The organism is Stenotrophomonas sp. TWI377, from assembly GCF_039674525.1.
Taxonomy (GTDB): domain Bacteria; phylum Pseudomonadota; class Gammaproteobacteria; order Xanthomonadales; family Xanthomonadaceae; genus Stenotrophomonas.
The window spans coordinates 1-54,905 of record NZ_JBDJNT010000003.1 but is presented as its reverse complement, the minus strand read 5'-3'; the positions used below and the strand labels follow the sequence as shown (position 1 = coordinate 54,905).

The 54,905-nt window shown below is 68.1% G+C and carries 52 protein-coding genes, 1 pseudogene and 1 riboswitch; of the genes and pseudogenes, 25 read left to right on the top strand and 28 right to left on the bottom strand.

Annotated features, from left to right (window positions below; genetic code table 11):
• Positions 1-67 precede the first annotated feature (67 nt).
• The gene (gene ahcY, locus ABE546_RS04880; RefSeq protein ID WP_313210192.1) at positions 68-1,513 is read right to left on the bottom strand and encodes an adenosylhomocysteinase; all 1,446 of its coding nucleotides are present in this window, start codon (positions 1,511-1,513) and stop codon (positions 68-70) included.
• A 35-nt stretch (positions 1,514-1,548) separates the two neighbouring features.
• A riboswitch (S-adenosyl-L-homocysteine riboswitch) is annotated at positions 1,549-1,638 on the bottom strand.
• A 126-nt stretch (positions 1,639-1,764) separates the two neighbouring features.
• Here ahcY and ABE546_RS04875 point away from each other — a divergent pair.
• Positions 1,765-4,299 (top strand): prolyl oligopeptidase family serine peptidase, encoded by a 2,535-nt coding sequence (locus ABE546_RS04875; protein ID WP_346462841.1) that lies wholly within the window; start codon positions 1,765-1,767, stop codon positions 4,297-4,299.
• Positions 4,300-4,535: 236 nt separating this feature from the next.
• The gene (gene ppc / locus ABE546_RS04870) at positions 4,536-7,247 is read left to right on the top strand and encodes a phosphoenolpyruvate carboxylase (RefSeq protein ID WP_346462840.1); all 2,712 of its coding nucleotides are present in this window, start codon (positions 4,536-4,538) and stop codon (positions 7,245-7,247) included.
• 111 nt (positions 7,248-7,358) lie between these two features.
• On the opposite strand, the gene ABE546_RS04865 is transcribed toward ppc, so the two are convergent.
• Complete coding sequence (locus tag ABE546_RS04865) at positions 7,359-7,877, bottom strand: acyl-CoA thioesterase (protein ID WP_070471768.1); 519 nt, start codon at positions 7,875-7,877, stop codon at positions 7,359-7,361.
• A gap of 213 nt (positions 7,878-8,090) precedes the next feature.
• On the bottom strand, positions 8,091-9,302 hold the full coding sequence (gene metK, locus ABE546_RS04860) for a methionine adenosyltransferase (RefSeq protein ID WP_313210185.1): 1,212 nt from the start codon (positions 9,300-9,302) through the stop codon (positions 8,091-8,093).
• 327 nt (positions 9,303-9,629) lie between these two features.
• Between metK and ABE546_RS04855 the strand changes: the two genes are divergently transcribed.
• From ABE546_RS04855 to ABE546_RS04845, 3 genes are read left to right on the top strand one after another with little or no spacing between them, the layout of a single operon-like run.
• Entirely contained in the window at positions 9,630-10,472 is an 843-nt protein-coding gene (locus tag ABE546_RS04855) for a UDP-2,3-diacylglucosamine diphosphatase (protein ID WP_313210183.1), read from the top strand.
• 48 nt (positions 10,473-10,520) lie between these two features.
• Positions 10,521-11,597 carry a metal-dependent hydrolase gene (locus tag ABE546_RS04850; RefSeq protein ID WP_346462839.1) on the top strand — a complete coding sequence of 359 codons (1,077 nt, stop codon included), beginning with the start codon at positions 10,521-10,523 and terminating at the stop codon, positions 11,595-11,597.
• A complete protein-coding gene (locus ABE546_RS04845) occupies positions 11,594-12,034 on the top strand; it encodes a hypothetical protein (protein ID WP_313210179.1) in 441 nt (146 codons plus the stop codon). Before ABE546_RS04850 ends, ABE546_RS04845 begins: the two co-directional genes overlap by 4 nt.
• A gap of 13 nt (positions 12,035-12,047) precedes the next feature.
• Here ABE546_RS04845 and ABE546_RS04840 read toward each other — a convergent pair whose 3' ends face one another.
• From ABE546_RS04840 to ABE546_RS04815, 6 genes are all read right to left on the bottom strand, one after another.
• Entirely contained in the window at positions 12,048-12,875 is an 828-nt protein-coding gene (locus ABE546_RS04840) for a methyltransferase domain-containing protein (protein WP_070471740.1), read from the bottom strand.
• Positions 12,876-12,884: 9 nt separating this feature from the next.
• Positions 12,885-13,877, bottom strand: coding sequence for a tRNA dihydrouridine synthase DusB (dusB, locus tag ABE546_RS04835; RefSeq protein WP_313210176.1), 993 nt, complete (start codon positions 13,875-13,877; stop codon positions 12,885-12,887).
• Positions 13,878-14,081: 204 nt separating this feature from the next.
• The gene (locus ABE546_RS04830; protein WP_346462838.1) at positions 14,082-14,828 is read right to left on the bottom strand and encodes a SagB/ThcOx family dehydrogenase; all 747 of its coding nucleotides are present in this window, start codon (positions 14,826-14,828) and stop codon (positions 14,082-14,084) included.
• Between the two features lie 14 nt (positions 14,829-14,842).
• Positions 14,843-16,177: a YcaO-like family protein gene (locus tag ABE546_RS04825; protein WP_346462837.1), complete on the bottom strand. Its 1,335-nt coding sequence runs from the start codon at positions 16,175-16,177 to the stop codon at positions 14,843-14,845.
• Positions 16,174-16,752 (bottom strand): hypothetical protein, encoded by a 579-nt coding sequence (locus tag ABE546_RS04820; RefSeq protein WP_346462836.1) that lies wholly within the window; start codon positions 16,750-16,752, stop codon positions 16,174-16,176. Before ABE546_RS04820 ends, ABE546_RS04825 begins: the two co-directional genes overlap by 4 nt.
• A 51-nt stretch (positions 16,753-16,803) precedes the next feature.
• Complete coding sequence (locus ABE546_RS04815) at positions 16,804-17,661, bottom strand: hypothetical protein (protein WP_313210168.1); 858 nt, start codon at positions 17,659-17,661, stop codon at positions 16,804-16,806.
• A 76-nt stretch (positions 17,662-17,737) separates the two neighbouring features.
• Between ABE546_RS04815 and ABE546_RS04810 the strand changes: the two genes are divergently transcribed.
• Entirely contained in the window at positions 17,738-18,379 is a 642-nt protein-coding gene (locus ABE546_RS04810; RefSeq protein WP_346462835.1) for a hypothetical protein, read from the top strand.
• 95 nt (positions 18,380-18,474) lie between these two features.
• Here the strand turns inward: ABE546_RS04810 and ABE546_RS04805 are convergent, their stop codons facing one another.
• A complete protein-coding gene (locus tag ABE546_RS04805) occupies positions 18,475-19,440 on the bottom strand; it encodes a ribokinase (protein WP_313210164.1) in 966 nt (321 codons plus the stop codon).
• Positions 19,441-19,466: 26 nt separating this feature from the next.
• The gene (locus ABE546_RS04800) at positions 19,467-20,765 is read right to left on the bottom strand and encodes a nucleoside transporter C-terminal domain-containing protein (protein ID WP_121042760.1); all 1,299 of its coding nucleotides are present in this window, start codon (positions 20,763-20,765) and stop codon (positions 19,467-19,469) included.
• Between the two features lie 252 nt (positions 20,766-21,017).
• Here ABE546_RS04800 and ABE546_RS04795 point away from each other — a divergent pair, with 252 nt between their 5' ends.
• The 4 genes from ABE546_RS04795 (at position 21,018) to ABE546_RS04780 (ending at position 24,138) form a co-directional block, all read left to right on the top strand.
• Entirely contained in the window at positions 21,018-21,986 is a 969-nt protein-coding gene (locus ABE546_RS04795) for an aldo/keto reductase (RefSeq protein ID WP_346462834.1), read from the top strand.
• 313 nt (positions 21,987-22,299) lie between these two features.
• Positions 22,300-22,497 (top strand): hemin uptake protein HemP, encoded by a 198-nt coding sequence (locus ABE546_RS04790; protein ID WP_019182448.1) that lies wholly within the window; start codon positions 22,300-22,302, stop codon positions 22,495-22,497.
• Positions 22,498-22,606: 109 nt separating this feature from the next.
• On the top strand, positions 22,607-23,197 hold the full coding sequence (locus ABE546_RS04785) for a Hemin transport protein (protein WP_346462833.1): 591 nt from the start codon (positions 22,607-22,609) through the stop codon (positions 23,195-23,197).
• Positions 23,197-24,138, top strand: coding sequence for a DUF6607 family protein (locus ABE546_RS04780; protein ID WP_346462832.1), 942 nt, complete (start codon positions 23,197-23,199; stop codon positions 24,136-24,138). Before ABE546_RS04785 ends, ABE546_RS04780 begins: the two co-directional genes overlap by 1 nt.
• Before the next feature lie 295 nt (positions 24,139-24,433).
• On the opposite strand, the gene ABE546_RS04775 is transcribed toward ABE546_RS04780, so the two are convergent.
• The gene (locus ABE546_RS04775; RefSeq protein WP_346462831.1) at positions 24,434-26,920 is read right to left on the bottom strand and encodes an FtsX-like permease family protein; all 2,487 of its coding nucleotides are present in this window, start codon (positions 26,918-26,920) and stop codon (positions 24,434-24,436) included.
• The gene (locus tag ABE546_RS04770) at positions 26,917-27,519 is read right to left on the bottom strand and encodes an ATP-binding cassette domain-containing protein (RefSeq protein ID WP_313210153.1); all 603 of its coding nucleotides are present in this window, start codon (positions 27,517-27,519) and stop codon (positions 26,917-26,919) included. The genes ABE546_RS04775 and ABE546_RS04770 overlap by 4 nt, the downstream gene beginning before the upstream one ends.
• A 120-nt stretch (positions 27,520-27,639) precedes the next feature.
• On the opposite strand from ABE546_RS04770, the gene ABE546_RS04765 reads away from it, so the two are divergent.
• The 3 genes from ABE546_RS04765 to ABE546_RS04755 all read left to right on the top strand — a co-directional run bounded on the left by ABE546_RS04765 (position 27,640) and on the right by ABE546_RS04755 (position 30,521).
• Positions 27,640-28,290, top strand: coding sequence for an arylesterase (locus ABE546_RS04765; protein WP_313210151.1), 651 nt, complete (start codon positions 27,640-27,642; stop codon positions 28,288-28,290).
• Between the two features lie 77 nt (positions 28,291-28,367).
• Positions 28,368-29,081, top strand: a complete 714-nt coding sequence (locus ABE546_RS04760) for a response regulator transcription factor (RefSeq protein WP_019182442.1) — start codon at positions 28,368-28,370, stop codon at positions 29,079-29,081.
• 168 nt (positions 29,082-29,249) lie between these two features.
• Entirely contained in the window at positions 29,250-30,521 is a 1,272-nt protein-coding gene (locus ABE546_RS04755; protein WP_313210148.1) for a HAMP domain-containing sensor histidine kinase, read from the top strand.
• 31 nt (positions 30,522-30,552) lie between these two features.
• On the opposite strand, the gene ABE546_RS04750 is transcribed toward ABE546_RS04755, so the two are convergent.
• Positions 30,553-31,260, bottom strand: a complete 708-nt coding sequence (locus ABE546_RS04750) for an SGNH/GDSL hydrolase family protein (RefSeq protein WP_313210146.1) — start codon at positions 31,258-31,260, stop codon at positions 30,553-30,555.
• Between the two features lie 234 nt (positions 31,261-31,494).
• On the opposite strand from ABE546_RS04750, the gene ABE546_RS04745 reads away from it, so the two are divergent.
• The 8 genes from ABE546_RS04745 (at position 31,495) to ABE546_RS04710 (ending at position 37,130) form a co-directional block, all read left to right on the top strand.
• On the top strand, positions 31,495-31,875 hold the full coding sequence (locus tag ABE546_RS04745; protein WP_070471748.1) for a diacylglycerol kinase: 381 nt from the start codon (positions 31,495-31,497) through the stop codon (positions 31,873-31,875).
• 54 nt (positions 31,876-31,929) lie between these two features.
• Positions 31,930-32,679, top strand: coding sequence for a TerC family protein (locus tag ABE546_RS04740; RefSeq protein WP_088433998.1), 750 nt, complete (start codon positions 31,930-31,932; stop codon positions 32,677-32,679).
• A gap of 141 nt (positions 32,680-32,820) precedes the next feature.
• Positions 32,821-33,471 carry a LemA family protein gene (locus ABE546_RS04735; protein WP_313210142.1) on the top strand — a complete coding sequence of 217 codons (651 nt, stop codon included), beginning with the start codon at positions 32,821-32,823 and terminating at the stop codon, positions 33,469-33,471.
• Between the two features lie 4 nt (positions 33,472-33,475).
• On the top strand, positions 33,476-34,372 hold the full coding sequence (locus ABE546_RS04730; protein ID WP_346462830.1) for a TPM domain-containing protein: 897 nt from the start codon (positions 33,476-33,478) through the stop codon (positions 34,370-34,372).
• Complete coding sequence (locus ABE546_RS04725) at positions 34,372-34,860, top strand: TPM domain-containing protein (RefSeq protein WP_346462829.1); 489 nt, start codon at positions 34,372-34,374, stop codon at positions 34,858-34,860. The genes ABE546_RS04730 and ABE546_RS04725 overlap by 1 nt, the downstream gene beginning before the upstream one ends.
• A gap of 85 nt (positions 34,861-34,945) precedes the next feature.
• Positions 34,946-35,836, top strand: a complete 891-nt coding sequence (gene lgt / locus ABE546_RS04720; protein ID WP_313210136.1) for a prolipoprotein diacylglyceryl transferase — start codon at positions 34,946-34,948, stop codon at positions 35,834-35,836.
• Complete coding sequence (locus tag ABE546_RS04715) at positions 35,833-36,627, top strand: thymidylate synthase (protein WP_313219958.1); 795 nt, start codon at positions 35,833-35,835, stop codon at positions 36,625-36,627. The genes lgt and ABE546_RS04715 overlap by 4 nt, the downstream gene beginning before the upstream one ends.
• A gap of 11 nt (positions 36,628-36,638) precedes the next feature.
• Complete coding sequence (locus tag ABE546_RS04710) at positions 36,639-37,130, top strand: dihydrofolate reductase (protein WP_346462828.1); 492 nt, start codon at positions 36,639-36,641, stop codon at positions 37,128-37,130.
• 43 nt (positions 37,131-37,173) lie between these two features.
• Here ABE546_RS04710 and ABE546_RS04705 read toward each other — a convergent pair whose 3' ends face one another.
• The 9 genes from ABE546_RS04705 to ABE546_RS04665 form a co-directional block, all read right to left on the bottom strand.
• A complete protein-coding gene (locus ABE546_RS04705; RefSeq protein ID WP_346462827.1) occupies positions 37,174-38,220 on the bottom strand; it encodes a symmetrical bis(5'-nucleosyl)-tetraphosphatase in 1,047 nt (348 codons plus the stop codon).
• 13 nt (positions 38,221-38,233) lie between these two features.
• Positions 38,234-38,617, bottom strand: coding sequence for a Co2+/Mg2+ efflux protein ApaG (gene apaG, locus ABE546_RS04700; RefSeq protein WP_121042792.1), 384 nt, complete (start codon positions 38,615-38,617; stop codon positions 38,234-38,236).
• Positions 38,618-38,739: 122 nt separating this feature from the next.
• Positions 38,740-39,570 carry a 16S rRNA (adenine(1518)-N(6)/adenine(1519)-N(6))-dimethyltransferase RsmA gene (gene rsmA, locus ABE546_RS04695; RefSeq protein ID WP_346462826.1) on the bottom strand — a complete coding sequence of 277 codons (831 nt, stop codon included), beginning with the start codon at positions 39,568-39,570 and terminating at the stop codon, positions 38,740-38,742.
• A complete protein-coding gene (gene pdxA, locus ABE546_RS04690; RefSeq protein ID WP_313210122.1) occupies positions 39,567-40,547 on the bottom strand; it encodes a 4-hydroxythreonine-4-phosphate dehydrogenase PdxA in 981 nt (326 codons plus the stop codon). The genes rsmA and pdxA overlap by 4 nt, the downstream gene beginning before the upstream one ends.
• A gap of 3 nt (positions 40,548-40,550) precedes the next feature.
• A complete protein-coding gene (locus tag ABE546_RS04685) occupies positions 40,551-41,897 on the bottom strand; it encodes a peptidylprolyl isomerase (protein ID WP_313210120.1) in 1,347 nt (448 codons plus the stop codon).
• Positions 41,894-44,347: an LPS-assembly protein LptD gene (lptD, locus tag ABE546_RS04680; RefSeq protein WP_346462825.1), complete on the bottom strand. Its 2,454-nt coding sequence runs from the start codon at positions 44,345-44,347 to the stop codon at positions 41,894-41,896. The genes ABE546_RS04685 and lptD overlap by 4 nt, the downstream gene beginning before the upstream one ends.
• Positions 44,348-44,463: 116 nt before the next feature.
• Positions 44,464-45,375, bottom strand: coding sequence for a histone deacetylase family protein (locus ABE546_RS04675; RefSeq protein WP_346462824.1), 912 nt, complete (start codon positions 45,373-45,375; stop codon positions 44,464-44,466).
• Between the two features lie 35 nt (positions 45,376-45,410).
• Positions 45,411-45,965: a cob(I)yrinic acid a,c-diamide adenosyltransferase gene (locus tag ABE546_RS04670; protein ID WP_313210114.1), complete on the bottom strand. Its 555-nt coding sequence runs from the start codon at positions 45,963-45,965 to the stop codon at positions 45,411-45,413.
• Between the two features lie 18 nt (positions 45,966-45,983).
• Complete coding sequence (locus tag ABE546_RS04665; protein ID WP_313210112.1) at positions 45,984-46,568, bottom strand: hypothetical protein; 585 nt, start codon at positions 46,566-46,568, stop codon at positions 45,984-45,986.
• Between the two features lie 94 nt (positions 46,569-46,662).
• Here ABE546_RS04665 and ubiH point away from each other — a divergent pair, with 94 nt between their 5' ends.
• The gene (ubiH, locus tag ABE546_RS04660) at positions 46,663-47,868 is read left to right on the top strand and encodes a 2-octaprenyl-6-methoxyphenyl hydroxylase (protein WP_346462823.1); all 1,206 of its coding nucleotides are present in this window, start codon (positions 46,663-46,665) and stop codon (positions 47,866-47,868) included.
• Positions 47,865-49,040, top strand: a complete 1,176-nt coding sequence (locus ABE546_RS04655; protein ID WP_313210108.1) for a UbiH/UbiF family hydroxylase — start codon at positions 47,865-47,867, stop codon at positions 49,038-49,040. The genes ubiH and ABE546_RS04655 overlap by 4 nt, the downstream gene beginning before the upstream one ends.
• Before the next feature lie 9 nt (positions 49,041-49,049).
• Here ABE546_RS04655 and ABE546_RS04650 read toward each other — a convergent pair whose 3' ends face one another.
• The 4 genes from ABE546_RS04650 to ABE546_RS04635 form a co-directional block, all read right to left on the bottom strand.
• Positions 49,050-49,454, bottom strand: a complete 405-nt coding sequence (locus ABE546_RS04650; RefSeq protein ID WP_313219951.1) for an EF-hand domain-containing protein — start codon at positions 49,452-49,454, stop codon at positions 49,050-49,052.
• 112 nt (positions 49,455-49,566) lie between these two features.
• Entirely contained in the window at positions 49,567-50,613 is a 1,047-nt protein-coding gene (gene rlmM, locus ABE546_RS04645) for a 23S rRNA (cytidine(2498)-2'-O)-methyltransferase RlmM (protein ID WP_313210104.1), read from the bottom strand.
• Positions 50,614-50,637: 24 nt separating this feature from the next.
• Positions 50,638-51,198, bottom strand: coding sequence for a nucleoside deaminase (locus ABE546_RS04640; RefSeq protein WP_346462822.1), 561 nt, complete (start codon positions 51,196-51,198; stop codon positions 50,638-50,640).
• 202 nt (positions 51,199-51,400) lie between these two features.
• Positions 51,401-53,149, bottom strand: coding sequence for a glutamine--tRNA ligase/YqeY domain fusion protein (locus ABE546_RS04635; RefSeq protein ID WP_346462821.1), 1,749 nt, complete (start codon positions 53,147-53,149; stop codon positions 51,401-51,403).
• A 442-nt stretch (positions 53,150-53,591) separates the two neighbouring features.
• Between ABE546_RS04635 and ABE546_RS04630 the strand changes: the two genes are divergently transcribed.
• A complete protein-coding gene (locus ABE546_RS04630) occupies positions 53,592-53,858 on the top strand; it encodes a DUF2007 domain-containing protein (protein ID WP_102789560.1) in 267 nt (88 codons plus the stop codon).
• A gap of 30 nt (positions 53,859-53,888) precedes the next feature.
• Entirely contained in the window at positions 53,889-54,542 is a 654-nt protein-coding gene (msrA, locus tag ABE546_RS04625) for a peptide-methionine (S)-S-oxide reductase MsrA (RefSeq protein WP_346462913.1), read from the top strand.
• 218 nt (positions 54,543-54,760) lie between these two features.
• Here msrA and ABE546_RS04620 read toward each other — a convergent pair.
• A pseudogene (locus ABE546_RS04620) lies at positions 54,761-54,905 on the bottom strand (transaldolase); the annotation flags it as partial.

Genomic DNA, 54,905 nt, shown 5'->3' with positions numbered 1-54,905 from the left:
GCGATCCAACGAAAACGGGCGCCTTTCGGCGCCCGTCTGTTTCAACGCAGCTGGACCGGCACGCCGATCAGTAGCGGTAATGCTCCGGCTTGAACGGACCTTCCACCGGCACGCCGATGTAATCGGCCTGTTCCTGGCTCAGGGTGGTCAGCTTCACGCCGATCTTTTCAAGATGCAGGCGCGCCACTTCTTCGTCCAGCTTCTTCGGCAGCAGGTATACCTTCTTCTCGTAGCTGTCCTTGTTCGCCCACAGGTCGATCTGCGCGAGCGTCTGGTTGGCGAACGAGTTGGACATCACGAAGCTCGGGTGGCCGGTCGCGCAGCCCAGGTTGACCAGACGGCCATCGGCCAGCAGGAAGATCGCATTGCCGTTGTCGAAGATGTACTTGTCGACCTGCGGCTTGATGTTGATCTTCTGCACGCCGGCCAGCGCGTTCAGCGCATCGACCTGGATCTCGTTGTCGAAGTGGCCGATGTTGCAGACGATGGCCTGGTCCTTCATCGCGCTCAGGTGCTCGATGCGGATGATGTCCTTGTTGCCGGTGGTGGTGACGTAGATGTCGCCACGGCCCAGGGTGGATTCGAGGGTGTTGACCTCGAAGCCTTCCATCGCGGCCTGCAGGGCGCAGATCGGATCGATCTCGGTGACCACGACGCGTGCGCCGTAGGCACGCAGCGACGCGGCGCAGCCCTTGCCCACGTCACCGTAGCCGCAGACCACGGCAACCTTGCCGGCCAGCATCACGTCCATCGCGCGCTTGAGGCCATCGGCCAGCGACTCGCGGCAGCCGTACAGGTTGTCGAACTTGCTCTTGGTGACCGAGTCGTTGACGTTGATCGCCGGGATCAGCAGGGTGCCGGCCTGGGCCAGCTGGTACAGGCGGTGCACGCCGGTGGTGGTCTCTTCGGAGACACCCTTCCAGTCCTTGACCACGCGGGCCCAGTAACCCGGGCGCTCCTTGGCGACGCGCTTGAGCAGGTTCTTGATGACCTGCTCTTCGTGCGAGGCGGCCTTCTCGTTGACCCAGTCGCTGCCGTTTTCGAGCTCATAGCCCTTGTGGATCAGCAGGGTCACGTCACCGCCATCGTCCACCACCAGCTCCGGGCCGGTCAGGGTGCCGTCGGGCAGGGTGAAGGTCAGTGCGTCCAGGGTGCAGTCCCAGTATTCCTCCAGCGACTCGCCCTTCCAGGCGAACACCGGGGTGCCCGACTTGGCAATCGCCGCCGCCGCGTGGTCCTGGGTCGAGAAGATGTTGCACGAGGCCCAGCGCACGTCCGCGCCGATGTCCTTCAGGGTCTCGATCAGCACCGCGGTCTGGATGGTCATGTGCAGCGAGCCGGTCACGCGCACGCCCTTCAGCGGCAGGGTGGCGGCGTGCTTGCGACGGATCGACATCAGGCCCGGCATTTCATGCTCGGCGATGTCCAGCTCCTTGCGGCCCCAATCGGCCAGGGAGATATCGGCAATCTTGTAATCGCCTTCGGTGGAGAAGGTCTTGGCAACAGCGTTCATTCAAAGCTCCGGTGTAATGACGAGTCGATACTCGTGTTCGCCGGGCGCCGTTGGAACCAATCCTGGCCACCGAGCCTGGCCGCCCCCGGAGAAGGTCCGGAACGGTCGCAGCGCCCCTCGGTGGAGGGTCACCCATTATATCGCGGCCGGTTGCATTGGCATGAATCGGTCCCTGCCCCCAACCATCGGCAGGGGGGCGATCGGCGCGCGGCTGTTAAGGTCGGGGGTTCGTATCAGCACAGGCACACACCATGACACGCACCCCCGGTCGACGCGCTCCACAGTGGCGCCATACCTTGATCCTCGGACTGGCCCTGCTGGCGGTGCCGCCGTTGGCGCTGGCCGCCGCCCCGGCCGCGAAGACCACTGCGCCGACCGCAGCCGCCGCCAAGGGCGATCAGGGCGGCTACCAGCTACCGTCGCCGGCCCTGCAGGCCGTGGTCGATGCGCCGCGTGCCCCGACCCTGAGCCTGTCCCCGCGCCGTGACCTGGCCGCGCTGCTGCAGACACCGCCGCTGCCGTCGATCAACGACGTGGCCCAGCCCGAACTGAAGCTGGCCGGCCTGCGCATCAACCCGGCCACGCATTCGGCCAGCCGCTTCAGCTTCGCCGACAAGCTGTGGCTGATGAGCGTCGCCGATGGCAAGGAGCGCCAGATCAGCGGGTTGCCGCAGCCGTTGTCGATCGCCACCTTTGCCTGGTCGCCGGACCAGAAGTACATCGCCTTCAACCAGGTGCACGCGGCCACCCGCACCAATGAACTGTGGATCGTCGATGTCGAGGCCGGTTCGGCGCGCCGCCTGGTCGGTGATCTGAACACGGTGATGGGCGATGGCTACAGCTGGCAGCCCGACAGCCGCGGCCTGCTGGTGATGCAGCAGCTCAAGGGCCAGGGTGCGGCACCGGCCACCGGCGGCATCCCGACCGGCCCGGCGATCCAGCAGACCGAGGCCGACGCCGGTGTGCGCACGATCCGTACCTACCAGGACATGCTCAAGAACGAGGCCGATGCCCGCCTCTTCGACTACTACGCCAGCGCGCAGCCGGCCAAGGTCGCGCTCAACGGCGTGACCACGCCGCTGTCCACCGGTGGGGTGTACTGGGATGTCACCCTCTCCCCGGATGGCCGTTACCTGCTGAGCGAGCGGGTGGTGCGTCCGTATTCCTATCTGGTGCCGGCCAGCGCGTTCGCGCGTCGCATCGAAGTGCTGTCCGCCGTGGACGGCAAGCTCGAACACACCGTCGCCGACCTGCCGTTGAAGGAAGGCCTGCCGACCGGCAACGATGCGGTGGCCACCGGCGTGCGCCGGATCGACTGGCGCGCCGATGCACCGGCGACCCTGGTCTGGGCCGAAGCGCAGGACGGCGGCGACCCGAACCGCGAGGCCAAGGTGCGCGATGCGGTGCTGATGCAGGCCGCCCCCTTCGATAAGCCGCCGGTGACGCTGGCGCAGCTGGGCAGCCGTTATGCGGGTATCCAGTGGGGCCGTGGCGATCTGGCGCTGCTCAACGAATCGTGGTGGAAGAACCGCGAGGTCAAGCAGTGGCGGATCGCGCCGGACCAGCCGGAGAAGGCGGCGGAACTGCTGTCGGCGCGTTCCTCCCAGGACCGCTACAACGACCCGGGCCGCCCGGGCCTGGTGCGCGACGTCAACGGTCGCTCGCGCCTGCAGGTCAGCGCCGATGGCCGCAGCATCTTCCTGTACGGGCTGGGCGCCTCGCCGGAAGGCGACCGTCCGTTCGTGGATCGCCTTGATCTGGACAGCAAGCAGACCACCCGCCTGTTCCACTCGCAGGCGCCGTCCTACGCCGCGCCGGTGGCGCTGCTTGACCAGGAAGGCACCTCGCTGCTGCTGACCCGTGAATCACCCGACGAGCCGGCCAACTTCTACGTGCAGTCGCTGGCCGATGCCACCGCCGCACCGAAGGCGTTGACCCACTTCCAGCACCCGCTGCCGCAGCTGCGTGGGGTGAGCAAGGAGCAGATCCGCTACAAGCGCAACGATGGCGTCGACCTGACCGCCACGCTGATGCTGCCGCCGGGCTACAACGCGAAGAAGGACGGTCCGTTGCCGCTGCTGATGTGGGCCTATCCGGGCGAGTTCAAGACGGCCGAGGCCGCCAGCCAGGTCACCGATTCCCCGTACCGCTTCAACGCGATCAGCTACTGGGGCCCGCAGGCGTTCCTGGCCAAGGGCTACGCGGTGCTGGTCAGCCCCTCGATGCCGATCATCGGCGAGGGCGACAAGGAGCCGAATGACACCTACCTGCCGCAGCTGATCGCCAATGCCGAGGCGGCCGTGAATGAAGTGGTGCGGCGTGGCGTGACCGACCGTGAGCACATCGCGATCGGTGGCCACTCCTACGGTGCGTTCATGACCGCCAACCTGCTCGCGCATACCCGCCTGTTCAAGGCCGGCATCGCGCGCAGCGGCGCGTACAACCGCACGCTGACCCCGTTCGGCTTCCAGGCCGAAGAGCGCAACTACTGGCAGGCGCAGGAGGTCTACCAGAAGATGTCGCCGTTCAACTATGCCGACAAGATCAAGGACCCGATCCTCTTCATCCACGGCGTGGACGACAACAACTCCGGCACGTTCCCGATCCAGAGCGAGCGCATGTTCGCCGCGGTGAAGGGGCTGGGCGGTACCTCGCGCCTGGTGATGCTGCCCAACGAATCGCATGCTTACCGCGCGCGCGAATCGATCATGACCATGCTGGCCGAAAGCGAGCGGTGGCTGGAGCAGACCGTAGGCGAGGGCAAGCCGGTCAAGAAGAAGCGCTGAAACACCGGCAGGTACCGGCCGCTGGCCGGTACCTAGCGATGAAGGTGACCGGTAGTGCCGGCCGCTGGCCGGCTCCTCGGAATGCACGCGACCGGCGATGCACTGGCACCTGTCCGATACGCATGGAGCCGGCCAGCGGCCGGCACTACCAGATGTAACTATTTGCGCGACGCAGCAACGACGCGATTGTGGGTTAGGCTTGAGCGGATTCCGTTCCCGAGGCCAGTGCGTCGCAGATGAACGAGTACCGTAGCAGCATCGTTTTTGCCACTCCCGATATTCCCCTGCGTGACGATGTACGCCGACTCGGCGCACTGGTCGGCGACCTGCTCGCCGAGCAGGTCTCCACGCAGTTCTTCGAAGATGTGGAACAGGTGCGTACGCGCGCCATCGCCCGCCGCGAAAGCGACGCCCCCCTGTCCGATCTCAACGATGCGCTGACCGGCCTGCCGCCGGCGCGCGCCGAAGCGATGGTGCGTGCGTTCAGTACCTATTTCCAAGTGGTGAACATCGCCGAGCGGGTGCACCGCATCCGCCGCCGCCGCGACTACCAGCGCGCCGGTACCGCCACGCCGCAGCCCGATGGCCTGCAGGACGCACTGGTCAACCTCAAGGCACAGGGCGTCACCCTGGACGAACTGGCCGAGTGGCTGCCGCGCATCGACATCGAGCCGGTGTTCACCGCGCACCCGACCGAGGCGGTCCGCCGCGCGCTGCTGGAGAAAGAGCAGTTGATGGTGGCCAGCCTGGTCGACAACCTCGACGGCCAGCGCACCCCGGGAGAAGCGGCCGCTGACGCCGCGCGTTTCCGCATGGCGCTGACCGCCTCGTGGCAGACCACCGATTCCTCGCCCGTGCGCCCGACCGTGGAAGACGAGCGCGAGCATGTCGGCTTCTATCTCGTGCAGGTGCTGTACCGGGTGATTCCGGTGCTGTACGAATCGCTGCAGCAGGCACTGCTGGATACCTATGGCCAGGAACTGCCGCTGCCGCGCCTGCTGCGCTTCGGCACGTGGGTGGGCGGCGACATGGATGGCAATCCGAACGTGGACGCCGGCACCATCCGCAACACCCTGGATGCGCAACGCCAGGCCGTACTCGGCCGCTACCAGAAAGACCTGCTGCAGCTGGCCAGCCTGCTCAGCCAGTCCACCGAGCGCGTGGCGGTCAGTGATGAACTGCAGGCCCGCGTGGACCATTACAAGGCGTTGCTGCCCAAGGTCACCTCGCGCCCGCGTCATGCCGACATGCCGTACCGTCTGCTCAACGACCGCATGCGCGCGCGGGTACAGGCGACGATGGACGATGCGGAAGGCGCCTACGCGTCGCCGCAGGAACTGACCGACGACATCGAGCTGATCCTGCGCAGCCTGCACGAGAACAAGGGCGACCATGCCGGCGGCTTCGCGGTGCGTCGCCTGCTGTGGCGGGTGCGCACCTTCGGCTTCCATCTGGCGCGCCTGGACGTGCGTCAGGAATCGAGCGTGCATGGTCGCGCGCTGGCCAGCGTGCTGGATGGGCAGGAGGCCTGGGACGCCGCCGATGCGGTCACCCGCGCGGCACGGCTGGCCCCGTTCGCCAGTGGCGAGCAGGCGCTGCCGGTGAGCAACGAAGAAGGCGGTGAGCGCCTGGACGCGGTGTTCGCGGCGCTGGCCGATGCACGCCGGCGGCACGGTGCCGATGCGCTGGGCAGTTACATCATCTCGATGGCGCATGACCGCAGCGATGTCCTCGCCGTGCTCGCCTTGGCACGTCGTGGCGGCCTGGTGGATGACGCCGGCGCGGTGCCGCTCGACATCGCCCCGCTGTTTGAAACCGTGGACGATCTCAAGCGCGGTACTGACACGCTGCGCGATCTGCTGGCCGATCCGGTCTACCGCACGCACCTGGCCTCGCGCGGCGATGTGCAGATGGTGATGCTCGGCTACTCGGACAGCGGCAAGGATGGGGGCATCGCGGCGTCGCGCTGGGGCCTTCAGCGCGCTCAGGTGGAACTGTTGGAGGTCGCTGCCGAGAACGACATCCGCCTGACTTTCTTCCACGGCCGTGGCGGCTCGATCAGCCGCGGGGGTGGCAAGACCACGCACGCCGTGGATGCCTCGCCGCGCGGCAGCATCGACGGCCGTCTGCGCGTGACCGAGCAGGGCGAAGTGATCCATCGCAAGTACGGCATCCGTGCACTGGCGCTGCGCTCGCTGGAGCAGTCCACCGGTGCGGTGCTGCGCTCCAGCCTGCGCCCGCGCGCAGCGGAACCGCGCGAGGAACAGTGGCGCCCGGTGATGGACCTGATCGCGCAGAAGAGTGCGGAGGCGTACCGCGCCTTCGTCGGCCAGAAAGACTTCATGCAGTACTTCCGCCTGGCCACGCCGATCGACGTCATCGAGCGGATGACCTTGGGCTCACGCCCTTCGCGCCGGCTGGGCGAGGATGCCGCACTGACCAACCTGCGCGCGATTCCATGGGTGTTTGCGTGGAGCCAGGCGCGTGCCGTGATCCCGGGCTGGTATGGCGTCGGCAGTGGCCTGCAGGCGGCGATCGATGCCGGTCACGAAGGCCTCCTGAAAGAGATGGCGCGCGACTGGCCGTTCTTCAGCACGTTCCTGGACGACATCGCGATGGTGCTGTCCAAGGGCGACCTGACCATCGCCGAACAGTTCTCGCAGTTGTCCGGTGCGTTGCATGGCCGCTTCTTCCCGCAGATCCAGGGCGAGCTTGAGCTCACCTCACAGTGGATCCTGGCACTGACCGGGCAGGACGCACTGCTGCAGCACGACCAGCGCCTGGCGCTGTCGATCCGCCTGCGCAATCCCTACATCGATCCGATCAGCGTGCTGCAGGTGGACCTGCTGCGCCGCTGGCGGGAGAGCGGGGGCGAAGACGACGATGTGCTGCGCGCGCTGGTGGCGTGCGTGAACGGTGTTTCGCAGGGCGTACAGAACACCGGATAGGCCACGCCGGGTAGTGCCGGCCGCTGGCCGGCAGCGCGCGCCATATGGCAGGTATCGACCAACGGTCGATACCTGGCCGGTAGGCCATGACCGTTGGTCATGGCCCAGGGCTCAGACCCGCTCGACCAGATCGCCCGGTGCAGGCGGATTGGATGCCAGCAGCTCCAGGTGGCGCTGCTCCATCTCTTCGCGCAGCTGGCGGCGGATCAACGCGGCGGCATGCCGGCGGCGTTCGTCGGCGGTCTCCAGCACCAGCGGCGGCACCGGGGTCGGCTTGCCGTCGTCGTCCACCGCGACCATGGTGAAGAAGCAGCTGTTGGCGTGGCGCACGCTGCGCTTGAGGATGTCCTCGGCCACCACCTTGACCCCGATCTCCATCGAGGAGGTGCCGGTGTAGTTCACCGAGGCCAGGAAGGTGACCAGCTCGCCGACCGCGATCGGCTGGCGGAACATCACCTGGTCCACCGACAGGGTGACCACGTAGCTGCCGGCATAGCGGCTGGCGCAGGCATAGGCGACCTGGTCGAGCAGGCGCAGCACGGCACCGCCGTGCACCTTGCCGGAGAAATTGGCCATGTCCGGTGACATCAGCACCGTCATGGAGAGCTGGTTGGATTTGAATTCGGGCATGGCTGGAGTGTAGCGCCGCTTGACCCATTGGTAGAGCCGACCGTTGGTCGGCTGGTCGCGCGCGGCGCGACGATGGGTCAAGGCGCCCAAACGACGACGGGCCGCTTTCGCGGCCCGCCGTTTGTTTCGTCGATCATTGCCGCGCTGCGCGCGGCCAGCCGACCAACGGTCGGCTCTACCCGTAAGAAAAGGGCCGCTTTCGCGGCCCATTTCTTACTTCAACTTCGCATCCGCGCGCAGGGCGGCGGCGCGATCGGTCTTCTCCCAGGAGAAGGCGGTCGCGTTGACGGTTTCGCCAGCAGCGTTGAGGTAGCTGAAGTCCTTCGGCTTGCGGCCGAAGTGACCGTAGGCCGCGGTCTGCTGGTACATCGGGTGGATCAGGTCCAGCATCTGGATGATGCCGTACGGGCGCAGGTCGAAATGCTTGCGGATCAGCTTTTCGATCTTGTCATCGCTGATCTTGCCGGTGCCGAAGGTGGTGACCGAGATCGAGGTCGGCTCGGCCACGCCGATGGCGTAGGAGACCTGCACTTCGCAACGGTCGGCCAGGCCGGCGGCCACGACGTTCTTGGCGACGTAACGGGCCGCGTAAGCCGCCGAACGGTCGACCTTGGACGGATCCTTGCCCGAGAACGCACCACCCCCGTGACGGGCCCAGCCGCCGTAGGTGTCGACGATGATCTTGCGGCCGGTCAGGCCGCAGTCGCCCACCGGGCCGCCGATCTCGAACTTGCCGGTCGGGTTGATGTGGAACTTGGTGCCCTTGTGCAGCCACTTGGCCGGCAGCACCGGCTTGATGATCTCTTCGCGGACGGCCTCGATGAGGTCCTTCTGCTTCACGCCCGGGGCGTGCTGGGTCGACAGCACCACCGCGTCGATGGCCGAGACGGCACCGTTTTCATAGCGCAGGGTGACCTGGCTCTTGGCATCCGGGCGCAGCCAGGACAGCGGCGAATTCTTCTTCTTGCGGATCTTGGCCTGCTGCTCGACCAGGCGGTGCGACAGGTGGATCGCGGCCGGCATGTAGCTGTCGGTCTCGTTGGTGGCATAGCCGAACATCAGGCCCTGGTCGCCAGCGCCCATTTCTTCGGGCTTCTTGCGGTCCACGCCCTGGGCGATGTGCGGCGACTGCTTGCCGATCAGGTTCAGCACGCCGCAGGTCGCGCCGTCGAAGCCGACGTCGGAGCTGTCGTAGCCGATGTCCAGGATCACCTTGCGGGTCAAGGCTTCCAGGTCGATCCAGGCGCTGGTGGTGATTTCACCGGCGACGATGGCCACGCCAGTCTTGACCATGGTTTCGCAGGCCACGCGCGCACGCTTGTCCTGGGTCAGGATCGCGTCCAGCACCGCATCGGAGATCTGGTCGGCAATCTTGTCCGGATGGCCTTCGGAGACCGATTCGGAGGTGAACAGGTAGCTGGACATCAGGCGTAATATCCTTTGATTCGGATGGAAAGATGGCCGCGAATGATACACGGCAAGTCGCGCACTTGCATTGTGCGTCAGCACGGGTTGCCCGTGGTTAAGCCCGCGTGCCCGTCGCAGGGCCCGGTGTGACGGGATTGGGGCCCAGCGTCGCCGCCCAGTGTTCCACGAGCGTGACAAATGGCCTGCCGCCCGTGCCGATGGGCGGGCGCCCGGATGCTCCCGAGGCCGGGGCGTGTCACCCGCCCGTCGTCAAACCGCCATCGGGCTGTCGCCGGGGCCGTGCAGGCTTCGGCGCATCCGGCCGCCGGACCTGAGGAGCACGCCATGCACGCATTCGAGCAGCGCGACGCGCGGGAGGCCGCCCCACGGCCCGTGACGACCCTGGCGCCCCATCGGCGGGCCGTCTTCCTGTCTGACGTGCACCTGGGCTCACGCCACTGCCATGCCGCCGAACTGGCCCGGTTCCTGGCCGAGCTGCGCTGCGAACGGCTGTATCTGGTGGGCGACATCATCGACCTGTGGTGGATGGCGCACCGCCGGGCCGCCTGGCGGCCGGCCCACAGCGAGGTGATCCAGGCGCTGCACGCGCTGCAGCGCACCGGCACCGAGATCATCTACATCCCGGGCAACCACGATGCCTCGCTGCGCAAGGTCTGCGGGCTGATGCTGCCGGCCATGCAGGTGCGGCGCCGGGCAATCCATGTGACCGCGGACGGGCGCCGGCTGCTGGTCGTGCACGGCGATGACTACGACGGTGTCACCCACTTCGGCGGCCTGCAGGAACAGTTCGGGGACTGGCTGTACTACCGCATCCTCACCGGCAACCACCTGCTCAATGCCGCGCGACGACGGCTCGGCCAGCGCTACTGGTCGCTCTCCGAATTCCTCAAGAAGCGCAGCGGCGCGGCCGAGCGTTACATCGAGCGCTTCGTCCAGGCCGGGCTTGAGGATGTGCGGCGGCGCGGTCTGGATGGCATCGTCTGCGGGCATATCCACCGTGCCGCGCTGGTCGAGCGCGACGGGCTGATCTATGCCAACGACGGTGACTGGGTGGAAAGCCTGACCGTGCTGGCCGAAGACCCGGATGGGAGCCTGCGGCTGCTGGATCACACCGGGCAGACCCTGGTGGCGCTGCCCGGCAGCGCCGAATTGGCCAGAGCGGCCTGAGCAGAACGGCAGAGGCGCATGGCCAGTCCCGGCTGCTAGCATCGGCCGATGGACTCCTTTACCCAGATCGTTCTCGGCGGCGCGGTCGCCGCCGCCATCGCCCCGGCCGGCCATCGCCGCGCGGCCCTGTTGGCCGGTGCCGCACTCGGCACCCTGCCGGACCTGGATGCGCTGGTACTGGCCTTCACTGCTGCCGATCCCGTGGCGCTGATGGTCGAGCACCGCAGCTACAGTCACTCGCTGCTGGTGCTGCCGTGGGTGGCTGCGCTGATCTGGTGGCTGTTCAAACGGTTCGGTCACGGCCGCGTGGCGCAGGCGCCGGGGCGCTGGTTCTGGGCGATCCTGCTGGCGCTGATCACCCATCCGCTGCTGGATGCCTTCACCGTCTACGGCACCCAGCTGTGGTGGCCGTTCACCCCGCACCCGACGATGTGGGCCAGCGTCTTCATCATCGACCCGCTGTACACCGTGTGGCTGCTGCTCGCCTGCGCAGTGGCATGGTTCGCGCGGGCGCGTCCGCTGGCGCAGAAAGCGCTGGTGGCCGGGCTGGTGCTAAGCAGTAGTTACCTGGGCTGGTCGTTGCTCGCCAAGCACACCGTCGATCGCGACGCCGATCGCGCGCTGGCGGCGATGGGGCTGGGCGATGCGCCGCGCTTCTCGGTGGCGATGCCGTTCAACACGCTGCTCTGGCAGGTGGTGGCGACGACGCCCAACGGCTACGTGATCGGCGAACGCTCGCTGATCGCCGACCGCGGCCCGATGACCTTCGAGGGCCATCCCTCCAACGTGCAGGCCCTGCGCCAGGCAGCCGAGCTGCCGGCCGTGCAGCGGCTGAACTGGTTCAACCGCGGCTTCATGCGTGCCCAGGTGGTCGATGGCGAACTGCGGCTCAGCGATCTGCGCATGGGCCTGGAGCCGGACTACACCTTCACCTTCGCGGTTGCGCGGGCGGAAGGCGATGGCTGGGCCGGGATCACACCGCGACAGCTGCGCCCGGCGTATGAAGGGGAGCAGGGCAGGACGATGCTGAAGCGCCGGTTCGCGGCCCTGTGGCAGCGCATCTGGCATGCGCCGCCGAGCACCGACGTGATCGCACCGAAGGCAGGTTGGACGGAGGCACCGTGACCGAACGGTTTGAAATGGAGATCAATGGCACGCGCTACACGCGGCTGGCCGATGTGCCGCCGGAATACCGCGCGCTGTTGCTGGATGTGACCCCGGGCCGCTCGGCCGAGCAGCCGGCGGTGCCGTTGCGCGAGATCCTGCACAAGGCCAAGGCGCAGCCGGACCGCGCGCGCCAGCAGCAGGTGCTGCTGGACGAGCTGCGCAAGGTCGATCCCGAGCGCGCGCGACGCATGCAGAACAAGCTCACCGAGCGCAGCCAGCGGCCGGCCACCGGTACCCTGGAAGTGGGCAGCACGCCCACCGCACGCCCGCGCGAAGGGGCCCGCAACACCGCCGGTGGCAGCACGGTGGCCCCGGGGGACCGGGGCGGACTGGGCATCTGGTTGCTGCTGGCCGCCGCGGTCGTGGTGACCGTGATCGCCTGGGCGACGCGGTAGGTCCGCGACGCGGTCAGTACACGGTCGCGCGGGCCTGCACGAAGGAGAAGAAGAACACCGCGTTGGGGTCGTTCTGGACCAGGCTGAACTCGCGGCGCATGCCATCCACCGTTTCCTGGTCGACCAGCCCGGCCTCCAGCAGCGGATCGGCGGCCGACAACAGCAGCTGCTCCCAGAACGCGATCATGGTCTTGCGACGGGCCGGTTCGCGGTTGTCCAGGTGGATGGTCTTGATCTCGGTGTGCACATCGCGGAAGCCACCGGCCAGCAGCAGGTTGCCGAGCTTGGCACCGACGAACGGATCGCCCCCGTGGTCGTACTGGAAATCGTTGAAGGCCATCCAGTAGCGCCAGATATGCGGCGAGTACGGATCGAGCAGGAACGAGGCGTTCATCACTTCGGTGACATACACCGGCGAACCCGGCACCAGCACACGGCGCACCTCGTTGAGCACCCGCGCCGGTGACGGCACATGCTCGAGCACCCAGCACAGGAAGGCCGAATCGAACTCACGCGCGCCGAACGGCAGGTTGCCGGCATCGGCCTGCAGCAGCGTGTAGCGCTCGCGGCACCACGGCGTCTTGGCCAGGTTGGTGGCGGCGGTGGCCAGTTGCGCCTCGCTCAGGTCCACGCCGGTGACATGCAGTTCCGGGAACCGCCGCAGCAGGATGTCCGTCTGTGCCCCGACGCCGCTGCCGACTTCCAGCAGGCGCGTGGCGCCGCCGTAATCGATGCCGCTGAAGATGCTCGATTCGAACAGGCGCGACTGGGTGACCAGGCGGTGCTGCTCGGTATCGGAGAAGCCGTGGAGATAGGTCGGTGCAGTGATGGGCGGGGTCATGGCGAAGGCTCAGGCAGCGGACGACAACGACTCGCCGGCGGCGAGGGCGTCGAAATATTCGGTGGTCAGGGCGACCTGGCTGGCCGCATCCTCGGCGCGGTTGACCACCGCACGGAAGGCGGCGTTTTCCGGCCGGTCCTTGGCGTACCAGCCCAGGTGCTTGCGCGCGATGCGCACGCCCTGCTGCTCGCCATAGAAATCATGCAGCGCATGCAGGTGGCCCAGCAGCAGGTCGCGTACCTCGGCGACCGACGGCGGCGCCAGCAGCGCGCCGGTGGCCAGGTAATGCGCCACCTCGCGGAAGATCCACGGGCGGCCCTGGGCGGCGCGACCGATCATCACCGCGTCCACGCCGGTCTGCTTGAGCACCTGCGCGGCCTTCTGCGGTGAATCGATGTCGCCGTTGGCGATCACCGGAATGCGCAGCGCGGCCTTGATCGCGGCGATGGTCTCGTACTCGGCGGTGCCGGTGTAGTGCTGGTCGCGGGTACGCCCGTGCACGGCCAGCGCGGCGATGCCGCTGTCTTCGGCGATGCGCGCGATCAGCGGGCCATTGCGATGGTCGCAATCCCAGCCGGTGCGGATTTTCAGGGTGACCGGCACGTCCACCGCGTTGACCACTGCGGTCAGGATGCGCGCGACCAGATCCTCATCGCGCATCAGCGCCGAACCGGCCCAGGCGTTGCACACCTTCTTGGCCGGGCAGCCCATGTTGATGTCGATGATCTGCGCGCCGTGGTCCACGTTGTAGCGCGCCGCCTCGGCCAGCTGCTGCGGCTCGGTCCCGGCGATCTGCACGCTGATCGGGTCCGGCTCGCCGGCATGGTCCATGCGGTGGAGCGATTTGCGGGTGTTCCAGAAGCGCGGATCGGAGATGGTCATCTCCGAGGCAGCCAAGCCCGCACCCAGCTGTTTGCACAGCAGGCGGAAGGGCTTGTCGGTGACACCGGCCATCGGCGCCAGCACCACGTTGGGCTGGATGTTGTAGGGGCCAATCTGCATGTGCGCATTGTAGTGCCGGCCGCTGGCCGGCAACCACGCAGGTACCAGTACCTGTTCAGGCCGATCCGGAAGGGCCTGATGCGCTCCGGTCATGAGCATATGCTTGACGATTGCTTCCGCCGCCCCCAGCGGCGGCTGATGCTGGCGGGTTACCGGTTACCGGTTACCGGTTACGCGCGAATAGGTGCCGACCAACGGTTGCGCTCAGGGCGCCGGACCACACGCATAGGCCAGCACCGCCAGATGCCGCTGCGGGTCGAGCCCGAGCAGGGCCAGCACGGCGGCGTCCTCGAACGCGCCGATCGCGCAGCCGGCGGCGTTCATCGCCGCCACTTGCTCCCCCAGTGCGCCCAGCCAGACCCCGGCCTCGATCAATACGAAGCGGCCACCGCGCTCGCCGTACTTGGCCAGCGTGCCGGCCGGTTCGGCGATCAGGAACAGCACGGCCGCCGGGCGCTCGGGCCAATCCACGCCGAGCAGCCTGGACAGCGCCGGCCATGCGGGGCAGGGCCCCACCGGCACCAGTGCATGCCCGATCGGGTCGTACCAATGGATGCCCGGCTCTGCGGCGATCGCGTCATCGGTGCCGTACAGCGCGGCATACGCCTGGATCGGGTATTTGGCACCGCCGGACGGCAGGCGCCGCGTGTCACTGTCGCCGGGCCGGGCCCGCAGCGGGGCCAGCACGCACCCCAGTTCCTGCGCGCCCCAGCGTGCGTCACCGAAGCGGCGGCCACTGTGGCGCTGCGCCACGGCGTCACCCGGCTGTACCGGGTCCGGCAGGGCGATGCCGGCGGCCGCATGCACCGGGCGGGGTGGCGACCCGGGGCGTGCGGCATCTTCGGCGATACGCGTGCGCATCACCTCGGCGCGCGCGGGATTGAGCTCGCCGTTGTGCCAGAACAGATGGAACAGCGGGGCATCGTGCCAGGGGGAGGGCGGTGACGGCATGCGGTCCTCGTGCATCAGCCCAATGGATGCGGGAAGGGATTGGGAAACGCGCCGCTGTGCGGCACGCCGGGATACCGCCACGCCACGTCCTGGCAGCGGCCACCAAGGAACGGTGCACGCTCGTCGGCATGCAGGCCACTGAGCTGCGGCGACAGCACGCGCATCACCCGCAGGCCGGCCGCGGCCACATCGGTGGTGGTCAACTCGCGGTAGTACAGCGCGATGCCGGCACGGCCGAGCCGACGCCGCAGCATGTCCAGCTCGGCAATCGCGCGCGGCGCGGCGGGGCGGACCGCGGCGCCCGGCGGGGGCAGCGTCAAGGTGCTGTCCTCCGCCGCCCGCAGCAGCGGCAGCTGCGGCCACAGCGCCGGGCGCAGGGTGTAGAAGGCGGCATGTTCGTCGAAGCTGCGCAGGGCGGCGGGATCGCGCGGCAGCCGGGCGCTTTCGCGGCCACACAGATGCGCGGCAAAGGTCAGTGCCTGCTGCCATTCCAGCAGCGCCTTGTGCAGCGCCTCGCCCGGATCGGCGCGGCAGGCGATGCCGAGGACGTAGCGGGGGCGGCCTTCGAACGGAATGCCGCCGGCGACCGCGATCACCGGGTGCGGGTTCCAGTGCTGGGTCAGGTCGAAGGCCTGCAGTTCGCCCCCGCGCGCGTCCGCGAATGCCTGCCATTGGGTCGGCAGGGCGATCCGCCGGCCGGCCACGCCATTGAGCCAGGTCACCGCCAGCGCATCGCGCTCCAGCAGCTCCTGGGCCGCGCGCAGCAGCGCCAGCCAGGCCCCATCGCGGCCATCCCGCCAGGCCGCCAGGCCACTGGACGTCGACGGCAATCGCGCCTGGCCGCTGCGCGGCCCCAGTCCGACCAGTTCCTGCGGCACCCAGGCCACCCGGTTGTCATCCAGTGCATGCACCGCGGCGAACAGATCGTCGTCGCGTTCGGGCATCGGCCATGGAAAACCCGGCGTTGCACGTTGTCGGGCCGAGAACAGCGCGAAGGCCGATTCGTCCAGGCGTTGTGCGGGCGTCAGCGCATCGCGGCGACGCACCTCCAGGCCCGCCTGCGCCGCCGCCAGTCGCTCCAGGGCTTCGGCAACCGCGCCATCGGCGGCCGCATCGGCCTCCAGCGCGACCGCGCCAGAGACGCCCTGCCAGGGATTGGCCGGATCGGCCGGGGTGGCGGCATTGTGTACGCGCCGTCCCTCGAACAAGGGCCCGGTGGCATCGCAGGGGGTGGCCTCGATCGGCTGTGCCGGGCGCACCAGACCGCAGCGCGGACGCGCCGCGCCATGCAGCAGGTGCGACGACAGCGTGGGCGTTTCCAGCGCCGCCTGCACGGCGGCGCGGCTCATTTCAACACGCTCAGCCAGAGCATCATCTCGAGCGCGCCGACGGCGAACAGGCCCAGCAGCAGCCCGATGGCGATACCGATGCCGCGCCCGAGCGAACGCCCCGCGCGTTCGTAGACGAGGGCATAGATGCCCAGATACAGCCCCACGGCGACGAACAGCCCGAATATCGGGTTGGCGGTGCTCATGAAAATGCCACCGCCGATCGCGGCCAGCGGCAAGGCGAACAGCCCGAGCAACACCCGACTGGTGCGGCTCAATCCGGCCACCGGCACGACAGCGACGGGGGTGTCCGGACGGTCCGGCGTCGCAGCGCTGATCGGTGTCTGCGGCAACGCAGGTGGCTGGGGGGGGAGGTCCGTACCGGTGTCGACGCTGGCGACCGTGGCGTGTGCGTCGCTGCTGACGGCCGCAGTCGTTACGGGGTCCAGCTTGCCAAGCACCACCGCCGACAGCACCGAGGTGCCGAGCAGGGTGACGATGCAGGAACTGCAGGTGGTCGACGTCGAGCCGCCGCCTGCCGCGGCAAGGTCCTGGCGTGAGGCACTGGCATCGAACTGGGTCGGCAGGCGATACATGAGGTCACTCCATTGACCGGGGCGGAAACGCCCGGCGCGTGGCGCACATTATCACGGGCGCCCGGTGTCCCAAGGCAAGGACAGCGGTGGTGGCAGTGAGGCTTCGCCACCCTGGCAGGCGGGGCACCACGGCAGTCGCAGCACCCGGTCGCGTTCGCCGTGCAGGCGCTGCAGGTCGAGCCAGACGCTGCGTTCGAGATAGCCCAGCAACAGCGGCGGCTGATCCAGCAAGGGGGCGACCAGCGCCGCGATCCGGGCCGGTTGCGCTGCGACCGCCGGCATTGCCGGCACGGGTGCTTCGCCCCAGCGGCGCAGCACCCGGTTGCCCAGGCAATACACGCAGGCGCTCTGGCCGGGCACTACATAGGGGCCCAGCGCGAGCGTGTGGTGATAGCTGAGGTCGAGCAGCAGATGCGGTTGTACCGGCATCTGTGTGCGGTAGCGGGCCAAGGCCTGTTCCCAGCCCAGCCCGTGCCGGACCAGCACGAGGAGGTCGGCATCCGCGATGGCATCGACGCGCTGCAGATCCGCGCTGGCATGCCGGTCGAAGGCGTCGGCCAACCCGGGCAGCGGTTCGCCGAGCCAGTCGATTGCGTAGCGCTTCACTCTGCGCGCGGCGCGCCGCGGCACCAGCACACCGAGACGTATCAACTGGCGGGCCGCCGGGCCGCACTCGGCATCGTCCTGCAGGATCGCCAGGGTGTCGTTTTCCCAGTGGCCGAGGATCCGTTCGATGACCGTCGGGGTGTCGGCCTCATCGACGACATACAGTTCGTCAGCGCCACCGGACACCAGCAGCAGCGGGCGCTGCGCATGGGTCTGCGAAAACAGCGCCCAGGCCGGATTGCGCGTCCAGCGCGGTTCCCCCGCGTGCGGGCCTGCGTGTTCCTGACTGCCTGCTGCTGCCACTGCGTACAGTCCGTGTATCCGCGAAACCGCAAGGATAGCGGCAAACAGGCGGGCCACGTTCTGCTAGGGTGCGCGCGTGCCCACGCCGCCTGTTGCCACCGCGTCCGTCCTCCAGCCGCCCTGGCGCGAGGCGATGCTGTGGATGCTGCTGCTCGGCGCGATGTTCATCCACGGCTACAGCTGGACCAACCACTGGGCCGCCAGCCAAGCCCAGACCTATAGCCTGCACGGTCGCTGGGACGAGGCGATTCCGTTCTGGCCGTGGACGATCTGGCCGTACCTGGCGCTGAACCTGCTGTACCCGCTGACGTTCTTCCTCTGCCCGACCCGATCGGCCCTGCGCCGCCATGCGCTGGCCATCGCGCTGGTGCAGGCCGCCTGCATGCTCGCCTTCGTGTGCTGGCCGACCGGCAACGTGCGTGTTTTGCCCCAGCCGGATGGGGTGAGCGGGCTGTTGTTCGCACAGCTGCGCGCGTTCGAGGCGCCGTTCAACATGGCGCCGTCGCTGCACGCCGCGGTATTGGTGGTGGTCTGGCAGGCATGGCGGCAGTGGCTGCAGGCCGATGCGACGGCACTGCGCTGGCTGTGGCACGGCGCCTGTGGGCTGATTCTGCTCTCGACGCTCACCACCTGGCAGCACGATCTGCTGGACGTGCTTGCCGGACTCCTGGTGGGCGCGCTGGCGCTGTGGATCACGCGGCCCCGACGCTTGCGGTAGGCCTGGCGCATCGTACCCACCAACGGTGGGGACTGCCGCTTCCAAAAAAAAGGCCAGCGCGAACGCTGGCCTCTTGGTATCCACACCGGTGACGCTTACTTGTTTTCGGCGTCGGCCGGGGTGAAGTGCGGCATCGCCGCGGCGGCGCCTTCCTTCTCGGTCGAACGACCGGCGAACTGATTGGCGAAACGCACGTGGCGGGCAAACGCCGCCTCCGGGTCCTGCGCGATCGAGGCGACCAGGGCGCCGTTGAACGCATCGCCTGCACCGGTGGTGTCCAGCACCTGCACCTGCTCGGCGCCCACGCGGTAGTACGGCTGCGTGTCGCCACGCAGGTTTTCTTCGGCGTGCGACACGAATACACCGACCGAACCCAACGTCACCACCACGGTGCCGTTGCCGACCAGCTTGCGGCACAGCGCATGCAGGCTGGCGCCATCCAGCGCGGCGACGTCGTTGGCATCCACGCGCTCGCCGACATGACGGCCGAGCAGGGCAGCGAACTCGGTCTCGTTCGGGGTCAGCACATCGGCCAGCTTGAGCAGGCCGATGCTGGAGGGTGCATCGGCAGGCGCCACGTTGAGCACGGTGGTGGCACCGGCTTCACGCGCGATCGCCAGGGCGGCCTCGATGGTTTCCACCGGCGATTCCAGCTGCGCCAGCACCACCTTGGCACCGGCCAGCAGCGCGCGCTGCTGTTCGACGAAGTCCAGGCTCAGCGCGGCGTTGGCCCCCGGGCCGATCACGATGGTGTTGCGGCCCCGGCTGTCGACATAGATACCGCCGGTGCCGGTCGGCTCGCTGCTGGCTTCGGCGGTCAGCGCAAAGCCATCCTGCTCGGCCAGGCCGCGCGCCATCGCACCGCCGGCGTCATCGCCCAGCGCGCACAGGAACGTGGTCGGCGCGCCGGCACGGCGGGCGGCCACGGCCTGGTTGAAGCCCTTGCCGCCGGGACCGGTGCTGTAGCGGCCGGCGATGGTCGCACCCGGGGCCGGGAGCGACTCACAACGCCAGACATGATCCACATTGAAGGAACCGATTACGACGACACTGCTACTCATAAAGACTGTTTCTCAGGGAACGGATATCAGCTGAAATGCGTCAGCACGCCGGCGATGGTCGCCGTCATGAAGGTGGCAATGGTACCGCCGAGCACGGCACGCAGGCCGAACTTGGCCAGATCGTGGCGACGCTCTGGCGCCAGCCCACCAATACCACCGATCTGGATCGCGATGGAGCTGAAGTTGGCAAAACCGCACAGCGCGTAGGTGGCGACCAGGCGACCCTCGGCCGACAGCACCGTGCCCGGCACCTCGCCTCGGATGATCTTGGCCAGCTCCGAATACGCCACGAACTCGTTGATCACCACCTTCTGGCCGATCAGCGAGCCCACCGTGGTGGCATCGGCCCACGGGGTGCCGATCACCCAAGCGATCGGGGCCAGCAGGAAGCCGAACAGCGTGGACAGGTCGGTCGGGCGGCCGATGAGCGCGGCCAGGCCGGTGATGTCACCCAGCCAGGTCAGGGGCGCGTTGATCAGGGCGATCAGGGCGATGAAGGCCAGCAGCATCGCACCGATGTTCAGCGCCAGCTTGAGGCCGTCGCCGGCGCCGGCGGCAGCCGCGTCGATGATGTTGCTGGAGGTCTTCTCCACTTCCATCTTGACCGTGCCGCGGGTCAGCGGGGTACCGGTCTCGGGCACCAGCAGCTTGGCCACCACCAGGGTCGCCGGGGCCGCCATGATGCTCGCGGCCAGCAGATGCTTGGCGTAGAAGGCCTGTTCGACCGGATCGCCGGCACCGAGCATGCCCACATACGCGGCCAGCACGCCGCCGGCAATGTGCGCCATGCCGCCGATCATCATGGTGATCAGCTCGGACTGGGTCATCTTGGCGATGTACGGGCGTACCGTCAGCGGCGCTTCGGTCTGGCCGATGAACACGCTGGCGCAGACGCTGGTGGTTTCCGCACCGGACACACGCATGATCTTGGTGATCGCCCAGGCCATGCCGCGCACGATCATCTGCATCACGTTGAGGTGGTACATGACCCCCATCAGCGCCGAGAAGAAGATGATGGTCGGCAGCACCTGGAAGGCGAAGATGAAACCGAACTGGCTGGTGTCCATCAGGCTGCCGAAGATGAAGCCCGAGCCGGCGTTGACGAACTCCAGGATCTTGACGAAGCCCTTGCCCAGCGCGTCGAACACATCACGGCCACCCGGGACCAGCAGCACCACCGCCGCGAAGGCTATCTGCAGTGCGATACCGGTGACGACCAGGCGCCAGTCGACAGCCCGCTTGTTGTTCGAGAACAACCAGGCAATGCCGATCAGCACTGCCAACCCGAACAGGCCGAAGCCAATCCTGCCCAAACCTTCGACCATGAGACTTCCCTTGGGGCGCCGCGAAAAACGGGAAGCCTAGAGCAGCGGCAGGGGCGGGGCAAGGAAAAGCAGCGTCCGCGAGCCGATCGGTCGTGATCGGGCCTGTATCGGCAAGGCATGGCCCGGTTTCCGTGCGGCGTGTCACGGGGCGTGAGACCGCCGCCGCGGCAAGCCGCGCGGAACTGCGCCGCCCCGCTCTACACTTACCGGCATCGATCCGGCCCGGTCGCGGGCCCGCAGCAGGAGAACCACATGCTCTATCGCCGTCTTGGCTCCACCGGCCTGAAGCTCTCGGCCCTGTCCTTCGGGGCCTGGGTGACCTTCGGCGACCAGATCGGCCGCGATGAGGCCCGCAAGCTGATCGCCACCGCCTGGGATGCCGGGGTCAATTTCTTCGACAACGCCGAAGGCTATGCCCGCGGCCGCGCCGAGCAGGTGATGGGCGATGTGATCGCCGACCTGCGCCTGCCGCGCGATGGCTTCTGCGTCTCCAGCAAGGTGTTCTTCGGCGCCGTCGACGACCCGCGCCCTACCCAGCACGGGCTGTCGCGAAAGCATGTCACCGACGCCTGCCACGCCGCGCTCAAGCGCCTGCGGGTGGAGTACCTGGACCTTTACTATTGCCATCGCCCGGATCCGGATACCCCGATCGCCGAGACCGTGCAGGCCATGGATACCCTGATCCGCCAGGGCAAGGTGCTGTACTGGGGCACGTCGGAATGGTCGGCCGCGCAGATCCAGGAGGCGGTGGACATCGCCCGCGCGCGCAACCTGCATGCGCCCTCGATGGAACAGCCGCAGTACAACCTGCTGCACCGCGAGCGGGTGGAGCGCGAATACGCGCCGCTGTATGCCGAGGCTGGCCTGGGCACCACCATCTGGTCGCCGCTGGCCTCGGGCCTGCTGACCGGCAAGTACAACGCCGGCGTGGACCCGCAGTCGCGGCTGGGCCAGGAACAGCTGGGCTGGCTGAAGGCGCAGGTGCTCGACGATGGCAGCGACCGCATGGAGCGGGTGCGGCGCTACACCGCACTGGCCGCGCAGCTGGGCGTCTCGCCGGCGCAGCTGGCGATCGCCTGGTGCCTGCGCAATCCGAATGTATCCAGCGTGATCCTCGGCGCCAGCCGGGTCAGCCAGCTGGAAGAGAACCTGGGCGCACTGGCGCTGTTCGAGCAGCTCGATGAGAGCGTCTGGCAGCAGGTGGAAGCGGTCTTTGCCTGATTGCGTCTGTCGGGATCCGGAGAGCCGGCCAGCGGCCGGCACTACCGCTGCTGCGGCGGCGGCAGACAGAAGCGGGGTCGCTGCGCGGAGCGGAGCAGGGCGTCTGCAACAGGCGCCGTCCCTCCAGGGTAGTGCCGGCCGCTGGCCGGCTCTGCAGTTCACCCGACGGGCGACCACGCACAGATGGCGATTGATAGAGGCTATCGAATTTGGGTAGTCGATCATTAATGCCATCTATCAAAGTGAGAATGGTTGTTGATTGCCAACTGAGAATCATTATCATTTGACTCGCCCCTCGCAACGAGTCCAGACGATGAACACTCAAGCTGCTGTACTGCTGCGCCCCGAAACGCTGACCCTCCGCGACCGTCCGGTCCGCGTGGTCCCGCCGGAAGAAGTGATCGACAGCGAAGCCCTGCTCAAGGGGCGCCGCGAAATCCTGATCCAGCATGGCGATCGTTTCTATCGCCTGCGTCATACCAGCAACGACAAGCTGATCCTGACCAAGTAACGGCCGTTCCTCCCCCAGCTCTCTCCCCCTCGACACTCCGCCGTCGACTCCGGTCCACGGCGTGGGTCGAGGGTCTCCCCTCGCAACCGTCGATTGCAGGTAGACCGCCATGAGCCGTGCCCTTTCCGTCGGCCGCCCACCGGGCCGCCATCCCATCGCTGGCCTGCCATCGGCCGCGCAACTGGCCTCGCTGGGTACCGTGCTGTGCCTGTACCGCCCGGACAGCAGTGAACTCGGTGGCTGGAAACACGCTGTCTCCGCGCATGCCTGCCAGGGCATGGACAGCGAAGGCATCCGCGAAAGCCTCTGCTTCGTCGACGCCCGCGGCCGCTGCTGCTGGCGCCTGTATCTGCTGCCCGACAGCGATTTCCTCGCGTGGGATCGCCTCGTGTCCGCGTTTCCCGCACGGCCCGAACCGGTCAACGACGCCGGTGTCGCCGAGCGCCTGTGGCGACGCCTCGCCGTGCGCCTGGGCAACGACGCGTGGCGCATGTGCGCGCTGCGCCTGCAGGTCGGCGAAGGCCGCGAACTCGCCGCCAGCCTGGCCTCCTTGTCCGCGCTGGGCGCCAGCACCGCGCGCCGGATCGGCACCGTGGAAGGCGCCGAAGGCGAGCTCTGGGTCGACGACGGCTGCTGCGCCAGCGCGGCCCGCCGCAGCGAACCATGGGCGGCCGGCGGCATGCCGGTGATCCAGCTGTAATGACGCCCGCGCTCGCCCTGGCAGGGCTGCTGCTCGCGCTCACCGCCAGCGCGCATGCCACACCGGCCGACCCCGCACGCGACCGCGCCAGCATCCTGGCGATGCAGGGCGAATACATCGTCGACTTCGCCTTCGACGAAACCGTGCTGCTCCAGCCCGGCTACGAACGCGCGCCGGCCGTGCGCACCGGCGGCAGCGAAGTGGTGATCGTGGTCGAAGACACCCCAACGCGGGTGGTGCTGCAGCACCTGCTGGTCGAACCGAAGAGCGGCCACGTCACCAAGCACTGGCGCCAGGACTGGGTCTACCAGGCACCGACCCGGTTCGAGTTCACTGCCGACCAGACCTGGCAGGTGCGCCCCATTCCCACGGCGCTCACCACCGGTGCCTGGACCCAATGCGTCTACGAAGTCAGCGACGCACCGCGCTACTGCGGCACCGGCGCCTGGCGCTACGACAACGGCATCGCCGCGTGGACCAGCGACCTCAGCTGGCGCCCCCTGCCGCGCCGCGAATACACCCGCCGCAGCGACTACAACGCCCTGGCCGTGATCAACCGGCACACGCGCACGCCCAACGGGTGGACCCACGAGCAGTTCAACACCAAGATCCTGCGGCGCGCCGACGGAACGCAGACACCGATTGCACGTGAGTTCGGCTTCAACGATTACAACAAGACCACCGAGGTGGACTTCACCCCCGCCTACGCCTACTGGACCGCCACCGCGGGTTACTGGGCGAAGGTGCGCCAGCGTTGGAACAGCTTCCTCGGCAACGCACCGGGCGTGCACCTGAAAACCAAACCCGACGGCATGGCCATGATCATCCCGCTGTTCACCCAGGCCCAGGACATCCAGGACGGCAAGACCGTGGCGGACACCGAGATCGATGCCGTCTTCCAGCAGTGGGTGGAAAAAGCACCGCCAGAAAGCGCGCGCTGATACAGCCGCAACCGGCGGCGCTCGCGTCCATCGCCGAACGTCGAAGCAGCACATTGCCTCATCGACGGTAGTGCCAACTGCAGACGCGCTGCTCTCCCATCCGCCCAAGGCCATCCCTCGAGAAGGATGGCGGGTAGCCCTGCCCAGGACCGTCAGGGCGCCAAGGATGGCGCCCACGAGCCCCCAGGGACGGGTTTACGGCGCGTCCTGGGCAGGGCTGCCCGCCAGCCTTCAGGCCATGAACACCAAGACGCCGTCGCTTTTGCTTTCGCTTTCAATGCAACGGCGCCCCAACTCACGCCTCCCGAAGCGCCAACGCCGGCGGCGTATGCAGAATCCGCCGCGTGCCCCACCAGCCGGCCAGCATGCTCAACAGCACACCCAACCCACCGCCCACCAACAACGGCCCCCACGGCGGGCTCAGCGTCAACTCGAACACCTGCCGCGCCACCACCGTGCCCAGCAGCGCCGCCGCGCCCACCGCCAACAACGCCGACAACAGCCCCAGCGCACCAAACTCCACCAGCACTGCACCGCGCAGCTGACGGCGCGTCGCCCCCAGCGTACGCAGCACCGCACTGTCGTAGCGCCGCTCACCAGCCGTCGCCTGCAACGCCGCCAGCAACACCAGCAGCCCGGCCAGCAGACTGAAGCCCATCACCAGCTGCACCGCCTGGCTCACCCGATCCACCACCTCGCGCACCCGCTCCAGGATGCCGTCGATATCCAACAGTGAAATGTTCGGGTACGCCCGGGTCAGCCCGGCCAGCGCCGGTGCCTGCGCGCGTGGCAGATGGAAGGCGGTGATCAGGTTGTACGGCGCATCGGCAACCGCGCCTTCGTTGAGCAGCAGGAAGAAGTTGACCCGGAACGAATCCCAGTCCGCCTTGCGGATGCTGGTGATCGTGAAACTGCGCTCCTGATCGCCCATCTGCAGCGTCACCGTGTCGCCCAGCGTCATCCCGTAACGCTCGGCCCAGCCCTGCTCGATCGAGGCCTCGGCCGCGGTGCTGCCCGCCTTCCAGAACGTCCCGCTGAGCAGCGTATTGGCCGGCGGGAAATCATGCCGCCACGAGAAATTGACCGGCCGGTTGGCATCGTCCTCCTCGTTGCTGTTGTCCTCGCGCGCCTGCCGCTGCGGCGGCCGGTCGTTGACCGCGAGCAGGCGGCCGGTACTGAACGGCTCGATGCCCGGCGCGACCACCCCGAGCCCACCCAACGTGGCCAGCACCGCATCGCGCTGCTCGGGCTGGATGTTCATCAGGAAGTAGTTCGGTGTATCGGTCGGCAGGCGATCGCGCCACTGCGCCAACAGCCCCGGACCGATCACCGACAGCAGCAGCAGCGAACACAGCGACAGCGACAGGCCGACCAGCTGCATCACCGCCAGCCCGCGGCGTCGCGTCAACGAAGCCAGGCCCAGCTTCCAGCGCCCGCGCAGGCGCGGCTGCAGCCCACGCAGCAGCCACAGCAGCAGCGCGCCGAGCGCACCGGCCAGGGCCGCCAGCGCGGCCAGCCCGCCGAGCACCCACGTCGCCAGTTTCACATCGCCGGTGGCCTGCATGGTGAGCGCCACGGTGGCCGCCAATGCGGCGGCATATACCAGCATCGAACTCGGCGGCAGCGCGGCGAAGCTGCGGTTGAGCACGCGCATCGGCGGCACGCTGCGCAGGCGCAGCAGCGGCGGCAGACCAAAGCCCAGCAGCAGCACCAGCCCGATGCCGGCTCCACTCAGTGCCGGCGTGGCCTGCGGCAGGGGCAGGCGGTTCGGAATCAACCCGCCCAGTGCCTGCACCAGCCCGGCCTGGGCAGCCATGCCCAGCCCGATACCGACCAGGCAGGCCGGTATCGCCAGCATCACCAGCTGCAGCGCCATCGCGGTGAGGATGTCGCGCTGGCGCGCCCCCAGGCAGCGCAGGATCGCGACCTGGTCGATGCGTCGCATCGCGAAGCGGTTGGCCGCCAGTGCGGTGGCGACACCGGCCAGCAACACCGCCAGCAACGCGGCCAGCGACAGGAAGCGCCCGGCCAGATCGAACGCGCCGCGTACACCGCGCTGGGCATCGGCGATGCCGACAATGCGGTAGCCCTTGGCCTGCGGCGTGAGCCATTCGCGGAACGCCTCGATCTGCCCCGGCGCACCGGCGAACATCATCCGGTACGACGCGCGGCTGCCCGGCCCCAGCAGGCCGGCGCGATCCACATCGATGCGGTTCACCAGCAGCGGCGGCGACAGTTGCATCAGCTCACCGGAGGTATCCGGCTCGGCCTGCAGCACGCGGGTCACGGTCAACGTGCCCGCGCCGAATTCCAGTGCATCGCCCACCTGCAGGCCAAGCGCCTGCATCAGGCGGGGATCGGCATACGCTTGGCCCGGTGGCGGCGTTCCTGCCGTTTCGCTGGCGCTGTCATGCAGCGTGCGGCTGACCCGCAGTTCACCGCGCAGCGGGTAGCCATCGGCGACCGCCTTGATGTTGGCCATCTGGCTGTCATCGCCATGGAACAGCACGCTGGGGAAGCTGACCATGCGCGTGTTGGCCAAGCCGCGCTCGCGCGCCGCGTCGGCGAAGGTCTGCGGGATGTCCTCACGGCCGCTCAGGCCCAGATCACCGCCAAGCATCTCCGCCGCGCTGCCGGTCAGTGCCAGGGTCACGCGGTTGACCAATGTCCCGACGGCGGTCATCACCGCCACGCCCAACACCAGTGCGGCGAACACGGTCAGCAGATCGCCGGCCAGGAATTCGCGGCGCAGCGCACGCGCCGCATGGCGCACGACATTCATGCGCCTGCGCCGGCAACGGTGTCGGCCAGGCGGCCACCGTCGAGCTGGTAGATGCGCTCGCAGCGCTGCGCCAGGCGCAGGTCATGGGTGACCAGCACCAGGGTGGTATCGCTGGTGGCGTTGAGCGCGAACAGCAGGTCGCTGATCTGCTGCCCGGTGGCCTGGTCCAGGCTGCCGGTCGGCTCATCGGCGAACAGGATGCGCGGCCGCGCCACGAACGCACGGGCCAGCGCCACCCGCTGCTGTTCGCCACCGGAAAGCTGGCGCGGGTAGTGACGCGCACGATGGCCCAGGCCGACCTGTTCCAAGACCTCGCGCACCCGCGCGGGATCTTCGCGGCCGGCCAGTTCCAGCGGCAGCGCGATGTTCTCTTCGGCGGTCAGTGCCGGCAGCAGGTGGAAGCTCTGGAACACGAAGCCGACCTCGCGTGCGCGCAGCTGCGCGCGGGCTTCCTCATCGAGCGTGTTGAGCGCGGCGCCGGCCAGCGCGATGGTGCCGTGGCTGGGCAGGTCCAGGCCGGCGAGCAGGCCGAGCAGGGTGGTCTTGCCCGAACCTGAAGCGCCGACGATCGCCACGCTCTCGCCTTCATGGACGGTCATGTCAATGTTGTCCAGTATGTGGACTTCACCCTCCGGGCCACGTGCGGACTTGCCCACGTTGTGGGCGGCGATGGCGACGGGCGCGCTGCGGGGGGACAGGCTGTCGATGAGGATTCTCCAATGAACCAAGCAAGTGGAATGGGCCGCGTGGCCTCGATGGGCTGGCTGCTGGCAGGGTTGCTGCTGATGCCGATGCTGGCCTGTGCCAAAGCTCCGGACACCCGTGCGGCGGTGCTGGTGGTCGGCGACAGCCTCAGTGCCGCCCACAATATCCCGGCCGCGTCGGGCTGGGTAAACCTGCTTCAGCAGCGGGTCAAACAACAGATCAAGGCGCCGCCGGCGATCATCAACGCCAGCATCAGCGGCGAGACGACCGCCGGCGCGCTGACCCGCCTGCCAGGGCTGCTGGAGAAGCATCGGCCGTCCGTGGTGGTGATCGAACTGGGCGGCAACGATGCGCTGCGCGGGCTGACCCCGGCGCAACTGCAGGGCAACCTGGAAAAGATGATCGTGGCCAGCCAGAAGGCGGGCGCCAAGGTGCTGCTGCTGGGTATCGATGTGCCGCCCAACTACGGCCCGGCCTACCGCCAGCGCCTGCGCCAGACCTACGCGGCGCTGGCCAAGCAGTACGACGTGCCGCTGCTGCCGTTCCTGCTCGAAGGGGTGGCCTTGAAGCCGAACCTGATGCAGGCCGACGGGCTGCACCCCACCGCAGCTGCGCAGCCGCAGGTGCTGGACAACGTCTGGCCGCTGCTCAAACCCCTGCTTTGATCGGTGTGTGAGGAACTTCACACCGCGTCCACTGGCGATGCGGCATGTTTCACAAAGCTGAAGAAAGAGGGAATCCCATGCGTCAGACAAAGGAGACCTCCGGCCTGGTGCTGGTGGTCGAAGACAACCGTAATATTTCCGAGATGATCGGCGAGTACCTGGAAGGGCGCGGCTTCGAAGTCGACTACGCCCAGGATGGGCTGGACGGTTATCGTCTGGCGGCCGAGAACAGCTACGACGTGGTCGTGCTGGACCTGATGCTGCCGCGTCTGGACGGCATCGAAGTCTGTCGCCGCCTGCGCAACGATGCGCGCAAGTCCACGCCGGTGCTGATGCTGACCGCGCGCGACACGCTGGACGACAAGCTCACCGGCCTGGGGTTCGGCGCCGATGACTACCTGACCAAGCCGTTCGCGATCCAGGAACTGGAAGCCCGTCTGCGCGCGCTGATCCGCCGCGAGCGTCGTCAGGTCGGCTCGGAAGTGCTCAAGGTCGCCGACCTCGTGCTCGATCCGGTCAGCATGCGCGCGACGCGTGCCGGCACCGAACTGCAGCTATCGCCGATCGGCCTGCGCCTGCTGACGATCCTCATGCGCGAATCGCCGCGTGTGGTGACCCGCCAGGAAATCGAACGCGAGATCTGGGGCAATGGTCTGCCCGACTCGGACACCCTGCGCAGCCATCTGTACAACCTGCGCAAGATCATCGACAAGCCGTTCGACCGCCCGCTGCTGCACACCGTGCAGAGCGCCGGCTACCGTATTGCCGATATCGCCCAGCCGATGAGCTGATGGGCGGTCGATCGCCGCTCGGCCGCCTGCGGGCGGCATGAGCGATCCGATCCTCCGGTACCCTCTGGAGCATGACGGCCCGGCATCTGCCGGGCCGTTGTCATGGTTTGCACGATGGACTCACGGCAAGCTTTCCTATAATCGCCGCGAACCGCCCTGGACCCCGTAATGCCGCACGGTCTGCCGCGCAAGATCCGCATCGTCTTCATCCTCCAAGCCGTGCTCGCCAGCCTGGGCATCCTGCTGGGCGCCTGGCTGGTGTCGTTGGTGATCAAGCACAGCCTGGTCAGCAGCGCGCTGCAGGAAGAGGCCGGCTACTACTGGCAACTGCACGAGGCCTCGCCGGTGCAGCCGCCGCCCAATACCCAGAACATCCGCGGTTACCTGCTCGAGACCGGGCAGTCGCCGCTGAGCCTGCCGGCCAACCTGCGCACGCTCACCCCCGGCTTCCATGAGCTCAAGGACGACGACCAGCTGGTGCTGGTCGATGCGCGTCCGGAAGGCCGCCTGTATCTGGTGTTCCTGCGTTCGCGCGCGGAGATGCTGGCGTTCTGGTTCGGCGTCGTGCCGGTGCTGCTGACCCTGCTGGCCGTCTACGGCGCCTCGTGGATCACCTATCGCGCCTCCAAACGCCTGGTATCCCCGGTGAACTGGCTGGCCCGGCGCGTCTCGCGATGGGACCCCGGGCATCCGGAAGCGGCCGATCTGGCCCCGGCCAAGCTGCCGGCCGACATGCAGGGCGAGACCCGCCAGCTGGCCGCGGCGCTGCACTCGCTGGCCACCAAGGTCACCGCGCACGTCGCGCGCGAGCGCAACTTCACCCGCGATGCCAGCCATGAGCTGCGCACCCCGCTGACCGTGATCCGGGTAGCCAGCGACATGGCGCTGGGCGACCAGGACATGACCCCGCGCCTGCGCCGCGGCCTGCAGCGCATCCAGCGCGCCGGACGCGACATGGAGGCGGTGATCGATGCCTTCCTGATCCTCGCCCGCGAGGCCGATGTCGAGCCGCAGGTCGAGCTGTTCGACGTCAACGAGATCGTCCGCTACGAGGTGGACAACGCCCGCGAGCTGATCGCCGGGCGGCCCGTGGAGATCCACCTGCACAGCCATGGCCCGGTGATGCTGCACGCGCCGCCGCGGGTGCTGCAGGTGGTGGTCAGCAACCTGCTGCGCAATGCCTGCAGCTATACCGACGAAGGCCGGATCGACGTCGATGTCGAAGACGATCGCGTGGTCGTGCGCGATACCGGCATCGGGATGTCCGCCGAAGCACTCGGGCGTGCGTTCGAGCCGTTCTATCGTGCCGAGCCCAGCCGTCCACAGGGCACCGGGCTGGGGCTGTCGATCGTGCGCCGGCTGTGCGACCGCTTCGGCTGGAAGATCGCCCTGACCAGCGAGCCCGGGCAGGGTACCCAGGCCACGATCCACTACCGCTGAGTCGGGGAGGTGCTGCGCCTCCCCGCGTGGCTCAGTGGCACTGCACCTTGGGCGCCAGCGCCTTGCGCCAGATCGCATAGCCGTCCGGCGTCATGTGCAGCATGTCCTCGCGGAACAGCGCGGCGCGCGGCTGGCCGTCGGCACCGAGCATCGGCGTGTAGACATCGGTGTAGCCGGTGTTGGGCAGCGAGGCCAGCGCCGTCTGGATCAAGCCGTTGGCTTCCACCACAGCGGGCAGCAGGTTCGCGCGCGAGGGGCTGGGCTTGATCGAGATGATTTCCACCGTGGTCTTGGGCAGGTCGCGGTGCACACGCTTGACGAAGGCCACCACGTCGTCGCGGACCTGGGCCGGGCTGCGGCCGCTGTTGAGGTCGTTGTCGCCGGCATAGAAGAACACCTTGCACGGCGCATACGGGATCACGATGCGGTCGGCGTACCAGGTGCTGTCACGCACTTCCGAGCCGCCGAAGCCGCGGTTGAACACCGGCTGGCCCGGAAAATCGGTGGCCAGGCTCTCCCACATGCGGATCGAGGAGCTGCCGATGAACTCGATGCCCCCGCGCGGGGGCGGGTTGGTCGCGTCCTGGGCCGCGAACTGCGCCATGTCGCCGGCCCAGGCCACGTTGGAGACCTGGGTGGGCACCTGCGGCGCAGCGGGGGCCGGGGTACGGGCCAACGCGGGCAGGGCGGCGCCCAGGGCAAGGGCGAGCAGAAGGGGGCGGGCACGGCGATGCAGCATGGGCAACTCCTGGGGTGGGGCACCCGCTCGGGTGCCCGGACGGGCAGGCGTCCATCATAAAAGCTGCCGCCACGCCGCGCTTTACCACGGACGGGCGTTGGCCGCCTTCGACAATGGCTTGGCCGGCTTATGGCAAAATGAGGGATTGCCTGCCCCATTCAGCGATGCCCATGACTGTCTGCCGTGTGCTGTTCCTGCCGTTCCGGCCTGCGTTGCCGACCGGGGCACCTGCCCATGGCGGATGAAATCGGCCACCTGCCGCGCGGCCCCAAGCGCATCTTCAAGGCCGCGGTCTGGTCCTGGCAGGGGCTGCGTGCGGCCTGGCTGCACGAGTCCTCGTTCCGGCTGGAGGTCTACCTGCTGATCGTGCTCGCCCCGTTGGCGCTCTGGCTCGGCCAGACCCCGGTGGAGCGTGCGCTGATGATCGGCTCGGTGCTGCTGGTGCTGGCCATGGAACTGGCCAACTCGGCGATCGAGGCGGTGATCGAACGCTACGGCGCGGAGTTCCACGAGCTCGCCGGACGTGCCAAGGACATGGGCTCGGCCGCGGTCTTCGTGCTGATGATGAACGTACTGGTGTGCTGGGTCCTGATCCTGCTGCCGCAGATCCTCTGACGTAACACTTCTGACGCGTTACGCGCGTCATCCCCCCTGTAAGGATGGAAGTCCATGTTCCTTGAGTTGTTGTCCGACCCCAATGTCTGGTTGACCCTGTTTACGCTGAGCGCGCTGGAAATCGTGCTGGGCATCGACAACCTGGTCTTCATCTCGATCGCGGTGAGCAAGCTGCCCGAGGCGCGCCGTCCGTTCGCGCGCAAGCTCGGCATCGCGGTGGCCTGCATCACCCGCATCCTGCTGCTGGTCTCGCTGGCCTATCTGGCCCACATGGAAGCCAACCTGTTCACCATCGCCGGCATGGGCATCTCCATCCGCGACCTGGTGCTGATCCTCGGTGGCCTGTTCCTGATCATCAAGGGCACCATGGAGATCCGCGAGCTGATCACCGGCGGCGAAGACGAAGACCCGACCACCACCAAGGCCTCGGCCGTGTTCGGCATGGTGATCGCGCAGATCGCCGTGATCGACATCGTGTTCTCGCTGGACTCGGTGATCACCGCCGTGGGCATCGCCGACCACATCCCGGTGATGGTCGCCGCGATCCTGCTGTCGGTCGCCGTGATGCTGCTGGCCGCCAACCCGCTGGGCCGCTTCATCGATGCCAACCCGACCGTGAAGATGCTGGCCCTGGCCTTTATCCTGCTGATCGGCGTGGTGCTCATCCTGGATGGCCTGAGCGTGCACGTGCCCAAGCCCTACATCTACGCCGCGATGGGCTTCTCGGTGCTGGTGGAATGGCTGAACCTGCTGATGCGCCGTCGCGCCGTGGCACACAACGTGCCGGGTGCCGGCAACTGGTAGATAACGACCGTTGGTCGGTATTCCGTGGGTGCCGACCCGGGTCGGCAACCCGTGGGTACCGACCAACCGCCGTTACCCACATCCGCTTTACCCAAGACGTGGCATGCTCCGGATCCCGTTCATCGAGATCCGGAGCCGGCCATGCGATCGTTCTCCCGTTTGTTGTGCCTGGCCGTGCTGGCCTCCCTGTTGTCCGGCTGTGGCTACAACGCCATCCAGCAGAAGGATGAGCAGGTCAAGGCCGGTTGGGCCGAGGTGCTCAACCAGTACAAGCGCCGCGCCGATCTGATCCCCAACCTGGTGCAGACCGTGGAAGGCTATGCCAACCAGGAACGCCAGGTGCTGACCGATGTCACCAACGCCCGTGCGCGCGTGGGGCAGGTCAACGTCAATGCCGACGACGCCGACTCCCTGAAGCAGTTCCAGCAGGCCCAGGGCGAACTGAGCGGTGCGCTGTCACGCCTGCTGGTGGTCACCGAGAACTACCCGAACCTGAAATCCGACCAGGGTTTCCGCGATCTGCAGGCACAGCTGGAAGGCACCGAGAACCGCATCACCGTGGCGCGCGGCCGCTATATCCAGATGGTGCAGGACTACAACACCTACATCCGCCAGTTCCCGCAGGTGATCACCGCCAAGCTGTTCGGCTATGCGACCAAGCCGAACTTCACGGTGGAGAACGAGGCGCAGATCTCGCAGCCGCCGGCGGTCAAGTTCGGTTCGCAGCAACCGGCGCCGGCGCCCGCCCCGCAGCCGCCCGCCCCGCAGCAGCAGCCACAGCCGGCGAACTGAGCCCGTGACCACGCGCCTGCTGCGTTGCCTGCTGCTGCTCTGCCTGGCGCTGGCGCTGCCGGCCTGGGCGCAGACCCAGGCGGCCATCCCGCCGATGTCCTCGCCGGTGGTGGACACCACCGGCACATTGGACGCAGCGCAGATCCAGGCCCTGCAAGCGCAGGCGTTGGCGTTGCAGCAGCGCAAGGGCAGCCAGCTGCAGATCCTGATGGTGCCGACCACCGCGCCGGAAACCATCGAGCAGTACACCCAGCGGGTGTTCGAGCAGTGGTCCATCGGCCGCAAGGGCGTGGATGACGGCGTGCTGCTGGTGGTGGCCAAGGACGATCGCCGGGTCCGCATCGAGCCGGGCTACGGCCTGGAAGGCGCGATCCCGGATGCGATCGCCAACCGGGTGATCCAGGAGTACCTGGCCCCGCGGTTCCGCAGCAACGACTACGCCGGTGGCCTCACCGACGCCAGCGCCGCGCTGGTCAAGCTGATCGACGGCGAGGAACTGCCCGCCCCGGTCAGCACGCATCGCGCCCAGGACACCCCGGCGGGTGGTAACTGGACGATGGCGCTGGGCATCGGCCTGTTTGCCGGTCTGTTCCTGCGCGGCATCCTGGGCTGGCTGCCGCGACCGCTGCGCGCGCTGGCGAGCGGTGCCGGGGCCGGGGTGGCGGCGTTCCTGTTCACCTCGCTGGTGGTCGCCAGTGGCGCGGCCGCCGTGGTGGGCCTGCTGGTCGGCCTGACGTCGGCCGGCCGCGGCGGCGTGTTCGCGCGCAGTGGCGGCTGGGGTGGGGGTGGCTGGGGCGGTGGCGGGTTCGGTGGCGGCGGGGGTGGCTTCGGCGGCGGTGGAGGCGGCTGGGGCGGCGGGGGTGGACGTTCGGGAGGCGGTGGCGCCTCGGGAGGCTGGTGATGCGCTGGCTCCGGCATGTGTTCTCCCCGTCGGTGCGGCGCGCCTTCCCACCCGCACAGCTGCAGGCGATCACCGAGGCGATCACCGCCGGCGAGCGCCGCCACGGTGGCCAGGTCATGTTCGCGGTGGAAGCGGATCTGCCGCTGGCCGCGTTGTGGCAGGGCATCACCGCACAGCAACGCGCCGGGCAGGCCTTCGCCCAGCTGCGCACCTGGGATACCGAACACAACAATGGCGTGCTGATCTACCTGCTGCTGGCCGACCATGCGATCGAGCTGGTCGCCGATCGCGGCCTGCGCGGCCGGATCGGTGAGGCGCAGTGGCGGGCCATCTGCGCGCACATGCAGCAGCGGCTGCGCGAGGGTGCGCTGCAGGAGGCCGTGCTGCTGGCGATCGAAGAGGTTTCGGACCTGCTGGCCGGGCACTATCCGCCCGTTCCGGGGTCACAGGATGACGGCCTGCCGGACACGCCGCAGATCCTGGGCTGAAGCCCGGCAATCGCGCGGTCGGGGGCCGCCGCGAGGCCGCTCCCGGGCGGCGCTAGAATATCGGCATCCCTGCAAGGCGCCCTTCATGATCTATTTCCACGACATCGACCCCATCGCCATCTCGCTCGGGCCGATCAAGGTGCATTGGTACGGCATCATGTACCTGCTCGGCTTCACTGCGGCCTGGTGGCTGGGGCGCAAGCGGATCGCGGCCGGGCGCCTGCCCGGGGTCGATGCCAACGGCTTCTCCGACCTGCTGTTCTACGCGATGCTCGGCGTGGTCGTCGGTGGCCGCGTGGGCTACATGCTGTTCTACGCCACCTCCGAATTCCTGCACAACCCGCTGCTGCTGTTCAAGGTGTGGGACGGCGGCATGAGCTTCCACGGTGGCCTGCTCGGCGTGCTGTTCGCCGCGTGGTGGTGGTCGCGCAAGCATCGCCTGCACCTGTTCGACACGATCGATTTCATGGCACCGCTGGTCCCGTTGGGCCTGGGCTTCGGCCGCATCGGCAACTTCATCGGCGCCGAGCTGTGGGGCAAGTACACCGATGGCAGCTGGGGCGTCGTGTTCCCGAGCGGCCTGCCGGCACCGTTGAACGCGCTGGATCTGGCCACGCTGAAGGCCGAGTTCGCCACCGGCGCGCTCAACCCGTACGCCCGCCATCCCTCGCAGCTGTATGAAGCGCTGCTGGAAGGCCTGGTGATGTTCGTGGTGCTGTGGGCCGTGTCGGCCAAGCCGCGCCACCGCTACGTCATCGCCGGCCTGTTCGCGCTGATGTATGGCATCTTCCGCTTCGCGGTCGAGTTCGTGCGCATGCCCGACAACGGCGTCTACCTCGCCTTCGACTGGTTCACCCGGGGCCAGTTGCTGAGCTTGCCGCTGGTGGTGTTCGGCCTGGTGCTGCTGGTGCTGTCGCGCCGCGCGCCGGTGCTGCAGCCGGTGCTGCCGGTCGCCGCCCAAGGAGCCAAGGCATGAAGGCCTATCTGGAACTGCTTGAGCATGTACTGGAGCACGGCACGGAGAAATCCGACCGCACCGGTACCGGCACGCGCAGCGTGTTCGGCTGGCAGATGCGCTTCAACCTCAATGACGGCTTCCCGCTGGTCACCACCAAGAAGCTGCACCTGCGCTCGATCATCCACGAGCTGCTGTGGTTCCTGAAGGGCGATACCAACATCGGGTACCTCAAGGACAACCAGGTGCGGATCTGGGACGAGTGGGCCGATGCCAACGGCGACCTCGGCCCTATCTACGGCAAGCAATGGCGCAGCTGGGCCACTGCTGATGGCGGCGCGATCGACCAGATGCAGTGGCTGGTGGACGAGATCAAGCGCAACCCCGATTCGCGGCGGCTGGTGGTCAGCGCCTGGAACGTGGGCGAGCTGTCGCAGATGGCCTTGATGCCGTGCCACAACCTGTTCCAGTTCTACGTGGTGGACGGCAAGCTCAGCTGCCAGCTCTACCAGCGCAGCGGCGACATCTTCCTCGGCGTGCCGTTCAACATCGCCAGCTATGCGCTGCTGACCCACATGGTGGCGCAGGCAACGGGGCTGGGTGTCGGCGATTTCGTGCACACCCTGGGTGATGCGCACCTGTACTCGAACCACTTCGAGCAGGCCCGGCAACAGCTCGCGCGTGAGCCGCGCGCGCTGCCGACACTGTGGTTGAACCCCGAGGTGACCGATCTGTTCGGTTTCCAGTTCGATGACATCCGCATCGATGGTTACGACCCGCATCCGGCGATCAAGGCCCCGGTGGCGGTGTGAGCGGCACGCGCATGAAGCTCTCGCTGATCGCCGCGCTTGACCGCGACCACGGCATCGGCCATGACAACGACCTGCCGTGGAAGCTGCCCGATGATCTCAAGCGCTTCAAGGCGCTGACCGTCGGCAAGCCGATCCTGATGGGGCGCAGGACCGCGCAGTCGCTCGGCCGTGCCTTGCCGGGCCGGTTGAACCTGGTGCTGACCCGCAGCGGGCAGGTGCCGTTCGACGGCATGCAGGCGGTGGCCTCGATCGAGCAGGCGCTGCAGGCCGCGGCGGACACCGACGCGGAAGAACTGTGCGTGATCGGCGGTGGTGAGATCTATCGCCTGGCCATGGCCCAGGCCACCGATCTGCACCTGACCTGGGTACAGACCACGGTACCGGCCGATACCCACTTCCCGCCGGTCGATCCGGCGCTGTGGGTGGAAGTGGCGCGCGAACACCACGCGGCCGACGAGCGGCACGCGTACGCGTTCGATTTCGTGGATTACCGCCGGGCCTGAGCGGACGGTGCCGGCAGGCCGGTCATGCGGACCGGCCTGCGGATCAGTCCGCGTCGCTGGTGACGTCGCTGCGCTGCGGCTGCGGCTGCGATTGCGTCTGTGGCGGGTCATTCTGTGCGGGCTTCGCAGCGCTGCCCTGCTGGCGGCCCTGGCCACCGCGGCCACGATCGCGGCCCTGACCCTGACCCTGACGCGGTGGACGCCCGTTCGGCGGCGCCCCCTCGGCGGCCGGCCGGCGTGCCGGTGGACGCGGCGCGGAGACCGGCTTGGGCACATCGCGGCCCGGCACCTGCACCACGCGCAGTTCTTCGGTATCCAACTGCAGTGCGGTGAGCTTGCCTCCCCAGACCGCGCCGGTATCGATCGCGTGCACGCCCTGGGTGATGGTCAGGCCCAGCGCGGACCAGTGCCCGCAGACGATCTTCAGATCGCGCTCGGCGCGGCCCGGCACTTCGAACCAGGGATACAGCCCCTGTTCCTGGGTGCCCGGCGTGCCCTTGTCCTCGATCCCGATCCGGCCCCGCGGCGTGCAGTAACGCATGCGCGTGAACAGGTTGATGATCGCGCGCGAGCGGTCGTAGCCGGCCAGGCCGGGTGACCAGCTCGGCTTGTCGCCGTACATGTTGCGGAACAGCTTGCGGTAGCCGCTGCCGTGCAGCTGCTGCTCGACCTCGCGGGCGTGTTTCTCGGCCAGCTGGGTGGTCCACTTCGGGGCCAGCCCGGCGTGGATCATCATCCAGCCCAGCTCACGGTCCACGTGGGCCAGCTTCTGCAGGCGCAGCCACTCCAGCAGTTCGTCGCGGTCCTCGGCCTGCACGATCCGCAGCAGGTCCGGGTTGACCTTGCGCTGCTCTTCCTCGGTGCGGGCACCGACGGCAAGCAGGGACAGGTCATGGTTGCCCAGCACGATCACGCTGCTCTCGCGCAGCGAATGGACCAGGCGCAGGGTTTCCAGCGATTGCCCACCGCGGTTGACCAGGTCGCCGCAGAACCACAGTTTGTCGACCGCGGGGTCGAACTTGATTTTTTCCAGCAACCGCTGGGTGACGTCGTAGCAGCCCTGCAGGTCGCCGATGGCCCAGACACTCATGCGTGCGCCTCCATCAGTGCAGTGTGCGCGGAACGGTCAGGACGAACGGCGCGATGGGGGCGGCGAACTCGGTGCCGTCATCGGCCACCATGTCGTAGTGCCCCTGCATCGTGCCGTGCTCGGTCTCCAGCATGACACCGGAGGTGTAACGGAAGTCTTCACCGGGGCGCAGCCGCGGCTGCTCGCCGATCACCCCATCGCCGTCGACATGCTCGATGCGGCCATTGGCATCGGTGATCCGCCAGTGGCGGGCCACCAGCCGTGCCGCGACGCGGCCCCGGTTGAGGATGCGGATCGTATAGGCGAACGCGTAGCGGCCGTCCTCCGGGGTGGACTGGTCATCGAGGAAGCGGGGGGCGACCTCGACGGAGATCGCGTAGTTTGCAGCGTCGTTCATGCAGGCAGTTTAGTGAATGTTGTGCACGATGAGATGAGTGCTGCCCAAGCTGGCAGCGCCCCGTCATGGATGTCAGGCGGTTCTACGTGCGCGCGGCCGGTGCTGGCCACGAGGTGGCGCGCTCAACCCTGCGGCGCGTCAGCCTCGTACGGGACGTTGGCCAGCGCGATGAACTGCGCCACGTCCAGCTGCTCGGCGCGGGCATCGCTGCGCACGCCAGCCGCTTCGAACTGCTCGGGCGTGCACACGTTCTGCAGGGCATTGCGAAGGGTCTTGCGGCGCTGCCCGAAGGCGGCCTTGACCACGTGGGCGAAGCGCTTGCGGTCCAGGATGCCGACCGTGGCCGGATCCCGCGGGACCAGCCGCACCACCGCCGAATCGACCTTCGGCGGCGGACGGAACGCGCCCGGTGGCACCACGAACAGCGAGGTGACCTTGCAGAACGCCTGCAGCATCACGCTCAGCCGGCCATACACCTTGCTGCCCGGATCGGCGGCCATGCGGTCGACCACTTCCTTCTGCAGCATGAAGTGCATGTCGGTGATCACGGCCGCGTGGTCCAGCGCATGGAACAGGATCGGCGAGGAGATGTTGTAGGGGAGGTTGCCGACCAGGCGGATCGGGCTGCCCGCGGCCAGCTCGGTGAAGTCCACCTGCAGCACGTCGCGGTGGATGATGGTCATCTCGCCCAGCGGTTTGGCGGCGGCGGCCAGCGGGCCGACCAGATCCCGATCGAACTCGATCACGGTCAGCTTCGGGTGGCGGCGCAGCAGCGGCAGGGTGATCGCGCCCTGGCCCGGGCCGATCTCGACCAGGCGGTCGCCGTCTTTCGGGCTGACCGCCAGCACGATCTTGTCGATGTAGCTGCGGTCGGCGAGGAAGTGCTGGCCGAGCTGCTTCTTGGCGGGGCCGGAGAAACCGGGCGCGCCGGAGGAGGAATACGAAGAAGTCATGACACCAGTGTACGTTGGCGCGCCAGCCGGGCACACAGCGCGGTGGCAGCGAGGAGGCTGGAAGGGTCGGCCACGCCGCGGCCGGCCAGATCCAGGGCGGTGCCATGGTCGACCGCGACGCGCGGGTAGGGCAGGCCCAGGGTGATGTTGACGGCCTGCTCGAAGCCGCTGTACTTGAGCACCGGCAGGCCCTGGTCGTGGTACATCGCCAGCACCGTGTCGAACCCGGCCAGCTTGGCCGGCAGGAAGGCGGTGTCGGCCGGCAGCGGGCCGACCAGGTCCATGCCCCGGGTGCGCAGGCGCTCCAGCAGGGGGATGATCAGGTCGAGCTCTTCGCGGCCCAGGTGGCCGTCTTCGCCAGCGTGCGGGTTCAGCCCGAGCACGGCGATGCGCGGCGAGGCCAGGCCGAAATCGCGCTGCAGGGCGTCGTGGACGATCTGCAGGGTCAGCGCCAGCCCGTCAGGGGTGATCGCATCGGCCACGGCGCGCAAGGGCAGGTGGGTGGTGGCCAGGGCGACCCGGACAATGTCATTGGCGAGCATCATCACCACCGGGGTGCGGGCCTGGTCGGCCAGCAGTTCGGTCGTGCCGCTGTAGGCGATGCCGCCCTCATTGATGACCGCCTTGTGCACCGGGCCGGTGACCACGCCGGCCAGTTCACCGGTCAGGCAGGCCTGCCCGGCCTGTCGCAGCGCGCCGATCACCGCCCCGGCGTTGGCTGGATCCGGCGTGCCGAAACGGGAGGGCACCGCATTGGGCACCACGCGCAACGGCAGATCGCCCGGCTGGCGGGCGATGGTGTCTTCAGGCAGGAGCTGCAGCGGCAGCGACAGCGCAGCGGCGGCAGCCTGCAGCGTGTCCGGGTCGGCGAAGGCCAGCAGCCGGCAATCGGTGCGCGGCTGCTGGATCAGACGGAGGCAGAGCTCCGGGCCGATCCCCGCCGGCTCGCCCGGTACCAGCGCGAGCTGCGGGAGCATGGATCAGGACTGCGGCGGCGTGGTCGCCGCGGCACCCGGGGCATAACCGCGCATATCCACGTAGGCTTCGCCACGCAGTTCCTGCAGGAAGCGGTTGTACTCTTCCTCCAGCTTGCGGCGGCCGATCGTTTCACGGATCTGGGCGCGCTGGTTGTCGGTGGTGGCATCGGTCTGGCGCGTGGCGACGCGCTGGACGATGTGCCAGCCGGCATCGGTACGGAACGGCTGGCTCACGCCGCCGTCGGTGATGCCTTCAACCTGCTTGCCGAAGTCCGGGCCGAAGGCATCGGCCGGGAACCAGCCCAGATCGCCGCCCTGGCCCTTGCTGTTGTTGTCTTCCGAGGATTCCTTGGCCACTGCATCGAACTCGGCGCCGCCGGCGATGCGGGCACGCAACGTGTCGATCTTGGCCTTGGCCGCGGCATTGTCCTGCTGGTCGGTGATGCGGACCAGAATATGACGGGCGTGGTACTCGGTGATGGTGTGACCGCCGTCAGCGGCCGCGCTGGCATCACGCACCTCGACCAGCTTCAGCAGCTGGAAACCACTGGGGCCACGCAGCGGGCCGACCACGTCGCCGGACTTCATCTCTTTCATCATCTGCGCGAAGGCATTCGGGATTTCATCCAGCGAACGCCAGCCCAGGTCGCCGCCTTCCAGCGCGTTGGGACTGTCCGAATAACGGACGGCGGCCGCGTTGAAGTCGAGCTCGCCCTTGTCCAGCAGCGCCTTGACGCCATCGGCCTTCTTCTGGCCGGTGGTGATCTGCTCGGCGGTGGCGCCTTCCGGCAGGCCGATCAGGATGTGGGCCAGGTGATACTGGGTGCCCACGGTGGCCTGCTGCTTGAGCGCGCCATCCACTTCGCCTTCGCTGACGGTGATGCGGCTCTGCGCGAAGCTCTGGCGCAGGCGCTGGACGGTGATCTCGTCACGCACCGAATTGCGGAAATCGTTGAAATCCAGGCCATCGCTGGCCAGACGCTGGCGCAGGGCATCCAGGGTGGAACCGTTCTGCTGGGCGATGGCGTTGATGGCCTGGTTCAGTTCCTGATCGCTGACCTTGATGCCGCTGCTCTCGGCACGCGCCACCTGCAGCTTCACCAGTACCAGACGCTCGAGCACCTGGCGGCTGAGCACGTCATCAGGCGGCAGCTGGTTTTCACGACCGGCGTACTGGGCCTTGATGTTCTGGACGGCGCGGTCCAGTTCGCTCTGCAGCACGACGTCCTCATCGACGATCGCCGCGATGCGGTCCAGCGGCTGACTCTGCTGGGCCAGCACCTGCAACGGGGCCGTCGCGGAGGAGACCGCCAGCAGGGAGGCGAGGAGTACGGGAAGGGTCTTGGTCATGGGATCTGATTCGGATCGTAGTCGTCGCGGGCTGCACCGGTGTTGCTGGGCGGCACCAGATAGAGGTCGTCTCGGTAGTACCCGAGAATAGCACGGCGCAAGGTGCGGTCCGTGTTCTGGCCGATGGAGCTCAGGCCCTTGAGCACGAACTCGATCTGGAAGGAGTTGTTCAGTTCACCCTCGCGATTGCGCACGTAGCGGCGGGCGATGGCGCGAACGGCCAGACAGCAGCTGTCCCACTGCACGCCACCGATGATTTCCAGCGGGGCGCGGTCCTGGATGGAGTAGTAATAGCGTCCGACCAGGCTCCAGCGCTCGTTGAGCGGGTAGAGGAAGGACAGGTCGGCCTGCTCCAGCAGCGTCCGGTCGCGGCGGGTCGCCGTGGTCGAGGCCTGTGGATTCAAGCGGCTGCGGTAGGTCAGGTTGACGATGCCGTCGTTGGACATGAGGTAGCGCGCGCGTACGCTGGCCAGATCCTCACGCTTGTACTTGGGATCCCACTGATAGGTGGCGCCCAGGTTCCAACGGTCGTTGATGGCGTAGTTGGCGTCCGCGATCCAGGCCGACTTGCCCTGTTCGACCGGGGTTTCACTGCTGTTGAGCGTGACCCGGGAATCATCGAAGTACAGGATCTGGCCGATGCTGCCCGAGAAGCGCTCCTTGCCGGTGTCCTGGTCGATGAAGCGGGTGCTCACCGCCATGGTCAGCTGGTTGGCGTCGTTCTGGCGATCGGCGCCGGAGTAGCGCGAGTCGCGGAACAGCTGGCCCCAGCTGAAGGTGAAGTCACGCGTATCGAACACCGGCAGGTCGCTCTGGTCGCGGTAGGGCGTACGCAGATAGAACAGGCGCGGTTCCAGCGTGTGCAGGAAGCGCGTGTCGCCGATGGTGGTTTCCCGATCGAAGAACAGGCCCGCGTCGATGGTGCCGATGGGCAGGCTGCGGCTCGGCGAGGTGTTGCCGCGCAATTGGTCGGGGGTCGCGGTAGCCGGGTCGATGCCGGCGGCGATCAGATTCTGCCGACGGATGTCATCGGCCAACCCGCGTTCCAAATCGTACCCGGTGTAGCGGTAGGCCAGGGTCGGGGTGACGTACCAGGCCGCGCCGCTGAACGGCATCGAGACATACGGTTTCACATCCAGTCGCGAGCCGCCGTCCATGCTGCGTGACACACCGGTGCGCTCGTATTCCTGGTCCGCGCCGAACTTCTCGTGCACGTCCAGGTGCGTGAAGTTCACCGCTTCGGCATACACGCCGGTTTCCAGCCACGGGAGCAGCGGCTTGTCCCAGTTGACGAACAGGCGCGGCTGGCGCGCGTACGGCAGGGACGCTTCGGTCAGGGTGTAATCGGTGAGCTGCCAATAGTCGGCCATCAGGCCGCCGGTCCAGTTCTCACCGGTGCCGTAGATGCCGATCTGGCTCTGCAGGTTGGAGGTGGTCACGCCGAGCAGCCGGTTGGAGAAATCCTCCAGATAGCGCTCGTCGCTGACCCAGGCCAGGCTCGCACGGGCCTGCCAGTTGGCGTTGATGTTGTGGTACCCGCTGAACTCCACGCGGCCGCGATCCTTGTCGCGCAGCTTGTCGTTGGGCAGGTAGGCGGTCAGCAGCTCGCCGCGGCCGCCGTCGTAGAGATAGCGGAATTCGTTGTCGAGCATGAAACCGCGCTTGCTCATGTAGCGCGGCATCAGGGTGTCGTCGAAGTTCGGCGCCAGGTTCAGATAGATCGGCTGGGTGTAGTCGAAGCCGTTGCGGCCGGACAGCCCCACCTGCGGGTAAAGCAGGCCGGTCTGGCGGCGGTCATCGATCGGGAACTTGAAGTAAGGCGCCCACAGCACCGGAACCTTGCCGATGCGCAGCACGGCATTGCGCGCGGTACCGAAGCCGGCGTCGTTATCGACCTCGATCTGCGGTGCCGAGAGCTTCCACACCGGCTGCGAGGGATCGCAGGTGGTGTAGGTGGAGCGGTGCATCTGGCCCACCGCGCCCTGCAGATCGATCGACTCGGCGCCACCGTTGCCCCGGCGGGACACCAGTTGGTACTGGATGTCGGAGATTTTGTGGGTGTCGCTTTCCTGATTGCCTTCGGCGCGCTTGGCCTTCATCCGGATCGAGGAGTCCTGATAGCGGACGTTGCCCTCGGCGATGTAGTTGCCGCTTTCGGTGTCGAAGCTCAGGTTGTCGGTGCCCAGGAACTGGTCGCCGCGCTTGAGCGCGACATTGCCCTGGTAGTTGGGTACCACGGAGGTACCGGTCAGTTGGTCGCCTTCGATGTCCGTCGGCTGCTGGTCACGCGTCGCGGCCGCGGCTTTGTCAGCCTTGGGCGCATCGTCGAACACGGGCAGCACGTCGGTCACCGGGCACAGGCCCCAGTTCACCGGCTTGTCGTCGGCCAGGGCCGGCAGGCAGATGGCGATACTGAGGGGGAGGGGCAGCAGGCGGAGGGCTCGGCGCACGCGGTATCGGATTCGGGCGAAAACGGATCGTAGCTTGCCCCATCCCTTGCATAGGGGCAATGAAGGTCCCGCCCACGCAGGGGGCCGGGTTCATTCCAAGGCCCGGTCCGCGCGGTTCAGCGCAGCTGGCCGACGTGGGCCACGCTGCACTCGGCCAAGGCCTGCAGGTCGTATCCGCCCTCGAGCATCGACACGATCCGCCCGGCGCCGTGGCGGCGGGCGAGCCCGCGCAGCTCGGCGGTGATCCAGGCGAAATCCTCGGTTTCCAGCATCAGGTCGGCCTGCGGGTCGCGCATGTGCGCATCGAAGCCGGCCGAGATCAGCAGCAGCTGCGGGCGGAAATCATCGATGGCGGGCAGCATTTCGTCGGCCCAGGTGTTGCGGAAGCGGAAGCCGCCACTGCCCGGGGGCAGCAGGATGTTCATCAGATTGCCGGCCCCGCGGTCGCGGCGGAGGCCGGAATTGGGGAACAGACCGGCCTGGTGGGTGCTGTAGTAGGCCACCCCGGGATCGGCGACGAAGATGTCCTGGGTGCCGTTGCCGTGGTGCACGTCGAAATCGACGATGGCGATCCGCTCCAGTCCATAGCGGTCGCGGGCGTAGGCCGCGGCGATGGCGATGTTGTTGAACAGGCAGAAGCCCATCGCCGTGTTGGCGCTGGCATGGTGGCCCGGCGGGCGCACCGCGCAGAACGCGACCGGGTCCTGGCCGAGCATCACCGCATCGACCGCCGCCACGCCGGCACCGGCCGCATGCAGGGCCGCACTGGCCGAGCCGGGCGAGGTCATGGTGTCCATGTCGATCAGGCGCAGCGGCTCGGTCTGCGGCTTGAGGACCAGGTCGATCAGTTCGCTGTCATGGACCCGGGCCAGCTCGCCGAGCTTGGCCGGCGGCGCCTCCCGCCAGTCCAGCTGGTCCGGATAGGCCGTCTTGAGCGCATCGAGCACTCCCTGCAGGCGCGCCGGGCATTCGGGGTGGCCGCGGCCGGGATCGTGTTGCAGACAGGCGGGGTGGGTGAAAACCAGCATGCGGGCAGGATATCCGGGTGGGGCGGCAGGGCCGCTCAGGCGTGGCGGCGCTCGTGGCGCCAGAGCACCTCGCCGTGGCCGTCGGCGCGGGCCAGCACGCGCGCGAGCACGAACAGTAGGTCCGACAGGCGGTTGAGGTAGTGCAGTGCTTCCGGGCGGACCGTCTCGCGGCGCGCCAGCGTGACCGTCTCGCGCTCGGCGCGGCGCACGATGGTGCGGGCCAGATGGCAGCGCGCCGCCGCTTCGCCACCGGCCGGCAGGATGAACTCCTTCAACACCGGCAGATCGGCGTTGTAGTGGTCCAACTGCAGCTCCAGCGCCTCGATGTCGGCGGCGTGGATGGCGGCATGGCCGGGGATGCACAGCTCGCCGCCCAGATCGAACAGCTGGTGCTGGATCACCGTCAGCAGCGCGCGGATGTCGTCGGGCAGCGGTGCCGCGAGCAGCACCCCGAGCGCCGAGTTGGCCTCATCTACGGTGCCGTAGGCGGCGACGCGGGCGTCGTCCTTGGCCACGCGGCTGCCATCGCCCAGCCCGGTACTGCCATCGTCACCGGTGCGCGTATAGATACGGGAAAGGCGGTTACCCATCGGCGAGCCCGGCCGCGCTCAGTGCAGCACGTCGCGGCGCGCCTGCAGCAGCTTGCCGACCTGTTCGGTCGCCAGCTGCAGGGCGGCGGCCAGGCCGACGTAGACCGCGGCGGTGCGCAGGTAGGGCAGGAACCAGTCGCTGTAGTTCTTCGCCCAGCCACCGAGGGTGGGGGCGGCCACGCTGTCACTGGTCCAGTAGAAGCCGCCCTGGGCGAACAGATGACAGACCGCCACCGCCGCGACCAGCAACAGCGCGCCCTTGCCCAGCGCGGCCCAGTGGGCGCCGTGATAGCCGCCGCGCAGCAGCATGCCACCGCCCCACATCGCGAAGTACGCCGGCAGCAGCATCCAGTAGCCCGGCGAGACGCAGTAGTGCTGCCAGAAATCCAGGCCGCTGCGGCGGATCACGATCCAGTCGACCACTACCGCCAGCGCCATCAGCAGCGGGAACGCCCAGCGGGTCCACTGGCGCAGGTAGAAGCCGCCGATGAAGAACACCGCCCAGGAGGCATCCGGAATCGCCGCGAAATGGTTGACCCGCGTGGCCGCCATCAACAGCACGAGCACGGACAGGACAAAGGCGCGTTGGGCAGTGGAGGTCATGGCGGTGACGGGTGAGGGCAGGCATTCATTCTAGCGCCTGCTGCGGCAGGCCGCCGCACGCCGCCGGAACGGACGAACCCTTATCATGGCGGGCATGAGTGAACGACATGATGTAGTGATCGTAGGTGGCGGGCTGGTCGGTGCCAGCCTGGCCATCGCCCTGGACCGTGCCGGCCGCGATGTCGGCCTGGTCGAGGCGTCGCCGCCGGGCACGCTGCCGGCGGTCTTCGACCAGCGCAACCTCAGCTTTGCTGCGGCCACCGTCAACGCGCTGACCGCGCTGGGCGTGATGCAGAAGCTGGCCGCTGCGCCGGGCGCGATCACCCGTATCCATGTCAGCCGTGCCGGCGATTTCGGCCGGGTGCAGATGGAGGCCGCGCAGTACCAGCGCCCGTGGTTCGGCCAGGTGGTCGTGGCCCGCGATTTTGGCCAGGCGCTGGAGGCGCGGCTGGAGACGCTGACCCGCCTGACCCGCTATCGTCCGGCCCGGTTCGTGCGCCTGGGCGCCACGGTGGACGGGTACCGCGAGGTGTTCATTGCCGATGACCGAGGTGAGCGCTGCCTGTTGGCCCGCCTGGTCGCGGGTGCCGATGGGACCCGCAGTGGCGTGCGCGACGCGCTGGGCATCGGCGTGGACGAACACGATTTCCAACAGACCCTGTTCGTGTCGCGGGTGCGTGCCGCACGTGCGCCGGATGGCACCGCGTACGAGCGCTTCACCGACAGCGGCCCGACCGCGTTGCTGCCGCGTGGCGACCGTCACTTCGGTGCGGTGCACGGCGTTGCCCGCGAGCAGGCCGAGGCGGTGATGGCGCTGGACGATGCGGCGTGGGTGAGCCGCCTGCAGGGTGCGATCGGCTGGCGTGCCGGCCGGTTGCTGGAGAGCGGGCCGCGCAGCGCATATCCGTTGATCCAGGTGCTGTCGCGCGCGTTGGTCGGCGAGCGTGCCGTCCTGCTTGGCAATGCCGCGCAGACCATCCATCCGCTGGGCGCACAGGGCTTCAACCTGGGCCTGCGCGATGCGCTGACCCTGGCCGAACTGGTCGCCGAGGCCGACGATGCCGGCAGCGATGCACTGCTGCGCGAACACGTGGCACGACGTCAGGAAGACCGCGAGCAGACCATCGCCTTCTCCGGCGGGCTGGCACGCCTGACCAGCAACCCGGCACCGCTGATGCGGCCGCTGCGTTCGCTCGGGTTGCTGGCGGCACAGGCCACGCCGATGCAGTCGATGCTGGTCGGTGGCGCGATGGGCTTCCGCGGCCAGGTGCCGGCGCTGTGCCGCGGAGCGGGCCTGTGAGCCGGCGTCCGCAGGACGTGGTGGTGGTCGGTGGCGGTGTGGTCGGCGCGGCCTGTGCCTTGGCCTTGGCCGATGCCGGGTTGTCGGTGACGTTGGTGGAAGGCCGCGAGCCCGCCGCCTGGCAACCGCAGCAACCGGATCTGCGCGTGTATGCGTTCGCGCCGGACAACGCCCAGCTGCTGGCCGCGCTCGGCGTGTGGCCGGCGGTGACCGCCGCGCGTGCCTGTGCCTACCGCCGCATGCGGGTCTGGGATGCGGCCGGCGGCGGCGAACTGCGCTTCGACGCCGATACGCTCGGCCGCGAACAACTGGGCTGGATCGTCGAGAACGATCTGCTGGTGGACCGCCTGTGGGCGGCGCTGCCGGGGGCCGGCGTGCAGCTGTGCTGCCCGGCGCGGGTGGAAGCACTCGAGCAGGACGCCAACGGGGTGCGCCTGCGCCTGGACGACGGCCGTCGGCTCGACGCCTCGCTCGCGGTCGCCGCCGACGGGGCCGAATCCACCCTGCGCCGTCTGGCCGGGCTGGAGGTGACCCGCCAGGATTACGGCCAGCGTGGCGTGGTTGCCTACGTGGATACCGAAAAAAACAATGAAGCCACCGCGTGGCAGCGCTTCCTGGTGACCGGCCCGCTGGCGGTCCTGCCGATCAGCGCGCAGCGCAGTTCGATCGTGTGGACGCTGCCCGAGGCCGAGGCCGGGCGCGTGCTGGCACTCGACGAGGCCGCCTTCGGCCGTGAGCTCACCCATGCCTTTGCCGGGCGGCTGGGGGCGATGACCCTGGCCTCCAAGCGCGCGGCCTTCCCGCTGCGCCGCCAGTTGGCGACCGGCTACGTCGCCGGCCGCGTGCTCGCGCTCGGTGATGCGGCGCATGTGGTGCATCCGTTGGCCGGGCAGGGTGTCAATCTCGGCCTGCGCGATGTCGCCGCGCTGCGGACGATGGTGCTGGCGGCACAGCAGCGCCGCCAGGAGTGGATGTCACCGCACCGCCTGCAGCGCTGGGCACGCGAACGCCGCAGTGAGAACACCGTCGCTGCGTACAGCTTCGATGCGATCAACACGGTGTTCTCCAATGATGAGATGCACCTGACCCTGGCGCGCGGTCGCGCGCTGGGCTGCGCCGGCAAGCTGCCGCCGCTGGTATCGATGTTCTGGAAGCGCGCGGCGGGGGGGTGAGCGGCGCGCTCAGTCGATCAGCCAGCCGGCCAGATCGGCGCGGTCCAGCGTGCCGCGCCGCTTCACGTCCAGCGCGTTGAATTCATCGGCCAGCGTCGGGTTGGCCTGCGCCTCGGCGCGGCTGATGAAGCCGTCGCCGTCGACATCCAGCGCCGCGAACGCGATGCGGTACTGTCCCACCACGCTCACCGGCTGCACCGAACGCACCGTCACCGCGGCTTCGCCGGCCGGTGCGGCCAGCGTCACCTGATGGGTCACCTCACCCTGCGAGAGCGGCTGCGCGCGCACGCTGGCCGGCACCTCGCGCAGCGGTTCGCTGACGGCTGGCGATGGGGTGTGGACCTGGGCCAGCGCGAGCGTGGGCAGCAGGGACACCAGGGACAGCAGCAGGGTGAGGCGGGATCGGCGTCGCATGGAAACTCCGTACATGACGTGGGGCGCCGGGTACCCGGCGCGTGCTTCGATCATTGTCGCGCGTTGCGCGGCCAGCCGGGCATGGCCCGGCGCTACCGGTGCTGCGCCTGGGTCAGCGCAGCGGCGAAGCCAGCACCGTGATTTCTTCGCGGTCGTGATACAGCTGCTTGGCGCGCAGGTGCAGCGGTTTGCCGGCCTGTTCCTGGAACAGCTCCAGACACAGGCGGGTTTCATCCCAGCGCTTTTTCATCGGCAGCTTGAGGTTGAAGATCGCATGCTTGCACCAGCCCTCGCGGAACCAGGTGGCCATGCGCTCGGCCACGCGGCGCGGCTGTTCGACCATGTCGCAGACCATCCAGTCCAGCGGGGTCTCCGGCTGCCAGTGGAAGCCGTCGGCGCGCAGGTGCTCCACCAGGCCGGTCTCCAGCACGTGCTCGCGCAACGGGCCGTTGTCCACGCTGATCACCTTCACGTGCTGGCGGGTCAACACCCACGTCCAGCCACCCGGTGCAGCGCCCAGATCGGCCGCGCGCATGCCCGGCTTGACCAGCAGCTCGCGCTCGTCCGGCGTCATCAGGGTGAGCAGGGCTTCATCCAGCTTCAGCGCCGAGCGCGAAGGCGCATCGGGCAGCAGCTTCAGGCGCGGGATGCCCAGCGGCCACGGCGCGCTGTCGCGGGTATCGGCCACGCACACAAACGCATGACGACCATCGACGAACACGATGTGCAGGCGCGGCAGGCCGGTGTTCGGCTTGTCGGTCAGCAGGCCGGCCTTGCGCAGCGCCGGGCGCAGTGCGTTGCCGAACGCGCGGGCCAGCCCAGCCAGCGGCTTGCCTTCGTCCGAGTCCGGATGCTCGACCCACATGTCGCCGAAGCGTTGCTGCCCCTGAAGCGCGGCAATGATCGGGGTGATGCGGTCGGCGGCATCGAGCTGCGGCAGCTCGGCCAGCACCTGCAGTTTCTGCCGGGCGAAGATCAGCGAACGCCAGGACAAGGCCTTGGACAGCGCCGCGCCCTCCTCGGTGACGAACACCACGTAGCCGTCATTGCGCTGGGTGCGCGCATAGCCGGCCACGTTGGCATACGCCGCCCGCTCGGAGAGCTCGGCGGCCAGTTCCGGTTCAAAGCCCTGGCGGCACAGACACAGCAGGCCGCTCATCGCATCGCGCCTGAAGCGCGGATATCAGTAATGGGCACCGTTGATCTCTCCGTACTGGCGCAGGACCGCGCGCGCGGCGTCGCGCTCGATGTCGCGCACGACCTCGATGCCACGTTTGTTGAGTTCGCCGATCCAGTCCGCCGGCAGCGGACCCTCGTCGAACGGGGTGAGTTCTTCCACGTCCTGTGCGCTGGCACCGATCAGCAGCCGATCGATACCGGCCCAGATGGTGGCGCCGTAGCACTGGCAGCACGGCTGGGAGGAGGTCGCCAGGGTGATCGGCGACAGCACATCGTTCAGGCGCGGGGTCTGCAGGCGCTGCTGGGCCAGCATGTAGGCCATGTTCTCGGCATGCGCCAGCGAGGTCGTATGCGGGACCACGCGGTTCACGCCGGCGGCGATCACACGATGGCCCGGCCCAAACACCACGGCGCCGAAGGGGCCACCGGTCTGCGCCTCGACATTCAGGCGCGACAGTTCGATCGCCAGCGCGACCTTGTCGGCATCCTCGGGATAGACACGGCCCAGATCGATCTGGTCGTGGATCCAGGCGGGCAGGGTGAGATGGACTTGCGCGTACAGCATCGGGACATGAACCTCTTCAAAGATGGAGCAGCGGCAGTGTATCGGGCCGCGCGTAGGGACGCCGTGCCCGCGCTGAACGCGGCCACGCGCACGCCGGCGCAGGGCTGCGCCGGTCGCAGGGGAGCTGGAGCGCAGGCCCTGCCATGGCAGGGTCGCGCAGGTCACATCAGGCGGCCAGTGCCCGGCACCGGCCACAGCCAGCTTACGCCGACCAGGTATCGCGCAGGGTCACGCTGCGGTTGAACACCGGCGTGGCTGCGGTGTGATCGCGGCGATCGGCGACGAAATAGCCGGTCCGCTCGAACTGGAACGACTGTTCCGGCGCAGCGGTGGCCGCGGCCGGTTCGACATAGCCGGTAACGGTGCGGCGCGAGTCCGGGTTGAGGTAATCGCGGTAGGTCTTGCCCTCGGACTCATCGTCCGGGTTGGCCACCGAGAACAGGCGGTCGTACAGGCGGATCTCGGCCGGTACCGCGTGCACGGCGCTGACCCAATGGATGGTGCCCTTGACCTTGCGGTTGGCGCCTTCCATGCCCGGGCGCGATTCCGGGTCCAGCCAGCCACGCAGCTCGGTGATGGTGCCCTCGGCGTCCTTGATGACCTCATCGCAGCGGATGATGCCGGCCCCGCGCAGGCGCACTTCGCCGCCCGGCACCAGGCGCTTCCAGCCCTTGGGCGGGATTTCGGCGAAGTCCTCGCGTTCGATCCACAGTTCGCGTGCGAACGGCACCTCGCGGGTCCCGAACGCCTCGTCCTTGGGGTGATTGGAGAAAGTCAGGGTTTCTTCGTGACCGTCGGGCAGGTTGGTCAGCACCAGCTTGACCGGATCCACCACGGCCATGCGGCGCGCGGCGGCACTGTCGAGGTCTTCGCGCAGCGCGCCTTCGAGCACGCTGAAATCGATCAGCGAGTTCTGCTTGCTGATGCCCACGCGCTCGGCGAACAGGCGCATCGCGGCCGGGGTATAGCCACGACGACGCAGGCCCTGCAGGGTCGGCATGCGCGGATCTTCCCAGCCATCCACCAGCTGCTCGGTGACCAGCGCCATCAGCTTGCGCTTGCTCATCACCGTGTAGTTGATGTTCAACCGCGAGAATTCGATCTGGCGCGGCTTGGCGGCTTCACGCGGCAGGCCGCGATCGACCAGCGGCTGGGTCAGCGCATCGTGGTGGGCGAAATCGACGTTGTCCACGCACCAGTCGTACAGCGGGCGGTGGTCTTCGAACTCCAGCGTGCACAGCGAATGGGTGATGCCTTCGATGGAATCGCCCAGCGCATGCGCGAAGTCGTACATCGGGTAGATCGGCCACGCAGTGCCGGTGTTCTGGTGTTCGACGTGCTTGATCCGGTACAGCGCCGGGTCGCGCAGGTTGATGTTGCCGCTGGCCATGTCGATCTTGGCGCGCAGGGTACGTGCACCATCCGGGAACTCGCCCGCGCGCATGCGGCGGAACAGATCCAGGTTTTCTTCGACGCTGCGCTCGCGGAACGGCGACGGGCGGCCCGGCTCGGTCAGGGTGCCGCGGTAGGCGCGCACTTCCTCGGCCGACAGGTCGCACACATAGGCCTTGCCATCGGTGATCAGCTTCTGCGCGGCCAGGTAATAGGCATCGAAGTAATCCGAGGCATGGCGCAGCTCGTTCCACTCAAAGCCCAGCCAGCGCACATCGTCCTGGATCGCGGCCACGTACTCCGGATCTTCCTTGGCCGGGTTGGTGTCGTCGAAGCGCAGGTTGCACACGCCGTTGAACTCACCGGCGATGCCGAAGTTCAGGCAGATCGACTTGGCGTGGCCGATATGCAGGTAGCCGTTGGGCTCGGGCGGGAAGCGCGTCTTGATCGCGGCATGCTTGCCGGCGGCCAGGTCCTCGCGGACGATCTGACGGATGAAATCCCGTTTTTCCTGGGTTTCCGGAAGGGCGTCGGTGGGGGCGGCGGTAGGCTCGGACATGATGCGCGGTCGCAGTCTAAAAGGCAGAAAGACCAACAGTTTAGCCTGTCGGGGGACGCGCCACCGCATTCGCGCTGTCGCCCCACGTTTTGCTGCGCAAACCGCGGGCCCCATCTCACCATCACCCAGACCCCCGCGCCTTCGGCGCCGCCCCCTGACTCAGGGGGCTCCCCTCCAGACGCATTCGGTAGTGCCGGCCGCTGGCCGGCTCCTCATGACCTGGCAAAGATTCGGTAGTGCGGGCCGCTGGCCGGCTCCTCATGACCTGGCAAAGATTCGGTAGTGCCGGCCGCTGGCCGGCGCTGCACAGTGCCGGCCATATCGGGAGCCGGCAAGCGGCCGGCACGACCGGATCCGCCGGCGCCTGGAAGATGACCGCCGCGGGTCGGGACGCCTTCAGCCCCCGGGCGTATGCTGGGCCCATGCCCTCCGGAGCCCACCCATGCACGTGATCTACCAGGCCGACAACCTGTTCGACGCCCATCTGGTCAAACACGCCCTGGAGGACGCCGGCATCCCCGCCTTCGTCTTCGGTGAATCGCTGCTGGGCGGCATGGGCGAGCTTCCGCTGTTCGGCGTCCTGCGCGTGTGCGTCCCCGATCTGGCCCGTCCCGAAGCGGAAGACATCGTCGCCCAACTGGACTTGGGCGCGGCCCCGGACGACCCCATATTCGACGGAGACGAAAGCGCCGGCCTGTTGCCGGCCTAGGAGAACGCCATGTTGGGTATTGGAAACGGTCTGTTGGGCATCGGCGCCTTCAAGCAGCGCCTGCCGCGCCCGGAAGAAGCGTTGCCGGGCCGCGACCAGCCCCTGCCGCTGCTGCACAACCAGCATTACGTCAACAGCCACCCGCTGAAAGACAGCTTCACCGGCCTGGCGCGCATCCGCTTCGCCATGGGCTGTTTCTGGGGCGCGGAGCGCAAATTCTGGACCATCCCCGGCGTCTACTCGACCTCGGTCGGTTACGCCGGCGGCGTCACCCCGAACCCCACCTACGAAGAAGTCTGCTCCGGCCTCACCGGGCACACCGAAATCGTCGAGGTCGTCTACGACCCCGCCATCGTCCCGCTTGAGCGCCTCCTCCAGGTCTTCTGGGAAAGTCACGAGCCCACCCAGGGCATGCGCCAGGGCAACGACACCGGCACCCAGTACCGCTCCGCGATCCACGCCACCACCCAGGCCCAGCACGACGCTGCCCTGGCCAGCCGCGACGCCTACCAGCAGCGCCTCAACGACAGCGGCTACGGTGCCATCACCACCGAGCTCGTCTTCCCCGCGCCCGCGTACTACTACGCCGAGGACTACCACCAGCAGTACCTCGCCAAGAACCCCAACGGCTACTGCGGCATCGGCGGCACCGGCGTCAGCTGCCCCATCGGCGTGGACGCCTGATAGCGGAGGAAGCCGACCAACGGTCGGCTCTACCAGATTCGTCACCTGCGTTTCGCACCATTGCTCGACGCTCCTTGCCCGTGCTCTTCCCAACGCACCCACACCGCGCCAACCCCAACGAAAGTGAGCCGTTGCCGTTGCCGTTGCCGTACGCGCCAAAAACAAAAGGCCCCGCATGAGCGGGGCCTTTTGTCGTACAGCCAGCCAACCGCCAGCGCTTACAGCCGCTCGCGGATCGTCTGCCGCAACGCCTCCAGATCCTTGGCGAACGCATCGATGCCGCTGGCCAGCTTCTCCGTCGCCATCGGGTCGGCCGCCAGATCCGCCGCAAAGCGCGCCGCATCGATCGGCGTCACCTGCACC

What these genes read in the sequence shown, in the direction of transcription:
- ABE546_RS04855 (WP_313210183.1), top strand. Translation starts at nt 9,630, where the DNA reads ATGCACGCATTCGAGCAGCGCGACGCGCGGGAGGCCGCCCCACGGCCC.
- ABE546_RS04765 (WP_313210151.1), top strand. Translation starts at nt 27,640, where the DNA reads ATGAACCAAGCAAGTGGAATGGGCCGCGTGGCCTCGATGGGCTGGCTG.
- ABE546_RS04795 (WP_346462834.1), top strand. Translation starts at nt 21,018, where the DNA reads ATGCTCTATCGCCGTCTTGGCTCCACCGGCCTGAAGCTCTCGGCCCTG.
- apaG (WP_121042792.1), bottom strand. Translation starts at nt 38,617, where the DNA reads ATGAACGACGCTGCAAACTACGCGATCTCCGTCGAGGTCGCCCCCCGC.
- ABE546_RS04685 (WP_313210120.1), bottom strand. Translation starts at nt 41,897, where the DNA reads ATGACCAAGACCCTTCCCGTACTCCTCGCCTCCCTGCTGGCGGTCTCC.
- ABE546_RS04800 (WP_121042760.1), bottom strand. Translation starts at nt 20,765, where the DNA reads ATGGTCGAAGGTTTGGGCAGGATTGGCTTCGGCCTGTTCGGGTTGGCA.
- lgt (WP_313210136.1), top strand. Translation starts at nt 34,946, where the DNA reads ATGATCTATTTCCACGACATCGACCCCATCGCCATCTCGCTCGGGCCG.
- pdxA (WP_313210122.1), bottom strand. Translation starts at nt 40,547, where the DNA reads ATGCTCCCGCAGCTCGCGCTGGTACCGGGCGAGCCGGCGGGGATCGGC.
- ABE546_RS04745 (WP_070471748.1), top strand. Translation starts at nt 31,495, where the DNA reads ATGGCGGATGAAATCGGCCACCTGCCGCGCGGCCCCAAGCGCATCTTC.
- ABE546_RS04770 (WP_313210153.1), bottom strand. Translation starts at nt 27,519, where the DNA reads ATGACCGTCCATGAAGGCGAGAGCGTGGCGATCGTCGGCGCTTCAGGT.
- ABE546_RS04805 (WP_313210164.1), bottom strand. Translation starts at nt 19,440, where the DNA reads ATGAGTAGCAGTGTCGTCGTAATCGGTTCCTTCAATGTGGATCATGTC.
- ABE546_RS04825 (WP_346462837.1), bottom strand. Translation starts at nt 16,177, where the DNA reads ATGAGCCGCGCCGCCGTGCAGGCGGCGCTGGAAACGCCCACGCTGTCG.
- ABE546_RS04850 (WP_346462839.1), top strand. Translation starts at nt 10,521, where the DNA reads ATGGACTCCTTTACCCAGATCGTTCTCGGCGGCGCGGTCGCCGCCGCC.
- ABE546_RS04875 (WP_346462841.1), top strand. Translation starts at nt 1,765, where the DNA reads ATGACACGCACCCCCGGTCGACGCGCTCCACAGTGGCGCCATACCTTG.
- ubiH (WP_346462823.1), top strand. Translation starts at nt 46,663, where the DNA reads ATGAGTGAACGACATGATGTAGTGATCGTAGGTGGCGGGCTGGTCGGT.
- ABE546_RS04710 (WP_346462828.1), top strand. Translation starts at nt 36,639, where the DNA reads ATGAAGCTCTCGCTGATCGCCGCGCTTGACCGCGACCACGGCATCGGC.
- ABE546_RS04775 (WP_346462831.1), bottom strand. Translation starts at nt 26,920, where the DNA reads ATGAATGTCGTGCGCCATGCGGCGCGTGCGCTGCGCCGCGAATTCCTG.
- ABE546_RS04670 (WP_313210114.1), bottom strand. Translation starts at nt 45,965, where the DNA reads ATGGGTAACCGCCTTTCCCGTATCTATACGCGCACCGGTGACGATGGC.
- ahcY (WP_313210192.1), bottom strand. Translation starts at nt 1,513, where the DNA reads ATGAACGCTGTTGCCAAGACCTTCTCCACCGAAGGCGATTACAAGATT.
- ABE546_RS04665 (WP_313210112.1), bottom strand. Translation starts at nt 46,568, where the DNA reads ATGACCTCCACTGCCCAACGCGCCTTTGTCCTGTCCGTGCTCGTGCTG.
- ABE546_RS04760 (WP_019182442.1), top strand. Translation starts at nt 28,368, where the DNA reads ATGCGTCAGACAAAGGAGACCTCCGGCCTGGTGCTGGTGGTCGAAGAC.
- ppc (WP_346462840.1), top strand. Translation starts at nt 4,536, where the DNA reads ATGAACGAGTACCGTAGCAGCATCGTTTTTGCCACTCCCGATATTCCC.
- ABE546_RS04740 (WP_088433998.1), top strand. Translation starts at nt 31,930, where the DNA reads ATGTTCCTTGAGTTGTTGTCCGACCCCAATGTCTGGTTGACCCTGTTT.
- rlmM (WP_313210104.1), bottom strand. Translation starts at nt 50,613, where the DNA reads ATGAGCGGCCTGCTGTGTCTGTGCCGCCAGGGCTTTGAACCGGAACTG.
- ABE546_RS04705 (WP_346462827.1), bottom strand. Translation starts at nt 38,220, where the DNA reads ATGAGTGTCTGGGCCATCGGCGACCTGCAGGGCTGCTACGACGTCACC.
- ABE546_RS04650 (WP_313219951.1), bottom strand. Translation starts at nt 49,454, where the DNA reads ATGCGACGCCGATCCCGCCTCACCCTGCTGCTGTCCCTGGTGTCCCTG.
- dusB (WP_313210176.1), bottom strand. Translation starts at nt 13,877, where the DNA reads ATGCAGATTGGCCCCTACAACATCCAGCCCAACGTGGTGCTGGCGCCG.
- ABE546_RS04830 (WP_346462838.1), bottom strand. Translation starts at nt 14,828, where the DNA reads ATGCCGTCACCGCCCTCCCCCTGGCACGATGCCCCGCTGTTCCATCTG.
- ABE546_RS04755 (WP_313210148.1), top strand. Translation starts at nt 29,250, where the DNA reads ATGCCGCACGGTCTGCCGCGCAAGATCCGCATCGTCTTCATCCTCCAA.
- ABE546_RS04780 (WP_346462832.1), top strand. Translation starts at nt 23,197, where the DNA reads ATGACGCCCGCGCTCGCCCTGGCAGGGCTGCTGCTCGCGCTCACCGCC.
- ABE546_RS04840 (WP_070471740.1), bottom strand. Translation starts at nt 12,875, where the DNA reads ATGACCCCGCCCATCACTGCACCGACCTATCTCCACGGCTTCTCCGAT.
- ABE546_RS04640 (WP_346462822.1), bottom strand. Translation starts at nt 51,198, where the DNA reads ATGCTGTACGCGCAAGTCCATCTCACCCTGCCCGCCTGGATCCACGAC.
- rsmA (WP_346462826.1), bottom strand. Translation starts at nt 39,570, where the DNA reads ATGACTTCTTCGTATTCCTCCTCCGGCGCGCCCGGTTTCTCCGGCCCC.
- ABE546_RS04675 (WP_346462824.1), bottom strand. Translation starts at nt 45,375, where the DNA reads ATGCTGGTTTTCACCCACCCCGCCTGTCTGCAACACGATCCCGGCCGC.
- ABE546_RS04725 (WP_346462829.1), top strand. Translation starts at nt 34,372, where the DNA reads ATGCGCTGGCTCCGGCATGTGTTCTCCCCGTCGGTGCGGCGCGCCTTC.
- ABE546_RS04715 (WP_313219958.1), top strand. Translation starts at nt 35,833, where the DNA reads ATGAAGGCCTATCTGGAACTGCTTGAGCATGTACTGGAGCACGGCACG.
- ABE546_RS04630 (WP_102789560.1), top strand. Translation starts at nt 53,592, where the DNA reads ATGCACGTGATCTACCAGGCCGACAACCTGTTCGACGCCCATCTGGTC.
- ABE546_RS04820 (WP_346462836.1), bottom strand. Translation starts at nt 16,752, where the DNA reads ATGTATCGCCTGCCGACCCAGTTCGATGCCAGTGCCTCACGCCAGGAC.
- ABE546_RS04750 (WP_313210146.1), bottom strand. Translation starts at nt 31,260, where the DNA reads ATGCTGCATCGCCGTGCCCGCCCCCTTCTGCTCGCCCTTGCCCTGGGC.
- ABE546_RS04785 (WP_346462833.1), top strand. Translation starts at nt 22,607, where the DNA reads ATGAGCCGTGCCCTTTCCGTCGGCCGCCCACCGGGCCGCCATCCCATC.
- metK (WP_313210185.1), bottom strand. Translation starts at nt 9,302, where the DNA reads ATGTCCAGCTACCTGTTCACCTCCGAATCGGTCTCCGAAGGCCATCCG.
- ABE546_RS04635 (WP_346462821.1), bottom strand. Translation starts at nt 53,149, where the DNA reads ATGTCCGAGCCTACCGCCGCCCCCACCGACGCCCTTCCGGAAACCCAG.
- ABE546_RS04790 (WP_019182448.1), top strand. Translation starts at nt 22,300, where the DNA reads ATGAACACTCAAGCTGCTGTACTGCTGCGCCCCGAAACGCTGACCCTC.
- ABE546_RS04865 (WP_070471768.1), bottom strand. Translation starts at nt 7,877, where the DNA reads ATGCCCGAATTCAAATCCAACCAGCTCTCCATGACGGTGCTGATGTCA.
- ABE546_RS04735 (WP_313210142.1), top strand. Translation starts at nt 32,821, where the DNA reads ATGCGATCGTTCTCCCGTTTGTTGTGCCTGGCCGTGCTGGCCTCCCTG.